The organism is Hominenteromicrobium sp. (assembly GCF_046974225.1).
GTDB lineage: Bacteria > Bacillota > Clostridia > Oscillospirales > Acutalibacteraceae > Hominenteromicrobium > Hominenteromicrobium mulieris.
The window spans coordinates 172,422-220,128 of the sequence record NZ_JBKWAE010000003.1 but is presented as its reverse complement, the minus strand read 5'-3'; the positions used below and the strand labels follow the sequence as shown (position 1 = coordinate 220,128).

The following is a 47,707-nucleotide window of genomic DNA, read 5'->3' as shown; positions in this document are numbered from 1 at the left end:
ACGGCTCAGACAGCACCGCAAACGGCGACGGGGAGAACGGCGATACTGCCAATCCCACGGGTGATGCCGCAGGCCGCACGGACGGCTCAGACAGCACCGCAAACGGCGACGGGGAGAACGGCGATACTGCCAATCCAACGGGTGATACCGACGGCATCACGGACCCCGCAGCAGACGACAGCGGTGACAACACAGGCGACGCCGAAAACGTGTAAAATTTGGAAGCGTTCCCCTGTTTTTCACAAGTTTTTCGGGTAATTTGAACAGCCCCGGTACCATAGATTTCCCGAAAACCGCTGTAAAGTAAAAATATTTGCAAAGGCCCACTTTTTTGCCGCTTTCATCTTGAATTTTGGCGGGAAAAGTGATAAATTATAGTGTATGAAGCTATGTAAAGCTGAAAGACTGTAAAGAACTGTAAAGGTATGGCCCTTTATGGGACGCTATCCGGCGGATTTGATCGAAGCTCGAGAGAAAACCGTTTTGAATCCGGAGGCGGCGTGATGAATGAAAATCCCGGATCCGTGCGGATCGTTAACGGTTAAAGACCAAATCAAGGAGGAACATAAAATGCCGTTTGAAATTGATAACATGCTTGAAGAGACCCCCCAGACCATTAAGGTCGTTGGTGTAGGCGGCGGCGGCGGAAACGCCGTAAACCGCATGGCAGATGCCGGCGTGCAGCACGTCGAGCTCGTCTGCATGAATACAGACCGTCAGGCACTGTCCCGCTCGCAGGCCAAGACCCGCGTGCAGATCGGTGAAAAGAATACACAGGGCAGAGGCGCAGGCTCCAAGCCGGAGGTTGGCGCAAAGGCTGCCGAGGAGAGCCGCGAGCTGATCGCAGCTACCCTCAAGGGCGCAGACATGGTCTTCGTCACCGCCGGTATGGGCGGCGGCACCGGCACAGGTGCAGCACCGGTCGTTGCAGAGATTGCAAAGGATATGGGTGCCCTCACCGTCGGCATCGTCACAAAGCCGTTCGCTTTTGAAGGCAAGCGCCGTATGGATCAGGCAGAAAAGGGCATTGCAGAGCTGCGCAAGCACGTCGATTCCCTCGTTGTCATCCCGAACGAAAGACTGAAGCTCGTCAGCGAGCAGCGCATTACGCTTGCAAACGCATTCAGCATCGCCGATGACGTTCTCCGTCAGGGCGTACAGAGCATTTCCGACCTCATCCAGATCCCGGGCATCGTCAACCTCGACTTCGAGGATGTCAAGTCCATCATGCAGGATGCAGGCTATGCACACATGGGTGTCGGCCGTGCGGCAGGCAAGGACAAGGCAGAGCAGGCAGCTGTTGCGGCTATCTCCAGTCCGCTGCTTGAGACCGCTATCGCAGGCGCTAAGGGCGTCATCATCAACATCAAGTCCTCTCCGGACATCGCCCTCGACGAGATCGATGTCGCGTCTCAGCTCATCACCGAGCGCGCAAGCGAGGATGCAAACATCATTTGGGGTGCTGCATTCGACGAGACGATGGAAGACGAGATGATGGTCACCGTTATCGCGACCGGCTTCGACGGCATGAACGGCGAAAAGACCCAGAAGCCCGCAGCCCCGGCTATCAGCGATGCAGACCTTTTCGGCAACCCGTCTGCGCCGAGCACCGGCAGCACAACTTCCGCGAAGAGCGACGATGATACCTTCTCCGACATCATGTCCATCTTCAACAGAAAGTAATTTAGAATTACAAATCAAGCAGGGTATCGGTCTCGATACCCTGTCTTTATAAAATGTACTTTTGGGAGGAAAACAAAATGAGCTTGATCAAAGGCATTCACCACGTGGCACTGCGTCCGACGTATGCGCAGTTTGAAAAAGCAAAAACGTTCTATCTTGACCTGCTCGGCCTCAAGGTCGTGCGCCGGTGGGGCGACGAAAAATACCCCTGCATGATGATCTCCACCGGGGACAACAGCTGCATCGAAGTGCTGCCCGTCCCGGAAGAGAACGATGTGCCGCCGGAAGGCAAGTTTGCCCATCTCGCGCTCGCAACAGATGATACCGACGGTTGTGTCGCCCGTGTCCGTGAAGCCGGCTACGAGATCACCATCGAACCGAAAGATGTAGAGCTTTCCGACATCACCGCGCGCATTGCGTTCTGCACCGGCCCCTGCGGCGAAATCGTCGAGTTCTTTGATCAGAAGTAAGCCGATTTACAAAATTAAATCACCCAAAAGCAGAGTTTGAGGAGCTTTCCTCAAGCTCTGCTTGCATATTCGGCGGGTTTTCAGCCGCTAACCAAAAGGAGATTTTCGTTATGACCGATCTCATTTTGCGAATCTTTGTCCGCGATCATAAAAATACCGAGGATCCTGCCGTGCGCGACAAATGCGGCCGCGTGGCGGGTGCCGTCGGTATCGTCACAAATTTTCTGCTTTTTTTGATGAAGATTATCGTCGGCACGGTTTTTCACAGTGTTTCCGTCACGGCCGATGCCGTCAATAACCTCACAGATTCCGGCTCGTCCGTCGTCACGCTCATCGGCTTTAAAATGGCAAGTAAGCCGGCGGATGAAAAGCACCCGTTCGGCCACGCGCGCATCGAGTATCTTTCGGGCGTCATCGTCTCGTTCATCGTCATTTTCCTCGGGCTTCAGCTCGGCATGTCGTCCATTGAGAAAATCATCACGCCGGAGGAAAACGCCCTCACGCCCGTCGCCCTCGTTGTGCTCGTCATTTCCATTCTGGCAAAGCTCTGGCAGTGCCTCTTTTACCGCAAGGTCGGCCGCATGATCAAATCCGAGTCCGTCGAAGCCACGTCCAAGGACAGCCGCAACGATGTCATCGCCACAAGCGTCGTGCTGCTCGGCGCCGTCATTACCATGCTCACCGGCGTGAATTTGGACGGCTACATGGGCGCGGCGGTTGCGCTGTTCATCGTGTTCTCCGGCGTGCAGCTTACAATCAGCACCGCAGATCCTCTCCTCGGCCAAGCGCCGGAGGGAGAACTCGTACAGACCATTACCGAGAAAATGCTCTCGTATCCCGGCATCATCGGCATGCATGACCTTGCTGTGCACAACTACGGCGTGGGCCGCTGTTTTGCCTCTGCCCATTGTGAGGTCGATGCCAAAAACGACATTCTCGTCAGCCACGATCTCATCGATAACATCGAGCGTGATTTCAGCCGTGACCTCTGTATCCACATGGTCATTCACCTTGACCCCGTTATCGTCGGCGATGCCCGCACCGATGCGCTGCACCGCAAAGTGCAGTCGCTCGTCACCGCGCTGTACCCCACCGTCACCATTCACGATTTCCGCGTCATCTGGGGCGTTACGCACAGTAATATCGTGTTCGACGCAGCCGTGCCGTTTTCGGTGAAGGACAGCGACGCCGTCATCACCCAAAAGTTAGAGGCCGAAATTCAAAAGCTCGACCCCGATTATCGCACCGTTGTCACCATAGACCGCAGATAAGTAAAGCACGCCGGTTCCCGAAATTCATCGGAAAGGGGCGTGCTTTTTAATATTTATATCAAATTATAAATATTTATTTCAACCTGCCAAGCAGCGTTTTGAGGAAATCATACACGCGGTCAAACGATTTTAGATTCATGTATTCGTCTGTCGTGTGGCAGTTTTCGCCGATGGGCGCGAACATCACAATGTCCAGCCCCTCCATGCGCGGCAGTAAAGAGCAGCATTCAAGTCCGCCCGGGCACGCCGTCTCCATCATCTCGTGGCCGTACACTTCTTTCATCAGGTCGGCCGTCATGCGGCGCATGTAGGAGTTCGGCTGGTATTCCCAGGAGTCATAGCGCAGGCTCGTCTCAAGCGTGAAGCCGCAGAGTTCAGCCAAGCGCTTCACGCGGCCGAGCACACTGTTTTTAAAGCTGCGGCTCGCCGCACGGTCGGACATCACCAGTTCAAATGCGCCGCCGTTTAACGATACCGTGCCCACGTTGTTCGTCGCCGTCATCTCCTCGCCCGCGGTCCGGATTGCCACCGTGTTCGAGGGCATCAGGTAGATCAAATCGACAATCGCCTGCGTATCGGCATCCGAAAGCATCTCGTTCGCCGCCGCATCGCGGATTTCAAGCGTCAAATTCTGCTTGCCGTCCTGCAATTCGCGGTCGATTTTCTCAAGCTCGCCGTTTAAAATCGCCTTCACAGTGTCCGGTTCGTCGCAGAGGATCACCGTTTTCGTCTCCACCGGCGCATAGTTTTCCGCTTCGCCGCCCGCCATGGTGGAAAGTCGGTACACCGCACCGTTTTCGGAAAGCGCATTAAGCAAACGCGCCGTGATCTTAATCGCATTGAACTGCTCCGGGTGCACCATTGCGCCGGAGTGCACCGGCTGCACGCCGGAAACCGTCAGCATGAGGGCCGCGCCCTTTGCAGGCTCCGTCTCGCACGTTTTCGTCAGTTTCATCAGGTCGCTCGTAAAGCAGGAAACACAGCTTGTGTATTCCACCGTCTCGCCCATCACGTCAAGGCCGATCATTCTTCTGGATTTCAGCTTGCCCGCGTCCAGCGCGTCCACGCCGTTGCAGCCGTTTTCCTCCTGCACCGTAAAGACGAGCTCCAGCGGCGGGTGGGGGAAATCCTCCTCCATCACAGCCAGCATGTACGCCACGCCGTAACCGTCGTCCGCGCCGAGCGTCGTGTCCTTCGCGCGGATGTCGCCCTTGTCGTCGACATAAATCTCAATGGGGTCATGCGAAAAATCATGCGTGCTCTCGGGTGTTTTCACGCATACCATGTCCATGTGCCCCTCCAGCATCACGACAGGCGCGTCTTCGTACCCTTTAGAAGCCGGCTTGCGCACGATGACATTCCAAAATTTGTCCTGCTCGTAGTTTAAACCGAGCTTTTCCGCAACGGAACACACGTAGTCGCTTACGGCTTTTTCTTCGGTTGAGGGGTGCGGAATGCCGCAGATTGCCTCAAAATATTTCTGGTTCGGTTTTGTTTGGTCGAGTACGAATGCCATGTTAAACGTCCTTTCCGCGCTCACGCCTCCGAAGAGGAGATGAGATATTTGAAAATCTGCAGCTTGTTTTCTTCGTACAGCCCAAGCTGCTCGTATAATTCCTTGTAGTAGCTGAAAAGCGCCGTGCGCGCCGTAATCGCCGTGCGCACCTTCGTCAGATGCACCGCGCTGCCGGGGTTGTCGTAGTAGTTGTAGATTGGCGCGGTCAGCGCAAAAAACCGTTCTGCATAGCGTATGTACGTCAAATTAAAATACAGGTCTTCGCTCCACGTCATTTCCTCGCTGCACCGCACGTCCGTGTGTGCGCGCACCAAATCGGCGCGGTAAAGCTTGTTCCACATCACGCCGTAGTAAAAGCTCGCCGGCTCCTGCATTAGCCCGCAGGCGAATTCCTCCTTTGTCATAAAGCCCATCGGCAGAAAGCCGAATGTCTGGAATTTCGCCAGCTGCTCCGTCAGCTGCTTCTTTTTATTCGGCAAAAGCGGGTCAAGCTTCGCTTCCTTTTTCGGCTTGTACGGCACAATGCGGTTATACGCCGCAATGACGAGATCGGCGTTGTTATCCTCCGCACGCTGAACGAGGAGTTCTGTCGCAAACGGCTCCAGTGTGTCGTCCGCGTCCACAAACTGCAAATATTTGCCTCGCGCCATGCGCATGCCGAGGTTCCGCGTCGCCGAAACGCCGGAGTTTTCCTTATCAATCAAAACGATGCGCGCGTCTGCCTTCGAGAGCATCTCGCACACCGGGTAGCTCACGTCCTTAGAGCCGTCGTTCAAAAGCAATATTTCAAGATTTTCATACGTCTGCCGCCGAATGCTCTCCACGCAGCGCACAATGTTGTTCTGCGCGTTGTAGATCGGCACGATCACGCTGACAAGCGGTTTCTGCATCAAAATACTTCCTTTCCTGCATCATGCTCCGTTTTTCCCTATTTTACCGCAGAAGGTTCCGGAAGAAAAGACTTTTTGAACATTCTACTTGCAAATCCGGTAAACACACCAAATTGACCAGTGCAAAATTAGCCAAAACGCATATTGACTTAAAGCAAACTTTTAATGTTATAGAAATGTATGAGGAGTCACACCCGCGCATAACGAATTCTTAGGAGGAGTTTTCGTGAAACCCAAGGTTTATTTCACAAAAACGGTCACCCCTGAAAAGGTCATTGAAATGTATAAGCAGCTCGATTGCAAGCTGCCCGGCAACGTCGCCATTAAGGTACATTCCGGCGAGTTCGGCAACAAAAACTTCCTGCGCTACCCGATTGACGAACCAACCTGAATATAGTAGAATACAGGTAAAGAACAACATTTGGAGGATTGGGATATGAACAAAAGTCAAATGGCAAAGCTTGCGGCAGCGGCCGGTGTGAACGGCCTTATGTATGACCCGAATGCAGAGGGCGTTTTCGGCAATGTGCAGGGGTATACCGTCACCATTATGCCGAACGCCAACAACCGCGTCTACTATATGCTTTCGCTTTCGGTCTCGCGCATGGGCATGGCGCCGAATCCCGCGGATTTCAAACCGCTTGAGAAAATGAATAAGGTTTTGAGCGGCTGTACCGTGCAGCGTTTCCGCGTCAATTTCCTTGTGAAGCTCTCCGGCAATAAAGATAAAATGGCAGAGGCCCTGCACAGTGCGCTTGATACGCTCATCACGTTCCTCAGAACAAACGGGTATACAAATTGCTGCGAGCATTGCGGTCGCCCGGAGGGCGTAGACGCCTACACCGTCTCCGGCAACGCATACCTTTTGTGTGAACCGTGCTTCGGGCAGGTTAGCGAAGCCGCCGCGCAGCAGAACCAGACAAAAATGCAGAAGCAGGAGCAGGTTTTGCCCGGCATCGTAGGTGCGCTTATCGGTTCGCTTATCGGCGCCGTCGTCATCGTCATCGTCGGTCAGCTCGGCTACGTCGCCGCCGTTTCCGGCCTTGTCATGGCCATCTGCACGTTAAAGGGCTACGAAATGCTCGGCAAAAAGCTCGGCACACCGGGCATCATCATTTCCTGCGTTTTGATGCTCCTGATGATCTTCCTTGCGTATCAGGCCGATTGGTCAATCACCGCGGCGCAGTTCTATGAGACCGATTTCTTCACCGCGTTCCGCGCCATGATGGATCTTATCAAAGAAGGCTATGTCGATTCCGGCGATTACTTCGGCGGCCTTGCACAGGTCTATCTCTTCGCCGTCATCGGTGCCGTGCCTACCATCATCGCCATGGCAAAGGGCGCAAAGCACATGGTCACCACCGCCAAAATGCGCAGCGCCTACGCACCTGTTTCGGCACCCGCAGCGGCTTCCGTGCAGATGCCCGTGCAGCCCGCTTCTTCGCCCACTGCTCCGCAGAACGTCAAAAAAGACATCGAAAAGTAAAATTCAAAAACCATCGCCCGCAGGCAACCGTTTTCCGTGCCTGCGGGCGATTTTTTACGTCTTTTTGTTCTGATTTTTGAGCTTTTCGGCCTCTGCCTGCGCTTTTTTTAACTGCTCCTGTGCAAGCTTGGCGCGCTTCATTGCGTCTTCCATTTTCTGTGCGGCACGCTCCGCTCGCTTTTGGGCTTCCTCCACGCGCTGCCGCGCTTCTTCGGCTTCCTTTTGCGCTTCCTCCGCCTTGCGCCGCGCTTCTTCCGCGAGATGTCTTTCTTCGTCTGCATCGGGATTTTGCACGGTGTCCTGTACGGGTTCAGGCGCAGGTTTAATATTCAAGCTCAAAAATTCTGGCGCAGATGGGGGCGGGGAGATCCACCGTCAGCGTGCCCTTCTCCGGGTTCCATGCGCATTTCGTGTTGTGGTTTGCGGGGTATGCGCAGCGCACATTTACGTGCTCGTTGCCGCGCAGGAAATCCACGGGCAGCGTGCAGCGGCCGTCCGGTGCGCCGCGTCTCCATACGGTGATGTACGCTTTGTGCGCGGTTTTAAGGCCCAGCGAGACCCACGTGTCCGCAAAGTGCGACGTACCGAGTGGCCAGAACGGCAGCGCGCGCTTGATGTCGCCGCGGATTGTTTTGTAATAATCGAGCGCTTCCTTGACAAGCGTGAAGTCCTCCTCGGGAATTTCCGCCAAATGACCGCTCTGGTGGATGCGCTGCATCAGTGCGTTGCACATATTAAATACGGCTTCCTCGCGTCCGCCGCCTTTCATCGGGTAGCTCCAAATGGCGCTCTGCTCCGGCGTCAGACCCGAGGGCGCGTTCGCCGCAATGGACGCATAGCGCAGGTAGTCCTCCTGGTCGCTCGTAGACTGAATGCTGTGGCGCGAGAGCATCGCGTAGTCGATGCGCATGCCGCCCGAGGAACAGTTTTCAATCACAAGGTCGGGGTAGCGGGCAAAGACGGAATCGAGCCAAGCAAGATATGCACGCTCATGCCCGAGTAAACCGTCGCCCACACTGTCGGCGTTTAATTCCGTGCCGATGCCCGGCTCAATGTTGTAATCCATCTTGATGTAGCCCACGTGGTAGTCGCGTACAAGGCGGTCAACGACCTCATTTGCGTGCTCCACGACCTCCGGGTTGCGGAAATCGAGCTGCCAGCGGCTGCGGTCGTGCACCTTTTTGCCGTGGCGTGTGAAGAACCAGTCCGGGTGCACGCGCGCGGCTTTCGGGCAGCAAATGCCCATTACTTCAATTTCGAGCCACACGCCCGGGATCATGCCCTTCGAGCGGATGTAGTCCATCACTTCCTCAAGGCCGTTCGGGAAACGTTCCTTACTCGGCAGCCATTCGCCTACGTTGTCCCACCAGAAGCCGTCCGCATACCAGCCTGCGTCCACGCAGAAGTATTCGCAGCCCGCCTTGTGCGCCGCGTCGATGAGCGGCAGCTCTTTCGCCGTTGTCGGGTTGCCCCACAGGCAGTTCATGTAGTCGTTGAAAATGACGCACAGTTTCTCGTTGTCTGCATTTTTGCGGCGAATCATGCGGCGGTACTTCGTCAGCTCGCCCATGGCGTCATCAAATTTGCCGAGCGTGGAGCCTACGCACACCGGCACTGTCGTAAATGTTTCGCCCGGCTGCAAATTCTTCCACCAGTGCGATTCCGTTTCCGTCGGGCCGCTCAACTGAATGTAGAAGTTGCCCATCTGGTCGCTGATCTCCCAGTGCCACGAGCCGTTGTGCTCAATCTGCCAGAATAAATTGGAGCCCGTTTCCGTGTTTTCAAGCAGACCCATCGGCAGGTATTCCTTTGTAGACCAGTTGCCGATGTTCGTCGCGCCAATCACCTTAGAGGAGCGCTGAATTTCCTCGGGCTGGCAGCGGGCGAGACCGAGCTGCGGGAAGGTGTAGCTTTCCCACTGCATTTCGCGCTGCCAGCCGTTGTGCGGGTACCAGACACGCATTTTGTCGTCGGTCGAAAGCATACCCTCTTTTTCGATGCCGGTGAGGGCAAAGGAAGAAACGTATTCCAGCCCCTGCGGCTCCGTGCCGACATTTTTCACGTCCGTCCAGCAGCGTACAGCCTGAACGCCGTTATAAAACTGCATGTGCGAAATCGTTTCAATGCCGCAGATCTTATCTTCCATGTGGATTTCCAGCTTGCGGCCGAACTCGTTGTGCTTGTCCGCAAAATAGACGAGCTTCATGCGGTCGCCGGGGCTTGTGGAAATGTATTTGTTGCCGTGGCGCTCGCCCGGTCGGTTCTGCCCGGAGATCATAATTTCCAAGAGATTGTATCGCTCGGTGTTCAGGCGCAAGCCGCCCGTCTCGCGGTCGTGCACGTGCAGCAAACTGCGCTCGTCAAAGGGGAGCGCAGAGAAGTGCAGCAGCTTGCAGCCGAAATCTTCCGTCTTTTCAAAAACGAGATGCAGCCCGTTTTCGTCAATTTGAATCAAATCCATAGTATAAGCCTTTCCGCAGATAAATCTGCTGTGATCTATGCTGAGTTGTCTGTACAAATAGTAGCACAATCGGAGAGACTTTTCAAGGGGATTATCGGTCGCGGCTTTGCTCCGCACGCATGCCGAGCGCGGAATACTGCAAAGCGTGCGAAAGTCGTGCCGAAGCCTTTTGCAGGTGCTTGCACACCGTGCCGCGCGTCAGGCGAAGCTCGTCCGCAATCTCCTGCATTGTCAGCCGCTCGCCGTAGTAAAGCTGCACGCAGTCGCGCTGGCGGTCAGTCAGCTCATTGCCGATGGCGCGCCGCAGCAAAACCTGCGTTTCTAAAAGCTCATTTTTGTTTGTCTCTGCGCCGATGCGGCTGAGTAGCTTCGCCTGCCGTGCACCGGCGGAAAGGGGCTTATATCCGCTCACGAAACCGCCCTCCTTCCGCGCTTTTGCAGCGCATGGCCTGTTACCAGGCACTCCAAATACATGGTGTAAAGCATCTGCACACGCTGGGCCTGCTCGCCTGCAATGTCATAGTCGCGTTCGGCGCGGATGACGAGCAGCCGCCGTTTGATGCGCTCCGCCTCATCCAAATACTCCTGTCCCCAGGAAATGTAATCGTTCACTCGCAGTCACGATCCTTTCGTTTCAAAATAGAACATGTGTTCGTCAGCTTTCATCATAAACAAAAATCTCCGAGATGTCAATCGAACACGGAACAAATGTTCAAAAGATGTCCTACGATGTCCTATAATGTCCTGCGATGTCCGCTTTTCTGCATATTTATATGGAATTATTTACATTTTGGGGCTGTTATTTTGCGCTTTTTTGATATATAATAAAGGTGTATTTAAACTTGAAATGACTGAACGCCTTGGCGTTTTGACCGAAAGGAGTTTTACCATGAACTTTTTGAAGAATATCTCGGCCGCATTTAAGACAGCCGGCGGCGCCGTACAGAGTGCTGTGAAAGTGGTAGAGGAAAAGAACCGCCGCACTGCGCTCATGAATCGCCTGCGCACCGTTATCCGCTGTGAGGAAAAGGCAGAGGAGCGCGCCTATCTTGCTCTCGGCCGCTACTACTACCACAACCTGCGCGATGCAGAGAACACCGTTACGGAGCCGTACTGCATCGACATTGAAGCCGCCCAGAAGCGCATCGATGCCGCTGTGGAGAAGCTGGAAGCCCTGACCCGTGAGGATGACAGCGAAGCGGAAGAAGAGGAGATCACCCTTGACGACGTGCAGGAGTACACTCCCACGCCGGAAGAGGAAAAGGAAGCCGAAGAAGCCGCATTCGTGCCGGACGGTACCGTAGACGAAGCCGTGGAAGCGGCAGAGCCTGCCGCCGAGCAGCCCGAAACGACTGAGCCCGAAAAAGACGAAAGCGAAGAAGTTCCCTACGAATAATGCGCTTTAAAATGAACGTTAAAAGGCGGACCTGAGGTCCGCTTGATTCCTTGCGCGGAAAAACGCCCACCTTTTGCTCCGGGGCAGGTTCCGTTTGCAGAAAGTGAGTGAATTTGATGTCTACGAAGATACAGAAAGATATTGTCTGCCCCGCCTGTGGCCAGACGCAGAAATTAGAGATGTACACAAGCGTCAATGCGGAGGAAAACCCCGAGCTGCGCCGCGACATTCTGCGCGAATCCATGTTTGACTGGGAATGCCTCCACTGCGGCTACACCGCGCAGATGGCGTACCCCATGATCTACCATGACCCGATGAACGCGTTTATGATCTGCCTGCGCCCCTCCGGCGCGGTATCCGGCGCGGAGCCTATCCCCGCCGTGCGCGCGCTGAAAAAGCGCAGCGTGAAAAACCCGCAGGAGTTAAAGGAGAAAATCCTCATTTTCGAGGCCGGCCTCGATGATGCCGCCGTGGAGCTTGTGAAAAACGCCATCGTCACCGTGGTGCGCAAAAATCTGGACGGCAATGTGCACGCCTATTTCTGCGCCGCAACGGAGGAGGAACTGCGTTTCGCACTGTTCGTCAAGGGTCGTCAGGAGCCCGTGTACCAGACCACCAAAATGGCCGTGTACCGCCAGTCGCAGGAGGTTTTGCGCACGCTCGATTACAAATCCCCGGACGATTTCGCCGTCGTCAACTCCAAGCTCGCCCAAAGCCTTTTGGACGAATATAAGTCGATCTAACCCAATAAAAGCAAACGGCACCGCGTTTTTGTAACGGTGCCGTTTTTCTATGCGCGCATGTGTACAGGCTTTGCGTTTTGTGGGTTTATGGGTAAATCACTTCGGCGCCGCAATGGGACAAGCGCGCGAAAAGACGCAGACCGGCGGCGTTGTGATGAGTTACCGCTACGAAGACGGCAGCTTGCAGGCGTTTCTGGAAAAAAACCCGGAGCTCTTGCGGTGAATTTTGGATTTAACGGAGCGCTTCAAACAAAAAAGCACCGCACACTCGTTTTTGAGCGTGCGGTGCGATTTTTATGCGATTTTTCGGGGTGCGGAGGCGCTGATTCAATCAAACAGAGCGCGGATTGAATTCTGGTGCTGCTCGGTATTGACGGCCATTTCGTTGACGGCGAAAAGCACGTCCGTGATGCCGTGCTCCGTGCAGTAGGTCGGCAGGTCGCCTTCAAAGTAGCGGAAGTCCACCACGTGTACCTCGTCAAAGCTTGCGCCGAGGAACGGACCCATGGCGTTGCCGTAGGAGTCCTTCACCACAAGCAGCTTGCGGCCCGTGGAAAGGTCGTGGTTCGTGATGCGCACGCAGCCCATATCGCCGTGCAGGTACATGGCGTAGCCGAGGCTCTCGTCGTGACTATTGAGGCTGTCGGTTTCCTCAAAATACTGCCCGTCATACGAAATTTCGCATGTGTAGTTGTACTTCGGGTCGTAGAGATCGAGTGTATCGGGGTTGTTGTTCAGCACGTCTTCGCTCGTAACGTAGGCAAGGTAGCCCGTGAAGTCAGAGGACGTTTTCGTGAAGCTGTCGAGCGTCGTGGGCGTTACACCTGCCGCTTCGCAGAATTTTTCATACGCGTAAAACGCGCCGAGCGGCGCCCAGTGGGTATCGGTATCAAAATAAATGTCTTCGTTGTTGTGCAGGTTCAGCGCATCGTAAATATCCACCGCGGTGATGCTTGCGGAAAGCGTATTGTTGACCGCCATGGTGTTCTCACGCTGGGAAGCTTCCTCATAGTAATTGCGCACGCGCTCCGGCACGCCGAATTCCGAGTGATTCGGGATGACCATGCTGTACACCTTTGTGCCGGAAAGCTGGCTTGCACAGTCATTCAGCGTTTCGGCGTAGGCGGTCGCCATGCTGTCGCTGCCGTAGAACATTTCAAAGCCCTTGTTATTGTAGATGAGAATGCCCGAGGACATGTGGCCCTCCGTGCCGTCGTCATAGATCGGCGGCGGTGTGGGCTCCGGCGTGGCAGTCGGCTCTGCGGTGGGAGTAGGTGTCGGCTCTGCCGTTGCGGCGGCTTCCGGTGTGGGCTCCGGCGTAGGTGTGGCGGCAGCGGGTAAAAGCTTGCCGAACGCACCGAGGCTGTACGCAATGTACCCCAAAATGCCGATGGCCAAAACGATCATCACGATGACGATGGGCACGACGGGCGAGCGCTTTTGGCGCGGCTTATCGTCGTAGCCTTCCTCATATTCTTCGTACTCTTCGTAGTCGTCTTCGTCCTCATACGGCTCCGGCCGTGGAGCGGGTGCAGGCGCGGGGCGCGCCGAGCGGGGCGCTTCCTGTTGCGGCGCTGCCGGTGCGGGATATTCGCGTGTTTCTTCAAAGCCCTCGGGACCGTTTTTCGGCGACTTCGGGGTAAAATGCAGATTTTCTATGGAGGAGGGGACGCGCTTTTCGCTTTGTGACGATTGCTTTGCGTACAGCGTTTCCGGCGTCAGCTCGGAAGCCGCGCTGCGCGGGTCAGCCTTTGCGGCGCGGCGCGCTCTGTCTTCGGCAGAATACGGGCGCTGATTTTTGCCGGCCATGTGCTTTGCCATTGGATCCATCCTTTCTGTAAAAAGGGTCGTTTATTTTCTCAAGAAAAAAGCCGCGCGGAAACAGACCGCTGCGGCTTTTCGATTTCCATGTCCATTATACTGGCTTAGAAAGAAATTGTCAATTCCCGTATGCTCAGTGTGCGACCGGCAAATACCCCACTTTCTTCATGACCTTTTGCAAAGTACGGCGTGCAATGGCCTCTGCACGCGGCGCGGCTTCGCTGTAGCACTTTTCAAGGTATGCCTTGTCCTTGATGAGCTCGTTATAGCGCGCCTGAATGGGCTCAAGCTCCTTAACGACGGCTTCGCCCACGGCGGTCTTGAAATCACCGTAGCCGCGGCCCTCGAATTCCTTTTCGATTTCGTCATAGCTTTTGCCCGTAATACAGCTGTAAATGCCCATCAGGTTATTGATGCCGGCTTTGTTTTCGCCGTAGTAGACGCGGGCTTCACTGTCCGTGACAGCGCGTTTGAACTTTTTCATGATCTCCGCCGGGGTATCGAGCATAGTGATGAAGCCCGCCGTGTTTTCATCGGATTTGCTCATCTTCTTCGTCGGGTCCTGTAAAGACATGATGCGCGCACCGGTCTTCGGGATAAGGCCCTCCGGCACGACGAATGTCGGGGAGTAAAGCCCGTTAAAGCGCTCCGCAATGTTGCGGCAAAGCTCAAGGTGCTGCTTCTGGTCGGCACCGACCGGCACGTAATCGGCGTTATACAGCAGAATGTCCGCCGCCATCAGGCTTGGGTAAGTGAACAGCCCCGCGTTTACGTTATCGGCGTGCTTTGCGGATTTATCCTTAAACTGCGTCATGCGGGAGAGCTCGCCGAACTGGGTGTAGCAACTCAATACCCATGCAAGCTGTGCGTGCTCCGGCACCTGACTCTGGATGAAGAAAATGCTCTTTTCCGGGTCGATGCCGAGCGCGAGCATCATCGCGTAGGCGGAAAGCGTGTTTTTGCGGAATTCCGCCGGGTTCTGGCGCACGGTGATGGCGTGCAGGTCGGCAAGCGCGTACACGCATTCATAGTCGTTCTGCAGCGCGACGAAGTTCTTCAGCGCGCCGAGGTAGTTGCCGAGCGTGAACATGCCCGTCGGCTGAATCATGCTCAAAACGCGCTTCTTTTTTGTTTCGGGTGTGGTGTTTACGGTATTTTCCATGGTGATTTTCCTCTCTGATATCCTTTATTTTTCCACCATCTCGCGGATGGTCTCGCCAAGCAGCGTGATGCCCTTTGTGAGCTGCTCATCGGTCGGGGTGGAGAAATTGATGCGGAACGCGTCGCACGGCTCGTTTTCATCCGTCAAAAATGCGGTGCCCGGCACAACGCAAACCTTCTTTTCGAGCGCTTTCTGTACGAATTCCATCATGTCAACACCCTTCGGCAGGTGGCACCACGCGAACAGACCGCCGTTGAACGGGTCCCACGTGATGTACGGCGCAAGGTGCTTTTCCATGAGGTCAAGGAGCAAAGCGCGCTTTTTCGTGTAGATTTTTCTAAGCCCCGCAAGGTGCGCGTCAAAGTCATATTCCGTCATGAAGCGGTAGCACAGAACCTGCGACCAGATATTCGTGTGCACGTCCTGCCCCTGCTTGCAGACGGTCATTTTGGCGAGAACCGGCTTTGGGCCGACGGCGTAGCCCACGCGCATACCGGGGGAGATGACCTTAGAGAATGAACCGGCGTAGAGGACGATGCCGTCCGTATCAAACGACTTGATGCTCGGCAGCGGCTCGCCTTCATAGTAAAGGTCGCCGTAGGGGTTGTCTTCCAGAATCATTACGTCGTGCGCTTTGGCAAGCTCATACAGGCGGTGACGCTTTTCAAGGCTCATCGTGATGCCGGAGGGGTTTTGAAAGTTTGGAATCGTATAGATGAACTTCACGTTTTTTTCGGTCTCGAGCGCCTTTTCCAGCGCTTCCATGTTCATGCCGTCCGTGTCCATCGGGATGCCGACGAGCTTTGCTTTGTAGGAACGGAAGTCGTTTAAAGAGCCGATGAAGCTCGGCGCTTCACAAATAACGGTTTCGCCTTCGTTTAAGATGGATTTTGTGAACAGATCCATGATCTGCTGTGCGCCGCTTGTGACGAGCACGCCGTCGTCCTCGGTGCCGATGTTGCGGGAGGACTTCATGTACGCCTTAAGATGCTGTAAAAGCGGCGGATAGCCCTCCGTTGTGCTGTACTGGAGCGCCAAAATCGGCTCTTCTTCCATCAGCTTTGCGGAAATGGCGGCAAGCTGTTTAGACGGGAACGCTTCCGGCGCAGGGTTGCCGGCGGAAAGCGAAACATAGCTCGGGTCAGCGGCGTATTTAAAGATTTCACGGATTGCCGAGGGCTTTAACGTGAGCACGCGGTCTGAAAATTTGTATTCCATCGTAACATCACCTTTCTATTATGATTCATTTGATTTTGCACTTTTAAGCTTTTACGGGTGTATCTGAAAACAAAGGAAACGCAGGATATTTCGCAAAGACGAGGCGGGTTCAAGGCGAAAACCGCAGGAAGCCTTCCGGCTGCCGAGGATTTTCAACGCAGAAACCGTCCGTATTTGTGGAATAGACAAGTTTTTGACTTTTCAGATGCACCCCAAAAAGTAAAACCCCTTGTCCCAAACTCTAAGGGACAAGAGGTCAAATTCCTGCGGTACCACCCAAATTGGCGCATAAACGCCCGCTTTACAGCCGTAGTTACGGCTTGGCTTCTAACGCGGCCAAACGTCGGGCGATTTTCCCGCCCGCCCTCATGGAGCCATTCGCCGCGCAGCCCGCACCCCGTCTCACCGAAAGGGGCTCTCTTTGCCGTTTTGCATCGGGTACTATTTCCAATCATCGGTTTTGATATTACCGCTATTCTAAGCCATTTTTTACGGTTTGTCAAGTCGGCACAGCCGGAAAACTGTAAATTTCCACGTGGGAAGCAAGAGAAACCGACAAGGAAAATGCGCATGAAAGGCGCGGCGACAGAAACCTTGTGCTTTTCACAAAACAATCCTAAAACCCGCCTGCCTGTTTCGTGTTTTCCTGCGGGCGAGGCTTCGTATAATGGTAGCACAGAAAAGACAAAGTGCAGGAAAGGGCGGAAAAGACAATGGAGGAAAAAGCAGTTTTAAGAGTGCGGGACCGCATAAGCGCGGCCCTTACCGTACCGTATGTGCGCAGGGCGGTGTGGCTGATGGCGGGCGGCCTTGCGGGCTTTTTAACGGCGCGTGGGCTCGTCTTCGGCAAATACGCGCCGTTTGCGGCGGCAGGCGCGGCGGCAGCGCCGTTTTCGACCATGTGGGCGGTCATCCTCGGCGGTGCGGTGGGCTACCTGTTCCCGTCGCCCGTGGATATCCCCGCGCGCTACATCGCGGCTTTGCTCGCCGTGGGGGCCATCCGCTGGTCGCTGTCGGAGTTAAAATCCATCCGCGACCATCCGGTCTTCGCACCGGTCACAGCGTTTTTGCCGCTGCTTTCGACGGGCATCGCCATGGTGTTTTTAAACGGCTCGCTTTCAAATGTGCTCGCCATGTACATTGCGGAGTCGTTTTTGGCGGCGGGCACGGCGTATTTTCTGCGCCGCACCGTGCAGCTTTTGGAGACCCACCGCGAGACCGCCGTGTTTGACAGCGGCGACGTGGCGGCTGTTATCGTCTCGCTCGGCGTTTTGCTGCTCTCGTTTTCAAACGTGACCGTCTCGCATATTTCCGTCGGGCGCGTGCTCATCGTGCTGACGGTGCTCGTCTGCGCGCGCATCGGCGGGCTTGCGGGTGGCGCGGTGGCGGGTATTGCGGCGGGCACGGTGCAGGGGCTCTCCACGGCGGGACTTTCGTATCTCTCCGGCGCGTACGGTCTCGGCGGGCTGATGGCCGGCGTGTTCTCGCCGCTCGGTAAATTCGCCGTGGCGGTGGCGTTCGTCATTTCAAACGGCATCGCATCCTTACAGGTGAACAGCACTTCGCAGGTGTTTTACGGCGCGGTGGAGGTGGCCGCGGCCTCCGTTTTATACATGCTTTTGCCGCAGAGCCGACGGCTTTCCAATTTATTCACCGCGCACGGGGACAGGCTGCCGGGCGATTCTCTTAGAAAAAACGTTATTTTGCGCCTGCGGTATACGGCGGAAGCCATGCGCAGCGCATCGGATTCCGTAGATCGCATCTCGGAAAAGCTGGAGACGACCGCGGCGGCTGACCTGCCGCATGTGTACGGCCGCGCGGCGGAGAAGGTTTGCACCGGGTGCAGCCAATGCGCAGTGTGCTGGCGCAAAAATCGCGACGAGACGCAAAAAACGTTCTCGCGGCTTTCGTATCCGCTGCGGGAGCGCGGCAAAATCGAACGCAGCGACTTTGATGTGCCGTTTTTGACGCGCTGCAACCGTGCCATGGAGCTGAGAGATGCCGTAAACGGCGAATACCGCGAGCTTTTGGCAAAAGAAAGCGCCCGTATGCGCGCCGAACAGGTGCGCGCCATCGTCGAAGAACATTTCCGCTCCACGGCGCAGATGCTCGGCGACATGGCGGAGGAATTCGAGCAGTACCAGCGCTTTGATGAGGACAGTGCGGAGCAGGTGCGCGAGGTCTTGCGCCACCGCGAGCTCACGCCGATTGAAGTCTGCTGCCGCATTGATAAATTCGGCCGCATGACGATTGAAGCAAACATTTGCCGCACACACGGGGTGCACATCAACAAAGGGCAGCTGACACGCGAGATCTCCGGCGCGTGCGGGCGCACGTTCACTCAGCCGAGCGTGACGGCGGCGGGCGATACCTTAAAGCTGCAAATGTGTCAGAAGCCCGTTTATGCCGTGCAGCGCGGCTTTGCGCAGCACGCAGCAAACGGCGCGTCTCTCTGCGGCGATTGCGCCGAGGCGTTCACGGACGGCAGCGGGCGTTATATCTCGGTTTTAAGCGACGGCATGGGCACGGGCGGCCGGGCAGCTGTGGACGGCACAATGACCGCGGGTATGGCGCAGTCGCTCTTAAAAGCCGGTATCGGATTTGAGAGCACACTGAAGATGATCAACTCCGCCATGCTCGCAAAGGGTGGGGAGGAGTCGCTTGCAACGCTGGATGTTGCGTGCATCGACCTCTTTACGGGGCACGTCTCCCTGCGCAAGGCGGGTGCTGCGGGCACGGTGCTGCGCAGGCGCAAGAAGACGGAGTATCTGGAAGCCAAAAGCGTGCCCGTGGGCATTCTGCCGGAAATCGCCTTTGCCCGCAGCGAAAAAGACCTCGATGCGGGCGATATGCTCGTCATGGTCTCGGACGGCGTGACGGCTTCCGGCACGGAGTGGCTATGCGACCTCATTGCAAACTATGAGGACGACGACCCGCAGGCGCTTTCCGAGCGCATTGTGGAGCGCGCCGTAAAAGACCGCACAGACGGACACGAGGACGACGTAAGCGCCGTGGTGCTCCTGATCGAATGACGTACAATTCAAAAGTTCTCCCTGAAATCTGTGTAAGATTACCATTGAATAGCCTTATAAAGTATGGTATACTTATACAAGTTTATGAGATATAATATCTCAATATTTGAGCAATTTATGCAAAAGAAGGGAGAAGTCCATGAATAAAAGAGCAAGCGGTGTGCTGATGCACGTTTCCTCCCTGCCCGGTGCCTACGGCATCGGCTGCTTTGGTAAGGAAGCGAAAGAGTTCATCGACTTTTTGAGTGACACCGGCTGCACCTATTGGCAGGTGTTGCCGTTCACGCCGACCGACGCGTACAATTCGCCGTATGCCAGCATTTCGGCGTTTGCGGGCAACCGCAATTTCATCGACCTCGAGCAATTGCGCGACGAGGGCTTACTGACAGACGACGAGCTGCGCGAGCAGATGTATGCAAACCCGTATTCCGCCGCGTTCGATTTTCTGGAGCTGCGCCGCATTCCGGTCTTATACCGCGCATTTACCCGTGCGGACGAAGCCTACCGCGATAAGGTACGCGCGTTCGCCGAGGAAAACAAGAGCTGGCTGCCGGACTACGCGCTGTATATCATCTTGAAAGAAGCGAATATCGGCGCAGAGTGGTATGACTGGGCTGACGAAGACCTGAAGCTTCATCGCCCCGAAGCCGTCGCGAAAGCGATGGAGGAGCAGGCCGAGACCGTGCTTTTCATGGAGTTCATCCAGTACACGTTCTTCGAGCAGTGGAAGAAGATCAAAAAATATGCAAACAGCAAAGGGGTGGAGATCATCGGCGATCTGCCGATGTACGTTGCGAGAAACAGTGCCGACGTGTGGGCGAACCGCCATCTGTTCGATCTGACAGAGGACGGCGAGCCGAAGAATGTGGCGGGCGTGCCGCCGGATTATTTCAGCGAGTTCGGCCAGAAGTGGGGCAACCCGCTTTATAACTGGGCAGAGATGAAAAAAGACGGCTACCGTTGGTGGATGGATCGCCTCGGCGCGTGCTTTAAGCTGTTTGACGCCGTGCGCATCGACCACTTCCGCGCTTTTTCCGCCTACTGGGCCGTGCCCGCCGAAGCGGAGACCGCCAAAGAAGGGCAGTGGCTCGACGGCCCGAAGACGGATTTCTTCGACGCCGTGAACCGCACGTTCAAAAATCCAAAGATCATTGCCGAGGACCTCGGCATCATCGACGACGGTGTGATCGACCTGCTGGAAAAAACGCAGCTGCCGTGCATGCGCGTGATGCAGTTTGCGTTTATGGAAGGCAAAGACAACATGCACATGCCGCACAACTACCCGAAAAACTGCGTGGCCTATACCGGCACGCACGATAACAACACCGTGCTCGGCTGGCTGTGGGAGGCACAGCCGTATGAGCGCGAGCATGCGCTGAAATACTGCGCGTTCCCCGGCGGTGACTGGGCGGTCGGCGGCAGCGAAAGTGCTTCTTGCCACGCCGTCATCCGCACGCTGTGGCAGAGCCCCGCGAATACGGTCATTGTGCCGGTGCAGGACCTCTGCGGCTTCGGCAAGGACACAAAAATGAACGTGCCCGGCGTGCCGAACGGCAACTGGGCGTTCCGCGTCACGCAGGAGCAACTCGACGGCATCGACAAAAAGTGGCTCAAAGAATTAAACGATGTCTATTACAGAAACAAATAACAGCAAAAGGCCGGCGGGTTTCCGTCGGCTTTTGTCTTGCAAATTTCTGATGTGCTGGTATAATGGGAAAGAGAAAAATCTCTTAGAGAAAAGTTCCTTTTGGGAGGAAAATAGTATGATCGATATGAAAAAAGCATTGCAGAGCATTGACGACGTGATCGAAAAGGGACCGTACAAAGACACGTGGGCGTCCCTTTCAAGCTGGCAGACGCCGAAGTGGTATCAAAAGGCGAAGTTCGGCATTTTCATCCACTGGGGCGTGTACAGCGTGCCGGCGTTTGACAGCGAATGGTACCCGCGCAACATGTACATAGAGGGCTCCAAGGTCTACGAGCACCATATCAAAACCTATGGTGCACACAAGGATTTCGGCTACAAGGATTTCATTCCGATGTTTAAGGCCGAGAAATTCGACCCGAACGCATGGGCTGCGCTTTTTAAAAAGGCGGGCGCAAAATACGTTGTGCCGGTGGCGGAGCACCATGACGGTTTCCAGATGTACCGCTCAAATATTTCGCACTGGAACGCTTACGAGATGGGACCGAAGCGCGATATAGTCGGCGAGCTGAAAGCGGCCGTGGAAGCGCAGGGCATGACGCTTGGGGTATCTTCGCACCGCATTGAACACTGGTTCTTCATGAGCAACGGCAAAAAGTTTGAGAGCGATATGCCGCAAAACCCGGACCGCGACGACCTCTATTGGCCCTCCATGCCCGACCCGGAGAATTTCGATGCCATCGACGGCAAGCCCTCTGAAGAATTCATGGAAGACTGGCTTGTGCGCACGTGCGAACTCATCGACAATTATCACCCGAAAATTCTCTATTTTGACTGGTGGATTCAGCAGGAGGCGGCAAAGCCGTACCTCAAAAAAGCGGCGGCGTACTATTATAATCGTGCTGCGGAATGGGGCGAAGAGGTTGCCATCGATTATAAATTCGATGCGTACATGTTCGGCACGGCGGTGCCGGATATTGAGCGCGGGCAAATGGCGGACATCAAGCCGTATTTCTGGCAGACCGATACCGCCATTGCGCTGAACTCCTGGTGCTACACGGAAAACAACGACTTCCGCCCGGCGGGGGACATCATCTGCGACCTTGTGGACATCGTCAGCAAAAACGGTGCGCTGCTTTTAAACGTAGGCCCGAAAGCGGACGGCACCATCTCCGATGAGGACACCGCGGTGCTGGCTGCCATCGGCGACTGGATGCAGATGAACGGCGAAGCAATTTATGACACGCACGTGTGGAGGACGTTCGGCGAAGGCCCCACAAAGGTGCAGGACGGCGGCTTTTCCGACGGCGTGAAAAAGAACTTTACGGGCGAGGATTTCCGCTTTACGGCAAAGGGAGATACGCTCTTTGCCATTGCACTGAAGGCGAACGACAACGGCGAATACCACATTCACTCCCTGCGTATGCAGGAGCACACCGCCGGTACGGTGTACCACGGTTTAGTCGAGAGCGTTTCGGTGCTCGGCACAGACGATGCACCCGCGTGGACGCGTGACGAAAGCGGCCTGCATATCAAGACAAACTACACGACCGATAAGCCGATCACATTCAAGATTAAATTAAACTAAAATCACAAAACAAAAAGCAGAGTGTTCGGATTGAGCACTCTGCTTTCGTTATTTTATGCAGTTATTCGGAGATATACTCGCGTACGCGGAACTTGGCGCCGGCATTTTCGCACAGCTTGCGGCAGGCTTCAATGTCCTCTGCGGGCATGGTGCTGACGACCGTCATTACCACATGCGGCACGTTTTTTACGGCTTCTGCCGTAAAATGCAGCATGGCATCAAACGCCTCAGGGCCGTATTTCGAGTGACATACCGCATCGTACTTTTCGGAGGTCGGCGCGTTTAAACTGACGGACACAATGTCCAAAAGCCCGTGCATTTCCGGCGCGGCGTTGCGCCCGGTGATGCAGTCTGCAAGGCCGTTCGTGTTGACGCGCAGAGTGTAATTGCCCATTTCTTTTAAGCGCGCGGCAAGCCAAAGCATGTCGTCCCAGCGGCAGGCAGGCTCGCCGTAGCCGCAGAAGACAATCTCCGCATATGAATTGAGGTCGCGTTTTTTAAGGTCGGCTAAGATTTCCTCTTTTGTCGGCTCCGCGCCCTCGTACCAGAGGTTATCCGCGTACAGGCTGCCCGTGCTGTTGTTGCGCAGGCAGAAGTCGCATGCGTTCGGGCACTGGTTCGTGACGTTGATGTAGAGGTTATCGCCGTATTCATACGTGATGGTCAAGATGATCGCTCCTTTTATTTTGCGGCGCTCGGCAGCGTGATACCGAAAAGGCGGCAGGCGTTTTCGCAGGCGGTTTCCAAAACCTCCTGCGCCGTGATGCCGCGCACTTCGGCGATCTTCGCCGCGTCGTAGGGGATCATGGAGCTGTCGCAGCGCTTGCCGCGGAATGGCACGGGCGCCATGTAGGGCGCGTCCGTTTCGGTCAAAAGGCGGTCGAGCGGGACGGCCTTTGCCACCTCCACGCTGTGGCGCGCGTTTTTAAACGTCACAACACCGCCAAGGCCGATGTACATGCCGAGCTTTACGGTCTCCTGTGCTAATTCCGCACTGCCGGAAAAGCAGTGCACGACGCCCTTCGGCTTGTATTTCCGCAGAATGTCCATCATATCGCCGTGGGCCTCGCGGTCGTGGATGACAACGGGCAGGTCGTGTTTTTTCGCGAGCTCCAGCTGGGCGATAAGCACCTTTTTCTGCTTTTCGCGCGGGCACTCGTCCTCCCAGTGGTAGTCGAGGCCGATCTCGCCGACGGCGACGATCTTCGGGTGGGAAAGCAGCGCTTCCACGTCCGAAAGCCAGTTATCGGGCAGGTCGTTTGCGCACTCCGGGTGGATGCCGACTGCACCGTAGATATAATCGTATTTTTCACAGAGCGCCACGGTTTTTTTGAGGCTTTCATAATCGGCTGCCATATTGATGACCGCAACGACGCCCTTTTGCGGCAGTACGGAGCCGAGCAGCTCGTCACGGTCGATGTCGAACTGCTCGCTGTCGTAATGTGCGTGGGAATCAAATATCATAGAGATTTTCCTTAGCGAATTTTGGAGCCTGCCGGGGTGCCGTCCACAAATACGACGCGCACATCGTCCTCGCCTGCGTCTGCCGCAAGGATCATGCCCTGGCTTTCCACGCCGCAGAGCACGGCGGGCTTCAGGTTCGCGACGACGATGACGGTGTGACCGATGAGGTCTTCCGGCTTATACCACTTCGCGATGCCGGACGCGACCGTGCGGGGTGTGGAGGTGCCGTCGTCGAGCGTGAGCTTCAAGAGCTTCTTTGCACGCTTGATCGGCTCGCAGGCAACGACCTTTGCGGCGCGCAGCTCAACCTTTGCAAAGTCTTCAATATTGATCTGGGCAAGACCCTCAATTTCCTTCTTCGGCTCTTCCTTCGGAGCGTACTTCGCTTCCACAGCGGCAATCTTCTCGTCCATCTCCTTCGGATCGATACGGGCGAAGAGAATCTCCGGCTTGTCTGTTACTTTACCCCCATTCGGGTAAACGCCGAACGTATCGAGCGTATCGTATGCGCGCAAGGTCGTGCCGAGCTGTGCGACGATCTTCTCTGCGGTGTCCGGCATAAACGGCGTGAGGAGCGCCGCGCCGATCGTGATGCTTTCCACAAGATTATAGAGAACGGTGGAAAGTCTGTCGGCTTTCGCTTCGTCCTTTGCAAGCGCCCACGGCATCGTTTCGTCAATGTACTTATTGCAGCGCTTGAAGAGCGTGAAGATTTCGGAAATGGCATCTGCCACGCGCAGTTGATCCATCTTCGTCTGCACGCTGTTCTTTGTGGCGAGCACAACGCTCTTTAAGTCGTTATCGACATCTTCTACGACGTTTTTGTTCTCTACAACGCCGCCGAAGTACTTGTTTGTCATGGAAATGGTGCGGTTTACAAGGTTGCCGAGCGTGTTTGCAAGGTCGGAGTTCGTGCGTTCGATCATCAGATCCCACGTGATGGTGCCGTCGGATTCAAACGGCATCTCGTGCAGGACAAAATAGCGCACCGCGTCTACGCCGAAGAGGTTTACAAGGTCTTCTGCGTAAATGACGTTGCCCTTCGATTTGCTCATTTTGCCGCCGTTCATCAGAAGCCACGGGTGACCGAATACCTGCTTCGGCAGCGGCAGGTCGAGCGCCATGAGGAAAATCGGCCAGTAGATGGTGTGAAAACGGATGATGTCCTTGCCGATGAGGTGCAGGTCTGCCGGCCAATCACGCTTAAACTGCTCGGTGGAGTTGCCGTCGCAGTCGTAACCGATGCCGGTGATGTAGTTTGTGAGCGCGTCGAGCCAAACATACACGACGTGCTTGTCGTCAAAATCGACCGGAATGCCCCACTTGAAGGAGGTTCTGGAAACGCAGAGATCCTGCAGGCCGGGCAGGAGGAAGTTGTTCATCATTTCCGTTTTGCGCTGCGGCGGCTGAATGAACTCCGGGTGCTTATTGATGTGGTCGATGAGGCGGTCTGCATATTTGCTCATCTTGAAGAAGTATGCCTCTTCCTTCGCGGGCTTGACCTCGCCGCCGCAGTCCGGGCACTTGCCGTCGACAAGCTGGGACTCGGTGAAGAAGGACTCACACGGCGTGCAGTACATGCCCTCGTAGTGGCCCTTATAAATATCGCCCTGCTCGTAGAGCTTTTTAAAGATCTTTTGTACCTGCTTTTCGTGGTAATCGTCCGTGGTGCGGATGAATTTATCGTAGGAGGTGTTCATCACGTCCCAGTTCGCCTTGACAATCTTCGCAACGTTGTCGACATATTCCTTCGGGGTGATGCCGGCGGCATTGGCCTTTTCTTCAATCTTCTGGCCGTGCTCGTCCGTGCCGGTCTGGAAGTAGACATCGTAGCCCTCCATGCGCTTATAGCGCGCAATGCTGTCGGCGAGCACGATCTCATACGTGTTGCCGATGTGCGGGCGGCTGGAGGTGTAGGCGATAGCCGTCGAAATATAATACTTCGGTTTACTCATGGGTGGATCATTCCTTTACAATGTATTTTCAAGGGGTTAATTTTTTCTACGGTTGAATGTATTCAACTGAATAGTACGGCGGAAAGTGCCGAGAGGATCATCAGCCCGGCCAAAATCGCCGCGCCGATGCGAACGATGAGCTTGCGTTGCTTTTCGGTTTTCATAGAAAGCTCCTTTCGCGGGTGCAGGGCATGCCTGTACGTGTACCCTTTATTTTACCATTCTTTTTTTCACCTGTAAACCGCTAATTGACTTTATTTTCCGCCGCGGTTACAATAAAAGCGGAAATACTTTTGAAATGAGGGAAAAACCCGATGCAGTTTTTAAATACAGAAGAAAAACCGCGCCGCGCGGCGGTCATCAACGATCTTTCCGGTGCGGGGAAATGCTCGCTTACGGTGATGCTGCCGGTGCTGTCCGCCTTAGGGTGCGAGACATCCGTGCTGCCGACGGCGGTGCTTTCCACACACGGCGGCTTTAAAGATCCCGTGTACCGCGATTTGACGGACGATATGCTGAAAACGGCACAGCACTGGAAGCGCGAGGGGGCCGCGTTTGAGGGCATCTGCTCCGGATACCTCAGCAGCCGCGAGCAGATTGACACTGTGCGGGAAATCTTCGAGCTGTTTACGGACGAACACAGCCGCCCGCTGCGCCTTGTAGACCCCGTGATGGGCGACAACGGCACGCTGTACGGCATTTTTAATAAAGAAACGGCGCAGAGCATGACGAGGCTTTGCAAAAAAGCGGACATTTTAACGCCGAACATGACAGAGGCGTATTGCCTTTTGCACGAGCCGTTTAAGGACGGGCCGTATGACGAAAAGGAGCTTAAAAGAGTAATGAAAGCCCTTTCCGACTTTGGGCCGAAGGTCGTCATCTTGACGGGTGCGTATACGGACGGGGAGAAAATCGGCGCGGCGTGCTACGATAGGGAAAAAGACGAGACGGCGCTGGTGCTTTCCGACCGCGTGCCGGGCAAATACCACGGCACGGGGGATATTTTCGCGGCCGTGATGCTGGGGGCGATGTTAAACGGCAAAACGGTAAAGGAAGCCTGCGCCGCCGCCGTGCGGTACACCGCAAAGTGCATAGAAGAAACGAGAAAAGCGTGCGGTGACAACACCATTTGGGGCGTGAAATTCGAAAAATGTCTGCCGTTTTTGATGCACGATGTGCTCACGGAGAACGACAAATAAAGTCTTTGGTCAAGTTTTCTTCAGAAAACTTGCGGGTTCTTAGGGCAGCGCCCTAAGTCGCTTTCCGCAGAAAGCGAAATCTTATTGCCTAACAAAAAACTAAGAATGGTAGAAAGCAATGCTTTGCATTGCTTGAACAGTCCGGGGGACTGTTTAGCCATAGGAAACCCAGTTGCATAGGTTCCCTGAAAGGGCGGCTCCATGCCGCCCTTTTTATATAGCTGTGAGCATGCGTTGATGCGCGTTATCTCTTCCTTTTCCTCAATCAGAGGGAGCCTGAAATTGAATAAAAACCGCCGGACATCGCCGGACATCAGAGGACATTGTAGGACATTGCAGGACATCGGAGGACATGAATTTGAAAAGTTTCCCTTTTGAGGGAAACTTTTCTGCGTTTTGGGGGTATGGGTGAAGAGACAAACAGGCGGGCGAAAAAACGAACGCCGTTTGGCGCTTCAAAACTTTCAGAGAGGATGTGGAACATGGTGAACGAAACGGCGAAGGAGGGCTTTCGCAGATTGGCGTTCGGCGGCATTCATGATGCCGTAAGGCTGCTCTTTTGCGAGGACGTGAACCCGCGCACGCTGAAAAACATGGATCTGTTCGCCGTCTCCGAAATTCGCAGACCGAAAAACGGCGGCATGGAAATTCGGTTTTTCGACCGGATCGAAGCGCTGCGGCTCCTCAGTGAGCTCGAGACGAGCGGGACGGGTGCACAGGCGCTGCTCTCCGCCATTGAAAGCGGTGCGGCGGCGCTGAAAGACGGGGATAAGCCGTGACGCCGTTTTCCGAAAAGCAGATGCAGGTCTTATGCTGGTGGGGCGAAAAAAGCCCGCACCGGGATAAGCTTGCCGTCATCTGCGACGGCGCGGTGCGCAGCGGCAAAACCACCTGTATGGGGATATCCTTTTTTCTGTGGGCGATGGCACGCTTTCAAAATACGAGCTTTGCGGTGTGCGGCAAAACGATCCGTTCTGTGCGGAGAAATGTGGTCGCGGAGCTTATACCAAAGCTAAAATCTATGGGCTTTTCCATGCGTGTGCGGCAGGCAGAGAACGAGATTATCCTATCGTATCAGGGCAGAGAAAACCGCTTTTACCTTTTCGGCGGACGAGATGAATCGAGCGCGGCGCTCATTCAGGGCATGACGCTCGGCGGCGTTTTGTTTGACGAGGTGGCGCTGATGCCGCGCTCTTTTGTGGAGCAGGGCATTGCGCGCTGCTCGCTAAAAAACGCGAAGCTGTGGTTCAACTGCAACCCGGAGCACCCGCAGCACTGGTTTTACCGCGAGTGGATACAAAAAGCCGAGAGCCGAAACGCGCTGTATTTACACTTTACGATGGAGGATAATCCGTCGCTGAGTGAAGACGTGCGCAAGCGCTACCGAACGATGTTTTCCGGCGCGTTTTACAGCCGGTTCATCGAGGGCAAGTGGACGGCGGCGACAGGACTGATTTACCCGTTTGCGCTTGACCTCCTGTGCGAAGTGCCGAAAGCGGATTTTGAGCGGTACGCGGTGTCCATCGATTACGGCACGGTAAACCCGACCTCCATGGGCCTTTGGGGGCTTTTGTGCGGCGTGTGGTACCGCGCAGACGAGTATTACTTTGACGCGCGGCTTGAAAACACGCGGCGCACGGACGAGGAGCACTTTAAGGGCTTTTTGGAGCTCATTTGCGGCAGAACGCCCAATGTGATTGTATGCGACCCCTCGGCGGCGAGCTTTATCACACTTTTGCAGAGCCGTGGTTTTGCAGTGACGGCGGCGAAAAACGACGTTTTAAACGGCGTCCGCATGACGGCAACGGCGCTGCGCACGGGGCAAATCAAGGTGACAAAGGGCTGCGTGGACGCGGTGCGGGAGTTTTCCCTCTACCGCTGGGCAGACGACGGCGCGCGGGATGTGCCTGTGAAGGAGAATGACCATGCCATGGACGACATCCGCTATTTTGTCTCCACGGTGCTCGGCGCGGGCGAAAGCTTTGCCTGCGCGGTGCAAAGGGAGACGGGGAAAGGAGTTAGCATTTGGGATTTTTGAAAAAGGAGAAGCGCACGGCCGTTTCGGTGCAGACGCAGGGCGGGTACCCGCCGGTGCTGCCGGTGACGGCAGGCGAGCGTGCACTGTACCGTGCCTTGCGCGAGCAGGTGCCGATCATCGACGCGGCAATTTACAAGCTGGTGCGTCTTATCGGCGGGTTTGAGGTGTATTGCCCCGAAAAGCACACGGAAAACGCGCTGCGCGGGTTTTTAAAAACCGTGCCCGTAAACGGCTGCAACATGGGCATCGATAACTTTTTATCGGCCTATTTTGAGCAGCTTTTAACGTATGGCAATGCGATTGGGGAGATCGTACTCGCAAACGGGGAAATTCGGGCGCTGTATAATGCGTCGCTCGAAGACCTCGAGATTCGGCTCATCTCGCCGCTTGAAACGGGCGTGTTCGTCGTAAGGGACGGGCGTGCGGAGCCGTGCCGCTACCCGGAGCTCATTTTGACTTCGGCGTTAAACCCGATGCCGGGCAGCGCGGTGGGAAGCTCCATTTTAAAGGGCCTGCCGTTTGTGAGCGAGGTGCTTTTGAAAATTTACCGCACCGTCGGCATCAACTGGGAGCGTATGGGCAATGTGCGCTTTGCGGTGACGTGCAAAAACGAGGGATACATGAACGCGGGTGACCGCGCGGGGCAGCTTGCAAAGGAGTGGAGCCGTGCGATGCACGGCCCCGGCGTGAGTGACTTTGTGGCGGTGGGCGACGTGCAGATTAAAGCCATCGGCGCGGACGGGCAGCAGATGGACAGCGAAGTGCCCGTGCGGCAGATGCTGGAGCAGATTGTGGCGAAAATGGGCATTCCGCCGTTTTTGCTGGGGCTTTCGTGGTCCTCGACGGAGCGCATGTCGAGCCAGCAGGCGGACATGCTGACGAGCGAACTGACGGCGTACCGCAGAATTTTGGAGCCGGCGGTTTTGAAGATCTGCAAAACGTGGCTGCGGCTAAATGGTCTTGACGACACGGTGGAAATCGATTGGAACGAGATCACGATGCAGGACGAAGTCGATCACGCGAACGCGGCATATCTCATGGCGAAGACGGAGCAGCTTTTAAAGGAGGGGGAAGCTTGAGCGAGACGGTAACGGCGGTACAGCCGGATAAAGCGGCGATGGAGAAGATCAACCTTTACACGCGCCGCGCCTATAAGCCGGAGGAGGTGTACACGTTTTCGGTCGTTTTGTGCGACAACGAAGTGGATAGAGACGGTGAGTGCTTTACGAAAGAGGCACTCGAGGAGCTTGCGAAGCTGTTTGTCGGCAAGACGGGCATTTTAGACCACGAGCCGACGAGCAAAAATCAGACGGCGCGCGTGTTTGACGCTGCGGTGAAGGAAATTCCCGGAAAGGTAACATCTTTAAACGAGCCGTATGCGCAGCTCACAGCACAGGCGTATGTGCCGCGAAACGACGGGACGAAGGCGTTTATTGAATCCATTGAAAGCGGCATACGCAAGGAAGTCAGCGTGGGGTGCGCAGTGAAAAAGCGCGTGTGCTCCGTGTGCGGCGCGGAAAGCTGTGTGCACGTGCCGGGGAAGACGTACAACGGCAAGCGCTGTGTGCGTATTTTAAGCGGCGCGGCGGACGCGTATGAATTCTCATTCGTGGCAGTGCCTGCGCAGCGCGCGGCGGGCGTGGTGAAGAAATTTTCGCCGCGCTTTGAAAAATCGGAGAAGAAAAAGGAGGTCAAAACGGTGTACGACATTGTAAAAAAGCTCGCGGACGGCGAAAACAGCGTGACGGTGGCGAAGGAGGAGCTCAACATGCTCAAAACGGAGCTGAAAGCGCTTTTCGACCGCGCGGAGTGCGGCGACCGCTACCGTGCGGCGCTGTGCGAACGCATCTATAAGCTGAGCGCCGTGGCGCAGCCGGAGTTTAAACGCGGACTGACGGAGGCGATCACAAAGTCGCTCGGCATTGCAGAACTGGAAGAAATGGCGGCGGCGCTCGCAAAAGCGGCGGAGCGCAAAATGCCCGTAATGCCGCAGCTGGCAGCGGAAAAGACGGAAGACACGAACGCGGCAGACGACGGCGCGTTCCGCATTTAAGAAAGGAGATTATACAATGGCATTTGAAAACATTACACTCGAAAAAGGCATGTACGGCGTGCCGGGCAAGAATTTTACACAGGTTTTGGAGGAGCTGGACGGCTCCCAGAACTACGCGGGCACACCGTTTGCGGGGCTTGATGCGTACCAGAGACAGCTTAAACGCTTCGGCATTCGTGTAAGCGGTGCGAACTGCGACACCGTGGAGAAGTTTTTCACCTCCTCCCAGAGCGCAGCGCTGTTCCCGGAATACGTCGCCCGCGCAGTGCGCCAGGGCATGGAGATGGCGTCTTCCCTGCCGGACATCGCGGCGACCGTGACGAAGATCGACACGCTCGATTACCGCACCGTGCAGACGGCGACGGCTTCTGACCAGAAGATCGAAGACCCCGTAGCGGAGGGCGCGGCCATTCCGGAGACGGTCATCAAGACGGCGGGCTCGCTTGTGACGCTGCATAAGCGCGGCAGACTGATTGTCAGCTCCTACGAAGCGCTGCGCCACCACAGACTGGACCTCTTTACGGTCATTCTGCGCCAGATCGGTGCGTACATTGCGCGCAGACAGATGAAGGACGCAGTGGACGTGCTCTTAAACGGCGACGGCACGAATACGGGCATCACCGTGACGGCGCTTACCGCTGCGCCGACCTACAACGACCTTGTGACGCTGTGGGGCAAGCTTTCCGACTATAACTTCAATACGATCCTGGCCGGAACAACTGCTTTGCAGGCGCTCCTTAAAATCACGGAGTTTAAGGACGCGCAGGCGAGCCTCAACATTAAGGGTGCGGGCAAGCTCATCACGCCGCTTGGCGCGACGCTCATCCATGTGCCGTCCATGGACGCGAAGAAGATCATTGCGCTCGACAAGAACTGTGCGCTTGAGATGGTGCAGGCGGGTGATGTGCTGACCGACTACGACAAGCTTATCGACCGCCAGATGGAGCGCGCGGCCGTGAGCGCCGTGGCGGGCTTTGCACAGATCTACGGCGGCGCCGCACAGGGCCTTAGCTACTGATTTTATTCGATTCTGGCAAGCCGTACCGCTTTGGTACGGCTTTGCCGAATAAAAAAAGGAGGGGCAAATGGAGATACGAAACGTGCTGGAACGGCTGAAGCTTTTGACAAATGACGACCGCGAAGACCTGCTTTTGATGCTGAGCGGCGATGCGGTGCAGCGGCTGAAAGCGCGCCTTTGCTGCACTGAGGAGGAAGAAAACGCGCATGAGGAGGCGCTGTGCGCAGCGGCTGCGGCGCAGGCGGCGTATCAGTTTTGGCTTTTGGAGGAAGCAGCATCGCCGAAAAGCTTGACGGCGGGCGAGGTGCGCGCGGAATTTGACAAAGGCAGCGAAAGGGCGCTCGCCTATGCAAAGCAGTGCGAGCGGGCGGTGTCCGGGCTTTTGCGTGATGAGGATTTTTACTTCGGTGTGACGGAGGGCACAGTGTGAGAAATGTATTTTTGAGGGCGCAGCAGATGACGGCGGAGATAAGCGGCGAGAAGGTCGTTTGCCGCGGCGTTGTGCATCGCCTGAAGGAAGACAAAACGGCCTTGCAGGCGGAAACGGAGACGTTCGGCGGGGCGATGAAGCCGCTGTATGTCTACTTCGGCGACGGCAAAGTGCTTTGCGGCGCGGAGAACGCGAGGCTGACTGTGGGCGGCGAGACGTTCCGCGTTTTATATGCCGAGGAAAAAAGCGGGCTTTGCGGGGCGCTTTACGTGCGCGCGGTGCTGGAAAAGGAGGAAAAAGATGACGGGAACGGAGCTTAGTGCGGCGCTTGCGGAAAAGCTGAAAGCGCTTTTGCCGGATTGCGCGGTGCGCCCGGCGTTTACGGGCACGCTGCAAAGGCTTCCGCAGCGTGCCGCGGTGACGGTGGGCGTGATGCAGGAGGAAAACGCGGACGGTGTGTTTGAAACGGTGCTCGGCGTGCAGCTGTATGCGCGCGAAAGGGACGACCACGCGCGGCTGTTTGACGCGGTGTGTGAGGCGGTGTCGTCTTTGCCGTGTGCGCTGCGCAGTGTGAGGCGGAGCGAGACGACGTACTCGTCGGCGCTCAGTTGCCTTGTGACGCTTTGCACGGTGCAGGCGGCGACGGGTGCGGCGGATAACGCACGCGCAGCGGTGGTAATCGGCGACAAGGTATTTACGGCGGACGCGGTGAAAATTTCGCACGAAGCGAAGGTCAAGCGCTATTACGCCATCGGCGAGGAAAATCCGTATGCGGCGGTGGCGGGCAAAGCGGTGTACACGATTGTGCTGCACGGGTTTTCGGGCGGCGAGGAGGCGCTCCCCGGCGAATTCACACTGCAAACAGGCGGCGCGCGGTACACGCACTGCGTTTTGAAAGCGGCGAGCGAAAATAAGCTTGTGATAGAAGCGGGTGCGTGTGAAAAAATCACACAGAGAACACAAAGCGGAACGGAGGCATAAGGTGGAAGAAGAAAACAAAAACGCACAGGCGCTCTCCGGCATTTTGGAGCGCGAGGAGCGGCGATATCCCGCGCTGCTTCGTGCGGATAGGAGGTTTGTATGAACCTGATGACGATGCAGTTTGGCAGCTTTGTGTTTCCGGTGAACCCGACGGAATTAAAACTCGAGCGGGCGTGCCTGCTGCGTGAGACGGTGAGTGTTGACGGCGAAGAACGTGTGGAGGCGGTCGGCAAGCGCAAGGCGCGCGTAGCAGGCACGGGGCACTTCACCGGGGAGAATGCGATGGCGGTTTACCGCGAGTTAGAGGCGCTTTTCGGTGAAACAGATACTCTGTACTTGCCGGGGCACAGGCCGTTTGAGGCGGTTTTGAGCGAGCTTGCGCTCATCGGCGTGCCGGAGAAAAACACGGTGCCGTACACGTTCGCCTTTGTGGAGACGGCGGGGAAAAGCGAAGCGGTCTCCGGCCGGACATACCGCGCGAAGGCGGGCGAGAGCCTGTGGGATTACGCGTATTTTACGGGCGTTTCGATTGACCGCTTGGCGGAGAATAACCGGCATATCGCGTGTATTGCGGCGCTGAAAGACGGCGAGGAGGTGCATGTTCCGTGACGGATTTTTCGCTTGAGTTTGTGTTTGCAAGCGGTGAAAGGCATTCACCGAAAGCGGAGCCGAGCGAATGGCTTTTAAGAAGCGACGCGGACACGGTGGCGGACAACCTGACGGTGCGGTTTAGTGTGGGAAAGCGGCTTTTTACGGAAGAGCCCGTGGGGGCGGTGCTTAAAAAGGATGGCGCGGTGCTCTTTGACGGTATCGTGGACGAACACCGCGTGAAATGCCAGAACGGCGCGCGCACGGAGGCCTTCTTCCTGCGCAGCCGCGCGGCGCTTTTGCTCGACAACGAGGCGGCACCGATGGAGCTTAGATTGCCCTCGCTGCGGCTTTTGGAGCGGATGTATCTGATGCCGCTGGGGCTGCACGCCGTGGGCGGCGACAGGCGGCCGGTGGAGGGCGTTTTGACCGTTGAAAAGGGCGTGAGCTGTTTTGAAGCGCTGCAAACGTTCTCTGAGAGATATCTAAACTGTACGCCGTATACGGACAAAAGCGGTGGCGTGCACTTTGAAAGCTACGTGCCGAAAACGGTGAAGCCCGACCGGGTGACGGCGCGGGAGGTGATTTTTTGCCCGTACAAAATGCTGAGCGGTGTTACGGTGCAAAACGCGCAGACGGGCGCATACAGCGCGGAATATCACGACCCTTTGGCCCCACAGGTGCGCGTGCGGTATCTTTCCGCCTATGCGAAAACAGCACCGACAGCGCTTTTAAATGAAAGCCGCAGGGCGGCAAAGCGACTAAAGCTGACGTGTGCTTCTTATATAGACGGGAACATGGGGGACACGATGCGGACGGAGGAGCTTGGCGAGGTGCGGCTCATCTCCAAAAACGTTTTGCTGCGCGGGAAAGACGTGAAGACCGAGCTGCATTTTGAACCGGTTTAAAGGAGGCATGAACATGTGGCTGACGAAAAAGGAGACGGCGGAAAAGGCCGAAAGTGTGAAAACGGGCGTTGTGACGACGGGCGGCGGGGAGATTTCCGTCTGCACGGAGCTGGAGCGCCGTGCACCGACTGTAACGGTGCCGTACGGCATGGCGGTGAGCGTGCCGCAGGGTACGGAGGCTGTGATGACCGGCGGTGTGTGCCTTGGCGTTGTGAACGACGCGGGAACGCTTTTGCCCGGCGAGGTGCGGCTGTTCTCAGCGGGCGGTGCGGAGATCGTTTTGAAGCTCGACGGCACGGTCGTCATCAATGGGCAGGTGTTTGAGAAAAAGGAGGAATAGCGTGGAGGTCGTGATTTTAAACGGCATAACGCAGACGGCGGCGACAGGGCTGCCAAAGACGGCCGAGGGGCTTAACGCGCTTATGCAGCGTGCGTATAACCGCATTTGCCTAAAACGCGGCGCGTTTTGCTATGACCGCGTGCTCGGCAGCCGGTTTTATATGCTGGATGCATCGGACGAGCACGCCGAGGAGCGGGCGCTGCGGTATGCGCAGGCGGCGCTGTTGCCTTTAGCCGGTGTTGAGGCGGTCTCCGTGCGGCGTGAGGGGGAGCAGTTTATCTTCGGACTCCAGACGATGCTCGGCACGGAGGAGATTGCGGTGAAAGGGGCGAAAGTGTGAAATTTGAGGAAATTTATGCGCACATGGCGGCGGAATACAAAACGCTGGCGGGCGCGGAGCCCGAGGACGCGGCGGACGTTTCGATCCGTCTGAAGGTACTGGCGGGCGAGTTGTATACGGTGCTGTGCGCGGCGGAATCGCTGAAGCTGAATTGCTTTCCGCAGACGGCGGCGGGCGAGGCGCTTGACCTGCACGCCGAAGAACGCGGGCTTGTGCGCAAGGACGCGGTGAAATCTGTGGGCACGCTGACGTTTTCGCGCCGAACGGCGCTGAGCTACGCGGCGGAGATCCCCGCGGGCACGGTGTGTGCGGCAAGCGGCGAAAACGCGGTGGAATATGAGACGACGGAGGCGGCTGTGCTGCCCGCAGGCGCACTGACGGTGACAGCGGCGGCGCAGGCGGTTTTGGGCGGCAGGCGCGGCAACGCGGCAAAGGGTGCGGTGAACACGCTCATCACGCCGCCGTCCGGCATTGAAAGCGTGACGAACGATGTGCCGTTTACGGGTGGCGCGGATAAAGAGGACGACGAAGCGCTGCGCACACGCCTTTTGCGGTGCTTTTACGCACTGCCGAACGGCTCGAACACGGAGACGTACCGCCGTGCGGCGCTGATGACACCGGGCGTGAAAAGCGTTCAGGTGGTGCCGCGCGCAAACGGTGTGAACACGGTGGCGGTGTACCTGTACGGCGACAACGGCGCGGTGACGGACGAGGTGCTCGGAAAAGTCGGAGAGACGCTCGAAAAGCTCAAGGAGATCAGTGTGGACGTGACGGTGGCTGCAGCGGTGGCTGTGAAAAAGCCGGTGACAGTTTACGTGAAGCCGAAGGACGGGTGCGCGTTTGAAGATGCGAAAGCATCGTGCACGGCGGCAATCACGGCGTACCTGAATGCGTTTGAGGTGGGCGAGCCGTTTGTGACGGCGGGGCTAATCCATGCGGTGATGGAGACGGGCGTAGCACAAAACTGCACGGTGCCGGCGAGCGTGGCGGACTTTACGCCGAACGCCGGGGAAATCGTCACAGCGGGCGCTGTAAATGTGCTGGAGACGCAGTAAGGAGGGCAAATGACGGAACTGGAAACCCGCATGCGCGCGATGCTCGAAAAAACGGGGCTGTATTTTGGAGAAGACAAGTGGCTTTCGGCAGAGCTTGCGGCGTATGCAAAGGGGCTTGAACTCGTGTATGATACGCTTTCTCATGTGCGGCGCGACGCGTTTGTGCAGACGGCGGAGGAGGACGGGCTGAAAGCGTTTGAATCGCTGTTTCGCGTGGTGCCATCCGTGGACAGCACGAAAAACCGGCGCGCGATGCTGCTGACCCGCGGCGCGGTGACCCCCGCAGACCACACGGTGGAAGCGATGCAAAAGCAGCTTTTAGCGGCAGGCATCAACGGGAAACTCGTCCCGCAAAAGGGCGGCGTGCTGAACATAAATGTGCTCTCTACCATGGGCATTTCCGAAGCGGCGGCGGAAAGCGAAGCGCGCGCGTTTTTGCCTGCGCACCTCAGTTTGGTGTTCGATTTCGGCAAAAACACGTGGGATGCACAGGACGCGGTGGGGAGCTCGTGGAATGTGCTCGACCTTCGAAACAAGACTTGGAACGCGCTCGACGTTTTATGAGCGGAAAGGAGAAACATGGCAGCAAGTAAAAAATCAACGGTTCTCGGCCTTTGCCTTTGGGAGGGGACGGACAAGCCGCGCCGTGTGGATTTTGTGGCGGACAACGAAGCCATAGAGTCGCAGCTTGGCGGGCACATTCAAAACGATAACCTGCATTTAAATGACACGCGCAGAAAGCGTTTAGATACGCCGACGGAGGTGCGCACGTACACGGGCACGGGTGCGGCCTCGCGCACGATCTTATTCGGCTTCAGTCCGAGTGCGGTGATCGTTTTTGCGGTGGACAAGCCGTTTTCGCAGGCGATGACGGGCTGCACAAAGCAATACGCCGGCATAGCGGCAGGCGGCCAGAACAGCCTTGGCGTGACGCTTTCCACGGCGCAGGTGACGGTGCTGCAGACCCAAACCGCCCCGACGGACGGCAGCGGCATGGCATCGCTGAACGAAAGCGGCGTAACGTACGCGGTGTTGGCGTTCAGATAAGGCGTTATATCATTTTCCGCGAGGAAAATATCATATCGAACAAAGAAAGATATATCATTAAAAAAGAAGCGCGCAGCTTTTGGAGGAGCTGCGCGCTTCTTGGTGTATTGCGTGTAATTTTTAGGGATTTCTAAAGGCGGTTTTTATGAATTTGCCGCGCAAATTCATTGGGAGACCCCCTAATTGGGTCTCCCACGAACAAACAGTCCACCGGACTGTTTGTTCTCCCGTCCTGATTTTTGGGAGGCAAAAGGTGTTTCGTCGTCTGCGGACGACGACCAAAGGCGCTGCCTTTGGAATTCACAAGTTTTCTCGAAGAAAACTTGACTAAAGACTTTATTCATTCGCTTGCCGCAGGCAGGTGTTAGCCTTGCGTTTCGCCTTTATCTTCGAGCAGGGTAACGGTGACGGTGAATTCTTCGCCGCCTACGCCGCTCTCGTTCGGGCGGAACAGGTGGATCTCGGCGGTATCGCCGGGCTTATAATTTAAAAGTGCGTTTGCGAGCTCCTCAAGCGATTTCGTTTCGGTATCATCGATGGCGGTGATGATGTCATACGCCTGCACGTCTGTGCCGTTAAAGCAGCTGTCTTCGTCGATCTCGCTGATCATGAAGCCCTGCGGGACGTCATACATGGCGGCCTGCATCTGGGTGATGGCAGTGCCTTTGATGCCGAAGCGGACGCGGCCTTGCACATAACCGCCTGCAAGCAGGTCGTCTATGATGCTCTTTGCGCCGGTGATCGGGATGGCGAAGCCCATGCCCTCGTACTGCTCGGAGACGATTTTAGCGGAACTGATGCCGATGACCTGACCGTGTAAGTTGACGAGCGGGCCGCCGGAATTGCCGGGATTGATGGCGGCGTCGGTTTGGATATACGTCATGCCGTTCGAGCTGTACGAGCCGACGGAACGGTTGAGGCCCGAGATGACGCCGCGCGTGATGGAGCCGGAGAACTGCTCGCCGCCCGGGTTGCCGATGGCGACGACCCACTGGCCCATGCGCAGGTCATCGCTGTCGCCGAACTCGGCGGGCATGTAGCCTGTGCCGTCGATTTTGAGCACGGCGAGGTCGGTGGTTTTATCGAACCCGACGACGACGGCGTCGTGAAGTTCACCGTCATACGTTTTGACCTGCACGGAAACAGACTTGGAATTTAAAATGACATGGCTGTTCGTGATGATATAGCCGTCTTCCGTTGCGAAAATGCCGGTGCCTGTGCCCTGCGTTTCGCCGCTCTGCGTGATGACAAGCACGGTGGACGGGATGACCTTATCGTACACGGCATCAATATCGAGCTCGGCGGTATTCGGCTCTTTATCTAAGGTGATGCCCTCCGTATTCGGGGTGACGGCGATGTCCGGCGGGGTGAAGCTGTCGTCCGCATCGGGCGTTTCGTCTTCGCCGGGCGTTTCGCTGTCGCTGCCGTCGTTTTCATGCGGGAAGTTCGGGATGAGCGGATCGCCCGGCAGCGTTGTGACGCCGTAACCACGGTTCACGGCGGCGTAGATGCCGTAGGAAGCAAAGCCGATGACGGAGCCTGCGACGAGGACGGACATGACGATGATGAGGATGCGCAACCCGAGCGGCATTTTCCTTTTTTGCGGCGCGGGATGCGGATACGGATTTTGCATATTCTGCGGGTACGGCGGGGGATAAGCACCTTGTCCGTAGGGCGGCGGATACTGCCCCGGCTGCGGCTGGGTGTTGTAGTTTGCATAGCCATACGGCGGGTTACCGTACTGCGGGGCGTTTGGCTGCGTGTTGTACGGATAGGGCTGATACGGCGGCTGCGGGGGATAATAGCCGGTATGCTGAACGGGCTGCGGCTGCGGCGGAATGTTCACGTTCGGGATGGGCTGGGCTTCCGGCGCTTGCTCGGCATTCGGGAGCGGCTCTGCCGTGGGGGCATCGGAAACGGTCGGTTCCGGGGTGACAGTCGGTTCTGCGGGAGCGGCCGGTTCATCGGAAACGGTGGGCTCTGCGGGAATGGTCTCCGCGGTTTCCGGTGTTTCGGGGATATTGTCTTCGGAAGAAGCAGGCTCCTGCATCTCCGGGTTTTTGTTTTCAAAATCGTCCATGGTGTGATACCTCACTTTTGGATTTATTTCTGATCGGGCTCTTTATTATCCTTGTGGCCGTGGTGCTCCTTTTTGGGGCGCTCCGAGATGACAGCATCTTCGACCGGCACGGTGACCGGGATGGAGCCGGTATTGTACTTCAGCTTCGGGGGTTCCTGCGGCTTTGGAATATAGAACGAGAAGCGGGTGTACTCGTTCACGACGGAGGAGACGGAAATGTCGCCGCCGTGGAGCTTGATGATGGTGCGGACAAGATACAGGCCGAGACCCATGCCGTTTTTATCCTGACTTCTCGATTTATCGGTCTTATAAAACTTCTCGAACACGAGGGGGAGCTCGTCGGACTGGATGCCGGAGCCGCTGTTTTCGATGGTGACGACGATGCGGTCGATGCTGTCCGAGACATTGAAGGAGATGTAGCCCTCGGTGTTTGTGAACTTGACGGCGTTTTCGACAAGGTTATAGACGACCTGATGCAAAAGGTCTTCATCGCCGTGCACCTGCATGGGCTGCAAGGTATCGAGCCCGCGGATGTCGATCTTCTTTTCGTCGATGCTCTTTTCAAACGTGAGCACGGTGGAGAGGACGGTCTCGGAAATATCGAAATCGTTTGGGCGGAGCTTCAGCTCGCCGTTATCGATGCGGGAGAGATTTAACATAGTGCGGACAAGACGCGAGAGGCGCTTGACCTCGTCGGAGACGATGTGCAGGTAATGCGACTGGCGCTCCGGCGGGATGGTGCCGTCTAGAATGCCGTCGATGAAGCCCGCGATGGTTGTCATCGGGGTCTTTAACTCGTGCGAGACGTTCGCGACGAAGCTGCGGTTCATGCTTTCGCTGCCGGAGAGCGAATCTGCCATGTTGTTGAACGCGGTGGCAAGCTGGCCAATCTCGTCGTTGCTTGTGACGGGCACGCGGATGGAGAAGTCGCCGTCGCCGAAGCTTTTGGCTGCGGCAGACATCTGCCGCAGGGGCTTGACGAGCCGGTAGGAGAAGAGGCCGACGACAACGAACGCCAGAATGAACGCGGCGGCTGCGGCGATGAGGAACATTTGCAGTGCGGCGAACTGATACTCCGTGAGGGAGGCAGCGTTCATGGCGGCAAAAACGGCACCGACAGGCACTCTGGTGCTGTTTTCGCCTCCTGCCTCGGAAGATGATGTTTCGGCGACGGAATAAAGCGGCACGCCGACGACGTAGTACGGGGTATCGTAAATGCCGTTTTTGCGTCCGTCGCCGGTATAGGAGCCCTCGGACGCGCACTTTACGATGTCTGCCGAAATCTTCGTCTGCGGGATGAAATTTGCGCCGATATTTGAGGTGCTGTTGGCATAGGCGCCGAACAGGACATTGCCCTCGAGATCGGTGACGAAAATATCGGCATCGATATTGAGAGAGAACGTGCGCACAAAGACTTTCAGAAGCTCCGGTGCACCGTTATTCGTGATGTCTACGACGGAAGTAATGGACGCCATGGACGAGGCGTTTTGCATAAGCAGTTTGCGCTTATCGCTTTTGGTGTACTGCGAGAACACAAACATCATGACGCTGCCGAGCACGATGAAGCTGGCGAGCACGATGACCATGGTGACGCGCAGGTATTTTCCGAACAGGGATTTTTGCAAGGGGAATCCTTCCTTTCGCCGGCTTATTCTTTCACTTCAAACTTATAGCCGACGCCCCAGACGGTTTTAAGCGACCACTTATCGGAAACGCCTTCGAGTTTTTCACGCAGGCGCTTAACGTGCACGTCTACGGTGCGGGAATCGCCGTAATAATCAAAGCCCCACACTTCGTCGAGGAGCTGGTCACGCGTGAAGACGCGGTTCGGGTTCGAGGCGAGATGATAGATGAGCTCCATTTCCTTCGGCGGAGTGTCAATCTGGACGCCCTTGACCTTGAGTTCATAATTTGTAAGGTTGATGGAGAGATTCTCGTAGTGAACTTCTTTCACCTGAGAGGATTCTTTTTTGCCAATGCGGCGGAGGACGGCGTTGATGCGCGCGATGACCTCTTTTGTCTCGAAGGGCTTTACAACGTAATCGTCCGCGCCGAGCTCTAAGCCGAGGACTTTATCGAACACTTCGCCCTTGGCCGTCAGCATAATGATGGGGCACTGGGACTTTTTGCGGATCTCGCGGCAAACCTGCCAGCCGTCGAGCTCCGGAAGCATGATGTCGAGCAGCATGAGGTCCGGGTTGACGGAATCAAACATTTGCACGGCCGCCTTGCCGTCGTTTGCAATGGCTGTTTCAAAGCCTTCCTTTTCAATATACAATCTTAAAAGCTCACAGATATTTCTATCGTCGTCTACGATCATGATTTTGCCGGATGCCATAAATTTCTACCTTCCTTATTTCAATATTGCGGGGCGAAAAGCGACCCCGTTTCCTCCCGGAGATCCCCTGTTTGTGCAGAGTATAACCAGTTTGTATTTATTGTACCGATTTATTGCGTCGAATGCAAGAACAAAAGGTGAATATTCTGTGACGATAGGGCTTGTTTTGGGGCGCGGAATTGGTGAAAATGCGCGTTTTTATGCGAAGTGTTGCGGCGGAAAATAAAGTGTGTTATACTGTATCAGTTCGATTTTAGACTGTGAACAGGATAACGGTCGGACAAAAAGAAAACTAAAGGCTTTAAACAGCGTACTTCGCCGTGCTTGCGGCGAAGTCTTTTCATGCGAAAAAACCGCGTTTGGAGCGTAGAGATTTGCAAAAGAATTTACAAAAAAGAAAGGAAGTTTGATTTTATGGCGGAAAAAACGGTAAAGCTTGAGGACCCGGCAAACAACCGCATGGGCTCTGCGAAGATGCTGCCGCTGATTTTGACGATGGCGCTGCCGGCAATGTTTTCGATGCTGATTCAGGCGCTTTACAACATTGTGGACAGCTACTTTGTGGCGCAGGTGAGCCAAAACGCACTGACGGCGGTCTCGCTGGCGTTCCCGATTCAGAACCTGTTGGTGGCATTCGGCGTGGGCACCGGCGTGGGCGTGAGCTCACTCATTTCCCGCAGACTCGGCGAGCGCGACCAGGAGGCGGCGGACAACGCGGCGACGCACGGCATTATTCTTTCCGCGATCACGTATGTGGTCTTTGCAGTTTTCGGTGCGATCGTGGCGCGTCCGTTTACGGCGCTTTACACGCAGGACGCGGAAGTGCTCAGCATGGGCACGACGTACATCACGATTGTGACGGTAGCATCGTTCGGCTTCTTCTTTGCGGCGGTCATTGAAAAAATGTTACAGGCGACGGGCAACATGGTGATGCCGATGATCATTCAGCTTGTGGGCGCGGTGGCAAACATCATCTTTGACCCGATCCTCATTTTCAACTTCAACATGGGCGTGGCCGGTGCGGCGTATGCGACGGTTGGCGGCCAGATCCTTTCGATGATTGTGGGCCTTTGCATTTTGTTTTTCGGCAACCACGCGATTGCGCTGGAATTTAAGGGCTTCCGTTTCCACGGCAAGACGATGAAGGACATTTACGTTGTGGGTCTGCCGAGCATCGTGATGAACGCCATCGGCACGCTGATGACCATGGCAATGAACGGCATTTTGGCGGGATTTTCCGCAGTGGCCGTGAATGTGTTCGGTGTTTACTTTAAATTGCAGTCCTTTGTGTTTATGCCGGTGTTCGGCTTGACGCAGGGGCTCATGCCGATTATGGGCTACAACTACGGTGCGCGCAACAAGAAGCGTGTGACGGGTGCGGTGAAGATCGGCTGCGTGATTGCGCTTATTATTGAGATTGCGGGTCTTATCGTGTTTGAAATCTGCCCGGGCACGCTGATTTCCATCTTTAACGCGACGCCGGAGCTGCACGAGATCGGCGACTCGGCGCTTAGAATCATCGCGATCCACTTCCCGATGGCGGCGATCGGCATTGCGCTTTCGACGCTGTTTCAGGCGACGGGCCACGGCATGTACAGCCTTGTGCAGTCTGTGATGCGTCAGCTGGTTGTGCTGGTGCCGGCGGCGTGGCTGCTCTCGAAAATCAGCCTCGGCGCTGTGTGGTTCTGCTTCCCAATCTCCGAATTTATTTCGCTCATTGTGACGGTTGTATTCTTTGTAATTCTCTACAACAAGGAGATTAAGAACCTCAATAAGCCGGTGAACAGTGCGGCGGCGACGGAGTCGGTGAAGGGGTAAGTGAGCTGAAATAGAGCGGGCAAATAAAGTTTTCGACGACCTTTTTCAAAAGGTCGTGGATTCCAAAGGCAAGGCCTTTGGTCGAGCTCCGCAGAGCTCGAAATACTTTTGCCAAACGCAAGATCAGGAAAATAGAAGAACCGTCCGGGGGACGGTTCTTCGTAAGAAACCCTATCAAGGGGGTTCTTGAAGGGCGGCTTTGTGCCGCCCTTTTTATATATGCTGTGGTTTACGTTAGATAAAGAACCAGCTGGGGAGCCATTCTAAAGCGTTGGCGTAGTTCTGCGTGGTGAGGGTGCCGGTGAGCACGGGGTAGAACGCGATGAACATAAGAATGTGCACGAGGACGCAGGCAAGCAGGAGAATTCTGCCGACTGTGAGCGTAACGGCGCCTTTTGTGAAGACGACGCGGCGCAGGGAAGCTGTTTTTTCAAGGCGCTGATACGCGATGAGGAACGCGATGAGAATAAACGGCACGGCAGTGAAATAGTGGTAAATGAACGTGCAGCGCGGCACGAGTACCCACGGCAGATACGCGGACAAGAAGCCGATGACACAGATGAGCGCGGTGCGGGAGTGCCGTTTTACGGCCCTTACGAACGCGTACACGGTGGCGGGCACGCACGCCCAGAAGAACAGCGGGTTGCCGAGCACCGAAATGGTGCGGATGTGGCCCTCGCTGTCGGCGCTGTAATTGCCGTAGTACCACACGTTGCGGATATCGAACGGCCATTGATACCACGGGGACTCAAACGGATGGGTCGCCTGCAGTGTGGAGTGATAGTTGTACATATGCGTTTGGTACGCGATGAACCGGCCGAAAACATCGTAGCGGTTATGCGGCAATGTGGTGAGCGGCAGGAACGCCGTAAAGTAGATGCCGAACGGAATGGCGATGAACAGCAGGCAGCACCAGAGGCAGAGCTTTATGGATTTATTAAGGAGCGCTTTCTGCACGGCGGCGTGGCCTTTCTCTTCGCGGTAAGAGACGATGAGCTTGCCGAAAAACAGCACGGCGAGGCCGACTGCGCCATAGGCGACCGTCCACTTGCTTGCGATGCCGAGCCCCATGAAGATGCCGCTTAAAAGCAGCGGGGGCAGGAGCTTTTTGAAGCTGTCGGTTTTTAAATCGTGCTGAATAAACACGAGCATGGCGTCGTACATTAAAATGATGAAGAACACGGCGTAGGTATCGATGGTCGCGATGCGTGTTTGGACGTAGTGCATGAAATCGAACGCAAAGAGGACGGTACCGGCGGTGCAGAGGAACGTGGAGCCAAAGAGGCGCTTTAAGAAATGGTAGAGCGCAGGGAGCATCAGAACACCGAACAGCGTGCCCATGAAGCGCCAGCCGAACGGGTCCATGCCGAAGATGCGAATGCCGACCGAGATGATGAGCTTGCCGAGCGTTGGGTGCGTGTTTTCGTATGGCTCGAGTCCCAAAATGTGCTCGTAGGCAGTGCGGGCGTGGTAGATTTCGTCGAAATAGGTGGAGTTCATGTAGCTTGGATAGAGCGGGACGGTGTTTTGCTCATCCGTGAGCTGCCACGCGTTGCCGGAGACGGCGGTGAGCGTTGCAAAGCCGGTGCCGTCTGTCTTTTTGAGCGCGAACTCGTTGATGGCGAGGTCATCGCACATAGACGTGATGCGGATATATTTGCCGACGGCGGCGACGGAGACGTTTTTCCACGCATAGACGCTGCCGTCCGTATTTTCGGCGGCGGTCGTCCAGTTGGTTTGATCGTTTGAAACCTCAATCTTCATATTGGTGCCGACGCGCTGGCCGATGCCGTTATCCGCAGGGGCGATGCCGGGCAGGTAGAAAATTTCGCTGTACGCGTCGTCGGTCTCAAAGACGGCGGATTCGCCGTTTTGGGGCGTCCATGTCGTATTGGCGGTCTCGTGATCACCGAGATTCGTGAACGCGACGATGCCGTAAAGGAGGGTAACGACGGCGATACAGAGAAGATCGACACGCGTCAGGCGGACGTTATGATTCTTGTCGGTGATGAGGGAGAATTCGGGCGCTGCGGCGGGCTTTGTGTGCTGTTCGGCCGAGGCGGCTTTCTGCGTTTTGAACGCAGGGAGCGGGCGCAGGGCTTTTTCGGAAATAAAGCAGCGGTACGTGATATAGAGCATATAAATGTACAGGAGCACATGCAGCGCGGAGAGGAACAGGATTTGAATGGACGTGGGGGAAATGTAGGCGTTATTGAGGTACAGCACATAGGCGACGTTCAAAAAATGCACCGTGGATGTGCCCGCGAACAGGAGCAGGAAGCGCTTTTCCTTTGTGAAAACGTAGGTGAGCAGCAGGCACAGGAGCACGGGGAACAGATAACGCTCGTGCATTTTGACGCAGAAAATGTAGACCGTGAACATTAAAACGGTGGGGCAGGCGAAAACGGCGTCGTCGCGCTTCGATTTCAGCAGTAAGAGGCCTGCGAGGACGGTTGCGAGCGGCACGCCGAATTGCAGCCAAGTGCTGTGCTCCGGCAGGGCAGCCCAGTTGAGCCCGAAGAGTGCCCAGACGTTATAGGCGTTGATGGTGTAGTAATTATAATAATCGATGGTGCCGGTGTAGATTTTGATGAGCTTCAGGTAATCGAAATTCTTTATAAACGGCGTGGAGAGCAGGAGAATCGTCGCAAGGGCGATGATGGGCCCGAGGACGAGGTTTTTCCAGTCCTTTTTGCGGATGACCCAGAAAATGAGCACCGGTGCGAAAATGAGCATCTGCGGCTTACTTAAGATGCCGAAGCCGTAGACGAACGCGGCGAGCGGCGTGTGGTTGTACCAGAGAAGCAGCAGTGTGCAGAGGAGCAGAAGCGCGCAGAAGCTATCGGCCTGACCCCAGACGGAGGAATTGACGATGACGGCGGGGCAGAAAAGATAGGCAAACGCAATAAGGAGTGCGCTTTTTTCACCGAGCTTTTTGCGGGCAAGTACCCAAAGTGCCGCGGCGCAGGCGATGTCCGACAAAATGGGCGCGAGCTTTATCATGAGCGTATAGCTCTGCGCGTATTGATCGACACCGAACAGGCGGCGGAACGCCTCGATGATGTAGAGCACGTAGAGATAGCCGGGGGGATAATCGAGGAAGAAGTCCCGGTAATACATGTTATTAAAGCCGTAATCGTGCGTATAGGCGGCCCACGCTTTAAAGCAGGAGATGTCGGCCTCGAACCCGTTGATGTTGTAGCCCAGAATAAAGCGCAGGATAAGCCCTAAAGCGAGCACGGCGCAGAAGACGGGTACGGGGGGCAGGCCGAAGACCGTAGCTTCCTTTATACGGGCGCGGCGGACGGGGGCGCCCTCCGTTTCCGGCGCGGCACGAAAGCCGAGCCACAGCACTGCCGCAAGGAACAGGGCGGCGAGCAGAATTTGTATCGTCATGGTTTTTGTTCCTTTCTCAAAATTTATTTGGTTACGGGCTTGACCCGCACCTTTTTTTCATGTAATCTTGTAGCAGAGGGGATGCGGAAAATCCCCATCTGTGTACGCTCATTATAGCATAGGTTCTAAATCGCTTCAACTGAATTTTGGAGTGTTTCAACACACGCGTGGAAAACGTTTTCACGCAGGAAAGGAACGGTATTGATAATGGAATTTCAGAAAATGCACGAAAATCCGGACGTGCTGCACGTGGGTACCTGCCAAAACCGCAGCTACT

The 47,707-nt window shown here is 55.9% G+C and carries 47 protein-coding genes and 1 other annotated feature (1 of these 48 running past the window's edge); of the genes, 30 read left to right on the top strand and 17 right to left on the bottom strand.

The annotated features are described in order from the left end of the window. The 4 genes from ACLTX1_RS04005 to ACLTX1_RS03990 form a co-directional block, all read left to right on the top strand. On the top strand, positions 1 to 215 hold a 215-nt coding region (locus ACLTX1_RS04005; RefSeq protein ID WP_412284250.1), incomplete at its 5' end, for a hypothetical protein. Between the two features lie 355 nt (positions 216 to 570). Beyond that, complete coding sequence (gene ftsZ / locus ACLTX1_RS04000; RefSeq protein ID WP_316523160.1) at positions 571 to 1,683, top strand: cell division protein FtsZ; 1,113 nt, start codon at positions 571 to 573, stop codon at positions 1,681 to 1,683. Positions 1,684 to 1,760: 77 nt separating this feature from the next. Continuing rightward, positions 1,761 to 2,153 carry a VOC family protein gene (locus tag ACLTX1_RS03995; protein ID WP_412264245.1) on the top strand — a complete coding sequence of 131 codons (393 nt, stop codon included), beginning with the start codon at positions 1,761 to 1,763 and terminating at the stop codon, positions 2,151 to 2,153. A gap of 110 nt (positions 2,154 to 2,263) precedes the next feature. Beyond that, positions 2,264 to 3,424: a cation diffusion facilitator family transporter gene (locus ACLTX1_RS03990; RefSeq protein WP_412330505.1), complete on the top strand. Its 1,161-nt coding sequence runs from the start codon at positions 2,264 to 2,266 to the stop codon at positions 3,422 to 3,424. 73 nt (positions 3,425 to 3,497) lie between these two features. Here the strand turns inward: ACLTX1_RS03990 and pepD are convergent, their stop codons facing one another. Beyond that, positions 3,498 to 4,940 (bottom strand): beta-Ala-His dipeptidase, encoded by a 1,443-nt coding sequence (gene pepD / locus ACLTX1_RS03985; RefSeq protein ID WP_308448535.1) that lies wholly within the window; start codon positions 4,938 to 4,940, stop codon positions 3,498 to 3,500. Between the two features lie 20 nt (positions 4,941 to 4,960). Further along, complete coding sequence (locus ACLTX1_RS03980) at positions 4,961 to 5,830, bottom strand: glycosyltransferase (RefSeq protein ID WP_176819800.1); 870 nt, start codon at positions 5,828 to 5,830, stop codon at positions 4,961 to 4,963. Positions 5,831 to 6,056: 226 nt separating this feature from the next. Between ACLTX1_RS03980 and ACLTX1_RS03975 the strand changes: the two genes are divergently transcribed. Further along, positions 6,057 to 6,221, top strand: a complete 165-nt coding sequence (locus ACLTX1_RS03975; RefSeq protein ID WP_412330504.1) for a hypothetical protein — start codon at positions 6,057 to 6,059, stop codon at positions 6,219 to 6,221. A gap of 45 nt (positions 6,222 to 6,266) precedes the next feature. Beyond that, positions 6,267 to 7,316, top strand: a complete 1,050-nt coding sequence (locus tag ACLTX1_RS03970) for a hypothetical protein (protein WP_412330503.1) — start codon at positions 6,267 to 6,269, stop codon at positions 7,314 to 7,316. A gap of 54 nt (positions 7,317 to 7,370) precedes the next feature. Here ACLTX1_RS03970 and ACLTX1_RS03965 read toward each other — a convergent pair whose 3' ends face one another. From ACLTX1_RS03965 to ACLTX1_RS03950, 4 genes are all read right to left on the bottom strand, one after another. Continuing rightward, complete coding sequence (locus ACLTX1_RS03965) at positions 7,371 to 7,649, bottom strand: hypothetical protein (protein WP_395590213.1); 279 nt, start codon at positions 7,647 to 7,649, stop codon at positions 7,371 to 7,373. Next, the gene (locus ACLTX1_RS03960) at positions 7,639 to 9,777 is read right to left on the bottom strand and encodes an alpha-galactosidase (protein WP_308448539.1); all 2,139 of its coding nucleotides are present in this window, start codon (positions 9,775 to 9,777) and stop codon (positions 7,639 to 7,641) included. Before ACLTX1_RS03960 ends, ACLTX1_RS03965 begins: the two co-directional genes overlap by 11 nt. Before the next feature lie 91 nt (positions 9,778 to 9,868). Further along, positions 9,869 to 10,189: a sigma-70 family RNA polymerase sigma factor gene (locus tag ACLTX1_RS03955; protein WP_412330502.1), complete on the bottom strand. Its 321-nt coding sequence runs from the start codon at positions 10,187 to 10,189 to the stop codon at positions 9,869 to 9,871. Beyond that, a complete protein-coding gene (locus ACLTX1_RS03950) occupies positions 10,186 to 10,389 on the bottom strand; it encodes a hypothetical protein (RefSeq protein WP_176819806.1) in 204 nt (67 codons plus the stop codon). The genes ACLTX1_RS03955 and ACLTX1_RS03950 overlap by 4 nt, the downstream gene beginning before the upstream one ends. Positions 10,390 to 10,666: 277 nt before the next feature. Here ACLTX1_RS03950 and ACLTX1_RS03945 point away from each other — a divergent pair, with 277 nt between their 5' ends. The 3 genes from ACLTX1_RS03945 to ACLTX1_RS03935 all read left to right on the top strand — a co-directional run bounded on the left by ACLTX1_RS03945 (position 10,667) and on the right by ACLTX1_RS03935 (position 12,139). Continuing rightward, positions 10,667 to 11,173: a hypothetical protein gene (locus tag ACLTX1_RS03945; protein ID WP_412330501.1), complete on the top strand. Its 507-nt coding sequence runs from the start codon at positions 10,667 to 10,669 to the stop codon at positions 11,171 to 11,173. A 116-nt stretch (positions 11,174 to 11,289) separates the two neighbouring features. After that, entirely contained in the window at positions 11,290 to 11,916 is a 627-nt protein-coding gene (locus ACLTX1_RS03940) for a CpXC domain-containing protein (protein WP_176819822.1), read from the top strand. A 79-nt stretch (positions 11,917 to 11,995) separates the two neighbouring features. Further along, entirely contained in the window at positions 11,996 to 12,139 is a 144-nt protein-coding gene (locus tag ACLTX1_RS03935) for a hypothetical protein (protein ID WP_308448543.1), read from the top strand. 104 nt (positions 12,140 to 12,243) lie between these two features. Here ACLTX1_RS03935 and ACLTX1_RS03930 read toward each other — a convergent pair whose 3' ends face one another. From ACLTX1_RS03930 to ACLTX1_RS03920, 3 genes are all read right to left on the bottom strand, one after another. Beyond that, a complete protein-coding gene (locus tag ACLTX1_RS03930) occupies positions 12,244 to 13,737 on the bottom strand; it encodes a DHHW family protein (protein WP_412330500.1) in 1,494 nt (497 codons plus the stop codon). A 133-nt stretch (positions 13,738 to 13,870) separates the two neighbouring features. Further along, the gene (trpS, locus tag ACLTX1_RS03925) at positions 13,871 to 14,899 is read right to left on the bottom strand and encodes a tryptophan--tRNA ligase (RefSeq protein ID WP_395590218.1); all 1,029 of its coding nucleotides are present in this window, start codon (positions 14,897 to 14,899) and stop codon (positions 13,871 to 13,873) included. Positions 14,900 to 14,923: 24 nt separating this feature from the next. Continuing rightward, positions 14,924 to 16,117, bottom strand: a complete 1,194-nt coding sequence (locus tag ACLTX1_RS03920) for a PLP-dependent aminotransferase family protein (protein WP_412330499.1) — start codon at positions 16,115 to 16,117, stop codon at positions 14,924 to 14,926. Between the two features lie 241 nt (positions 16,118 to 16,358). Continuing rightward, positions 16,359 to 16,581, bottom strand: a binding site (T-box leader). Positions 16,582 to 16,830: 249 nt separating this feature from the next. Between ACLTX1_RS03920 and ACLTX1_RS03915 the strand changes: the two genes are divergently transcribed. The 3 genes from ACLTX1_RS03915 (at position 16,831) to ACLTX1_RS03905 (ending at position 22,382) form a co-directional block, all read left to right on the top strand. Next, positions 16,831 to 19,149, top strand: coding sequence for a SpoIIE family protein phosphatase (locus ACLTX1_RS03915; RefSeq protein WP_395506840.1), 2,319 nt, complete (start codon positions 16,831 to 16,833; stop codon positions 19,147 to 19,149). 106 nt (positions 19,150 to 19,255) lie between these two features. Continuing rightward, the gene (gene malQ, locus ACLTX1_RS03910; protein ID WP_308448548.1) at positions 19,256 to 20,797 is read left to right on the top strand and encodes a 4-alpha-glucanotransferase; all 1,542 of its coding nucleotides are present in this window, start codon (positions 19,256 to 19,258) and stop codon (positions 20,795 to 20,797) included. 115 nt (positions 20,798 to 20,912) lie between these two features. Continuing rightward, complete coding sequence (locus ACLTX1_RS03905) at positions 20,913 to 22,382, top strand: alpha-L-fucosidase (RefSeq protein WP_412330498.1); 1,470 nt, start codon at positions 20,913 to 20,915, stop codon at positions 22,380 to 22,382. 61 nt (positions 22,383 to 22,443) lie between these two features. Here ACLTX1_RS03905 and ACLTX1_RS03900 read toward each other — a convergent pair whose 3' ends face one another. Genes ACLTX1_RS03900 through metG form a run of 3 tightly spaced genes read right to left on the bottom strand, consistent with a single transcriptional unit; the run spans position 22,444 to position 25,801 of the window. Then, a complete protein-coding gene (locus ACLTX1_RS03900) occupies positions 22,444 to 23,049 on the bottom strand; it encodes a TatD family nuclease-associated radical SAM protein (RefSeq protein WP_412330497.1) in 606 nt (201 codons plus the stop codon). 14 nt (positions 23,050 to 23,063) lie between these two features. After that, on the bottom strand, positions 23,064 to 23,846 hold the full coding sequence (locus tag ACLTX1_RS03895) for a TatD family hydrolase (protein ID WP_412330496.1): 783 nt from the start codon (positions 23,844 to 23,846) through the stop codon (positions 23,064 to 23,066). Between the two features lie 11 nt (positions 23,847 to 23,857). Continuing rightward, the gene (gene metG / locus ACLTX1_RS03890; protein ID WP_412330495.1) at positions 23,858 to 25,801 is read right to left on the bottom strand and encodes a methionine--tRNA ligase; all 1,944 of its coding nucleotides are present in this window, start codon (positions 25,799 to 25,801) and stop codon (positions 23,858 to 23,860) included. A 314-nt stretch (positions 25,802 to 26,115) separates the two neighbouring features. On the opposite strand from metG, the gene ACLTX1_RS03885 reads away from it, so the two are divergent. Further along, positions 26,116 to 27,000, top strand: a complete 885-nt coding sequence (locus tag ACLTX1_RS03885) for a pyridoxamine kinase (RefSeq protein ID WP_308448554.1) — start codon at positions 26,116 to 26,118, stop codon at positions 26,998 to 27,000. Positions 27,001 to 27,020: 20 nt separating this feature from the next. Here the strand turns inward: ACLTX1_RS03885 and ACLTX1_RS03880 are convergent, their stop codons facing one another. Next, positions 27,021 to 27,314 (bottom strand): hypothetical protein, encoded by a 294-nt coding sequence (locus ACLTX1_RS03880; protein ID WP_308448555.1) that lies wholly within the window; start codon positions 27,312 to 27,314, stop codon positions 27,021 to 27,023. Between the two features lie 168 nt (positions 27,315 to 27,482). On the opposite strand from ACLTX1_RS03880, the gene ACLTX1_RS03875 reads away from it, so the two are divergent. The 15 genes from ACLTX1_RS03875 to ACLTX1_RS03805 all read left to right on the top strand — a co-directional run bounded on the left by ACLTX1_RS03875 (position 27,483) and on the right by ACLTX1_RS03805 (position 37,798). Then, complete coding sequence (locus ACLTX1_RS03875; protein WP_176819672.1) at positions 27,483 to 27,779, top strand: hypothetical protein; 297 nt, start codon at positions 27,483 to 27,485, stop codon at positions 27,777 to 27,779. A gap of 20 nt (positions 27,780 to 27,799) precedes the next feature. Next, positions 27,800 to 29,038, top strand: a complete 1,239-nt coding sequence (locus tag ACLTX1_RS03870) for a PBSX family phage terminase large subunit (protein WP_412330516.1) — start codon at positions 27,800 to 27,802, stop codon at positions 29,036 to 29,038. After that, positions 29,026 to 30,117 carry a serine/threonine protein phosphatase gene (locus tag ACLTX1_RS03865; protein WP_412330494.1) on the top strand — a complete coding sequence of 364 codons (1,092 nt, stop codon included), beginning with the start codon at positions 29,026 to 29,028 and terminating at the stop codon, positions 30,115 to 30,117. The genes ACLTX1_RS03870 and ACLTX1_RS03865 overlap by 13 nt, the downstream gene beginning before the upstream one ends. Continuing rightward, complete coding sequence (locus ACLTX1_RS03860) at positions 30,114 to 31,091, top strand: hypothetical protein (RefSeq protein WP_412330493.1); 978 nt, start codon at positions 30,114 to 30,116, stop codon at positions 31,089 to 31,091. The genes ACLTX1_RS03865 and ACLTX1_RS03860 overlap by 4 nt, the downstream gene beginning before the upstream one ends. Before the next feature lie 16 nt (positions 31,092 to 31,107). Then, positions 31,108 to 32,109: a phage major capsid protein gene (locus ACLTX1_RS03855; protein WP_395590230.1), complete on the top strand. Its 1,002-nt coding sequence runs from the start codon at positions 31,108 to 31,110 to the stop codon at positions 32,107 to 32,109. A 67-nt stretch (positions 32,110 to 32,176) separates the two neighbouring features. Continuing rightward, positions 32,177 to 32,539 carry a hypothetical protein gene (locus tag ACLTX1_RS03850; RefSeq protein WP_412330492.1) on the top strand — a complete coding sequence of 121 codons (363 nt, stop codon included), beginning with the start codon at positions 32,177 to 32,179 and terminating at the stop codon, positions 32,537 to 32,539. After that, the gene (locus tag ACLTX1_RS03845; protein WP_412330491.1) at positions 32,536 to 32,859 is read left to right on the top strand and encodes a hypothetical protein; all 324 of its coding nucleotides are present in this window, start codon (positions 32,536 to 32,538) and stop codon (positions 32,857 to 32,859) included. Before ACLTX1_RS03850 ends, ACLTX1_RS03845 begins: the two co-directional genes overlap by 4 nt. Then, entirely contained in the window at positions 32,840 to 33,520 is a 681-nt protein-coding gene (locus tag ACLTX1_RS03840; RefSeq protein WP_412330490.1) for a hypothetical protein, read from the top strand. Before ACLTX1_RS03845 ends, ACLTX1_RS03840 begins: the two co-directional genes overlap by 20 nt. 99 nt (positions 33,521 to 33,619) lie before the next feature. Continuing rightward, positions 33,620 to 34,129, top strand: a complete 510-nt coding sequence (locus ACLTX1_RS03835) for a hypothetical protein (RefSeq protein WP_412330489.1) — start codon at positions 33,620 to 33,622, stop codon at positions 34,127 to 34,129. Then, on the top strand, positions 34,126 to 35,016 hold the full coding sequence (locus ACLTX1_RS03830; RefSeq protein ID WP_412330488.1) for a hypothetical protein: 891 nt from the start codon (positions 34,126 to 34,128) through the stop codon (positions 35,014 to 35,016). Before ACLTX1_RS03835 ends, ACLTX1_RS03830 begins: the two co-directional genes overlap by 4 nt. Before the next feature lie 13 nt (positions 35,017 to 35,029). Continuing rightward, positions 35,030 to 35,356 carry a hypothetical protein gene (locus ACLTX1_RS03825; protein WP_176819681.1) on the top strand — a complete coding sequence of 109 codons (327 nt, stop codon included), beginning with the start codon at positions 35,030 to 35,032 and terminating at the stop codon, positions 35,354 to 35,356. Between the two features lies 1 nt (position 35,357). After that, complete coding sequence (locus ACLTX1_RS03820; protein WP_316519603.1) at positions 35,358 to 35,696, top strand: hypothetical protein; 339 nt, start codon at positions 35,358 to 35,360, stop codon at positions 35,694 to 35,696. Next, positions 35,693 to 36,751: a baseplate J/gp47 family protein gene (locus ACLTX1_RS03815; RefSeq protein WP_412330487.1), complete on the top strand. Its 1,059-nt coding sequence runs from the start codon at positions 35,693 to 35,695 to the stop codon at positions 36,749 to 36,751. The genes ACLTX1_RS03820 and ACLTX1_RS03815 overlap by 4 nt, the downstream gene beginning before the upstream one ends. 9 nt (positions 36,752 to 36,760) lie before the next feature. After that, a complete protein-coding gene (locus ACLTX1_RS03810) occupies positions 36,761 to 37,315 on the top strand; it encodes a hypothetical protein (RefSeq protein WP_412330486.1) in 555 nt (184 codons plus the stop codon). Positions 37,316 to 37,330: 15 nt separating this feature from the next. Beyond that, entirely contained in the window at positions 37,331 to 37,798 is a 468-nt protein-coding gene (locus ACLTX1_RS03805) for a hypothetical protein (protein ID WP_412330485.1), read from the top strand. Between the two features lie 364 nt (positions 37,799 to 38,162). Here ACLTX1_RS03805 and ACLTX1_RS03800 read toward each other — a convergent pair whose 3' ends face one another. The 3 genes from ACLTX1_RS03800 to ACLTX1_RS03790 are packed head-to-tail and all read right to left on the bottom strand — an operon-like array spanning position 38,163 to position 42,216. Further along, entirely contained in the window at positions 38,163 to 39,878 is a 1,716-nt protein-coding gene (locus tag ACLTX1_RS03800) for a trypsin-like peptidase domain-containing protein (protein WP_412330484.1), read from the bottom strand. A gap of 23 nt (positions 39,879 to 39,901) precedes the next feature. Then, the gene (locus ACLTX1_RS03795) at positions 39,902 to 41,503 is read right to left on the bottom strand and encodes a HAMP domain-containing sensor histidine kinase (protein ID WP_308448571.1); all 1,602 of its coding nucleotides are present in this window, start codon (positions 41,501 to 41,503) and stop codon (positions 39,902 to 39,904) included. 23 nt (positions 41,504 to 41,526) lie between these two features. Beyond that, positions 41,527 to 42,216, bottom strand: coding sequence for a response regulator transcription factor (locus tag ACLTX1_RS03790; RefSeq protein WP_176819688.1), 690 nt, complete (start codon positions 42,214 to 42,216; stop codon positions 41,527 to 41,529). Between the two features lie 414 nt (positions 42,217 to 42,630). Here ACLTX1_RS03790 and ACLTX1_RS03785 point away from each other — a divergent pair, with 414 nt between their 5' ends. Beyond that, positions 42,631 to 44,034: an MATE family efflux transporter gene (locus tag ACLTX1_RS03785; RefSeq protein WP_412330483.1), complete on the top strand. Its 1,404-nt coding sequence runs from the start codon at positions 42,631 to 42,633 to the stop codon at positions 44,032 to 44,034. A gap of 234 nt (positions 44,035 to 44,268) precedes the next feature. Here the strand turns inward: ACLTX1_RS03785 and ACLTX1_RS03780 are convergent, their stop codons facing one another. Beyond that, the gene (locus ACLTX1_RS03780; RefSeq protein ID WP_412330482.1) at positions 44,269 to 47,430 is read right to left on the bottom strand and encodes a glycosyltransferase family 39 protein; all 3,162 of its coding nucleotides are present in this window, start codon (positions 47,428 to 47,430) and stop codon (positions 44,269 to 44,271) included. A 207-nt stretch (positions 47,431 to 47,637) separates the two neighbouring features. On the opposite strand from ACLTX1_RS03780, the gene ACLTX1_RS03775 reads away from it, so the two are divergent. Then, positions 47,638 to 47,707, top strand: partial view of a glycoside hydrolase family 2 TIM barrel-domain containing protein gene (locus tag ACLTX1_RS03775; protein WP_395506817.1) — the 5' portion only. Its footprint extends 2,909 nt past the window's final position; the window shows 70 of its 2,979 coding nt (coding positions 1-70); its start codon is at positions 47,638 to 47,640; its stop codon lies off the right edge, out of view.

Bases quoted from the DNA above. Each gene is read 5' to 3' on its own strand.
- ACLTX1_RS03920 (WP_412330499.1), bottom strand. From the start codon at position 16,117: ATGGAATACAAATTTTCAGACCGCGTGCTCACGTTAAAGCCCTCGGCA.
- ACLTX1_RS03970 (WP_412330503.1), top strand. From the start codon at position 6,267: ATGAACAAAAGTCAAATGGCAAAGCTTGCGGCAGCGGCCGGTGTGAAC.
- ACLTX1_RS03835 (WP_412330489.1), top strand. From the start codon at position 33,620: ATGAACCTGATGACGATGCAGTTTGGCAGCTTTGTGTTTCCGGTGAAC.
- ACLTX1_RS03930 (WP_412330500.1), bottom strand. From the start codon at position 13,737: ATGGCAAAGCACATGGCCGGCAAAAATCAGCGCCCGTATTCTGCCGAA.
- ACLTX1_RS03885 (WP_308448554.1), top strand. From the start codon at position 26,116: ATGCAGTTTTTAAATACAGAAGAAAAACCGCGCCGCGCGGCGGTCATC.
- ACLTX1_RS03825 (WP_176819681.1), top strand. From the start codon at position 35,030: ATGTGGCTGACGAAAAAGGAGACGGCGGAAAAGGCCGAAAGTGTGAAA.
- ACLTX1_RS03875 (WP_176819672.1), top strand. From the start codon at position 27,483: ATGGTGAACGAAACGGCGAAGGAGGGCTTTCGCAGATTGGCGTTCGGC.
- ACLTX1_RS03980 (WP_176819800.1), bottom strand. From the start codon at position 5,830: ATGCAGAAACCGCTTGTCAGCGTGATCGTGCCGATCTACAACGCGCAG.
- ACLTX1_RS03840 (WP_412330490.1), top strand. From the start codon at position 32,840: ATGACGGGAACGGAGCTTAGTGCGGCGCTTGCGGAAAAGCTGAAAGCG.
- ACLTX1_RS03915 (WP_395506840.1), top strand. From the start codon at position 16,831: ATGGAGGAAAAAGCAGTTTTAAGAGTGCGGGACCGCATAAGCGCGGCC.
- ACLTX1_RS03880 (WP_308448555.1), bottom strand. From the start codon at position 27,314: ATGTCCGGCGATGTCCGGCGGTTTTTATTCAATTTCAGGCTCCCTCTG.
- ACLTX1_RS03790 (WP_176819688.1), bottom strand. From the start codon at position 42,216: ATGGCATCCGGCAAAATCATGATCGTAGACGACGATAGAAATATCTGT.
- ACLTX1_RS03905 (WP_412330498.1), top strand. From the start codon at position 20,913: ATGATCGATATGAAAAAAGCATTGCAGAGCATTGACGACGTGATCGAA.
- ACLTX1_RS03805 (WP_412330485.1), top strand. From the start codon at position 37,331: ATGGCAGCAAGTAAAAAATCAACGGTTCTCGGCCTTTGCCTTTGGGAG.
- ACLTX1_RS03780 (WP_412330482.1), bottom strand. From the start codon at position 47,430: ATGACGATACAAATTCTGCTCGCCGCCCTGTTCCTTGCGGCAGTGCTG.
- ACLTX1_RS03810 (WP_412330486.1), top strand. From the start codon at position 36,761: ATGACGGAACTGGAAACCCGCATGCGCGCGATGCTCGAAAAAACGGGG.
- ftsZ (WP_316523160.1), top strand. From the start codon at position 571: ATGCCGTTTGAAATTGATAACATGCTTGAAGAGACCCCCCAGACCATT.
- ACLTX1_RS03850 (WP_412330492.1), top strand. From the start codon at position 32,177: ATGGAGATACGAAACGTGCTGGAACGGCTGAAGCTTTTGACAAATGAC.
- ACLTX1_RS03785 (WP_412330483.1), top strand. From the start codon at position 42,631: ATGGCGGAAAAAACGGTAAAGCTTGAGGACCCGGCAAACAACCGCATG.
- ACLTX1_RS03895 (WP_412330496.1), bottom strand. From the start codon at position 23,846: ATGATATTTGATTCCCACGCACATTACGACAGCGAGCAGTTCGACATC.
- ACLTX1_RS03855 (WP_395590230.1), top strand. From the start codon at position 31,108: ATGGCATTTGAAAACATTACACTCGAAAAAGGCATGTACGGCGTGCCG.
- metG (WP_412330495.1), bottom strand. From the start codon at position 25,801: ATGAGTAAACCGAAGTATTATATTTCGACGGCTATCGCCTACACCTCC.
- ACLTX1_RS03800 (WP_412330484.1), bottom strand. From the start codon at position 39,878: ATGGACGATTTTGAAAACAAAAACCCGGAGATGCAGGAGCCTGCTTCT.
- pepD (WP_308448535.1), bottom strand. From the start codon at position 4,940: ATGGCATTCGTACTCGACCAAACAAAACCGAACCAGAAATATTTTGAG.
- ACLTX1_RS03960 (WP_308448539.1), bottom strand. From the start codon at position 9,777: ATGGATTTGATTCAAATTGACGAAAACGGGCTGCATCTCGTTTTTGAA.
- ACLTX1_RS03940 (WP_176819822.1), top strand. From the start codon at position 11,290: ATGTCTACGAAGATACAGAAAGATATTGTCTGCCCCGCCTGTGGCCAG.
- trpS (WP_395590218.1), bottom strand. From the start codon at position 14,899: ATGGAAAATACCGTAAACACCACACCCGAAACAAAAAAGAAGCGCGTT.
- ACLTX1_RS03870 (WP_412330516.1), top strand. From the start codon at position 27,800: ATGCAGGTCTTATGCTGGTGGGGCGAAAAAAGCCCGCACCGGGATAAG.
- ACLTX1_RS03990 (WP_412330505.1), top strand. From the start codon at position 2,264: ATGACCGATCTCATTTTGCGAATCTTTGTCCGCGATCATAAAAATACC.
- ACLTX1_RS03995 (WP_412264245.1), top strand. From the start codon at position 1,761: ATGAGCTTGATCAAAGGCATTCACCACGTGGCACTGCGTCCGACGTAT.
- ACLTX1_RS03945 (WP_412330501.1), top strand. From the start codon at position 10,667: ATGAACTTTTTGAAGAATATCTCGGCCGCATTTAAGACAGCCGGCGGC.